The 54,162-nt window shown below is 58.4% G+C and carries 60 protein-coding genes, 1 tRNA gene and 1 riboswitch (1 of these 62 only partly in view); of the genes, 36 read left to right on the top strand and 25 right to left on the bottom strand.

What is annotated here, in order from left to right:
• The 4 genes from ACR0M9_RS04935 to ACR0M9_RS04920 all read left to right on the top strand — a co-directional run.
• Positions 1-569, top strand: partial view of an MFS transporter gene (locus tag ACR0M9_RS04935; RefSeq protein ID WP_209598483.1) — the end only. Its footprint begins 799 nt before the window's first position; only the last 569 of its 1,368 coding nucleotides appear in the window; its start codon lies beyond the left edge, outside the window; it ends in the stop codon at positions 567-569.
• Positions 566-1,429 (top strand): penicillin-insensitive murein endopeptidase, encoded by an 864-nt coding sequence (mepA, locus tag ACR0M9_RS04930; RefSeq protein WP_480772990.1) that lies wholly within the window; start codon positions 566-568, stop codon positions 1,427-1,429. The genes ACR0M9_RS04935 and mepA overlap by 4 nt, the downstream gene beginning before the upstream one ends.
• Positions 1,402-2,286: an esterase-like activity of phytase family protein gene (locus ACR0M9_RS04925; protein WP_480772989.1), complete on the top strand. Its 885-nt coding sequence runs from the start codon at positions 1,402-1,404 to the stop codon at positions 2,284-2,286. Before mepA ends, ACR0M9_RS04925 begins: the two co-directional genes overlap by 28 nt.
• Positions 2,287-2,377: 91 nt before the next feature.
• Positions 2,378-3,022, top strand: coding sequence for a queuosine precursor transporter (locus ACR0M9_RS04920; RefSeq protein WP_480772988.1), 645 nt, complete (start codon positions 2,378-2,380; stop codon positions 3,020-3,022).
• A gap of 337 nt (positions 3,023-3,359) precedes the next feature.
• On the opposite strand, the gene ACR0M9_RS04915 is transcribed toward ACR0M9_RS04920, so the two are convergent.
• Positions 3,360-4,226 (bottom strand): LysR family transcriptional regulator, encoded by an 867-nt coding sequence (locus ACR0M9_RS04915; protein ID WP_480772987.1) that lies wholly within the window; start codon positions 4,224-4,226, stop codon positions 3,360-3,362.
• A gap of 256 nt (positions 4,227-4,482) precedes the next feature.
• Between ACR0M9_RS04915 and ACR0M9_RS04910 the strand changes: the two genes are divergently transcribed.
• Both ACR0M9_RS04910 and ACR0M9_RS04905 read left to right on the top strand, forming a co-directional pair.
• The gene (locus ACR0M9_RS04910; protein WP_480772986.1) at positions 4,483-4,731 is read left to right on the top strand and encodes an EF-hand domain-containing protein; all 249 of its coding nucleotides are present in this window, start codon (positions 4,483-4,485) and stop codon (positions 4,729-4,731) included.
• A gap of 18 nt (positions 4,732-4,749) precedes the next feature.
• The gene (locus ACR0M9_RS04905; protein WP_480772985.1) at positions 4,750-5,115 is read left to right on the top strand and encodes an SPW repeat protein; all 366 of its coding nucleotides are present in this window, start codon (positions 4,750-4,752) and stop codon (positions 5,113-5,115) included.
• A gap of 48 nt (positions 5,116-5,163) precedes the next feature.
• Here ACR0M9_RS04905 and ACR0M9_RS04900 read toward each other — a convergent pair whose 3' ends face one another.
• The 4 genes from ACR0M9_RS04900 to ACR0M9_RS04885 are packed head-to-tail and all read right to left on the bottom strand — an operon-like array spanning position 5,164 to position 7,890.
• On the bottom strand, positions 5,164-6,198 hold the full coding sequence (locus ACR0M9_RS04900) for a succinylglutamate desuccinylase/aspartoacylase family protein (protein ID WP_480772984.1): 1,035 nt from the start codon (positions 6,196-6,198) through the stop codon (positions 5,164-5,166).
• 5 nt (positions 6,199-6,203) lie between these two features.
• The gene (rimK, locus tag ACR0M9_RS04895; protein WP_480487873.1) at positions 6,204-7,109 is read right to left on the bottom strand and encodes a 30S ribosomal protein S6--L-glutamate ligase; all 906 of its coding nucleotides are present in this window, start codon (positions 7,107-7,109) and stop codon (positions 6,204-6,206) included.
• Positions 7,106-7,606: an ATP-dependent zinc protease family protein gene (locus tag ACR0M9_RS04890; protein WP_480487871.1), complete on the bottom strand. Its 501-nt coding sequence runs from the start codon at positions 7,604-7,606 to the stop codon at positions 7,106-7,108. The genes rimK and ACR0M9_RS04890 overlap by 4 nt, the downstream gene beginning before the upstream one ends.
• A gap of 5 nt (positions 7,607-7,611) precedes the next feature.
• Positions 7,612-7,890 carry a hypothetical protein gene (locus tag ACR0M9_RS04885; protein WP_480482704.1) on the bottom strand — a complete coding sequence of 93 codons (279 nt, stop codon included), beginning with the start codon at positions 7,888-7,890 and terminating at the stop codon, positions 7,612-7,614.
• A 96-nt stretch (positions 7,891-7,986) separates the two neighbouring features.
• On the opposite strand from ACR0M9_RS04885, the gene mgtE reads away from it, so the two are divergent.
• Positions 7,987-9,351 (top strand): magnesium transporter, encoded by a 1,365-nt coding sequence (mgtE, locus tag ACR0M9_RS04880; protein ID WP_480772983.1) that lies wholly within the window; start codon positions 7,987-7,989, stop codon positions 9,349-9,351.
• A 56-nt stretch (positions 9,352-9,407) separates the two neighbouring features.
• Positions 9,408-9,857 (top strand): CBS domain-containing protein, encoded by a 450-nt coding sequence (locus ACR0M9_RS04875; protein ID WP_480772982.1) that lies wholly within the window; start codon positions 9,408-9,410, stop codon positions 9,855-9,857.
• Between the two features lie 40 nt (positions 9,858-9,897).
• Here ACR0M9_RS04875 and ACR0M9_RS04870 read toward each other — a convergent pair whose 3' ends face one another.
• A complete protein-coding gene (locus tag ACR0M9_RS04870; protein WP_480772981.1) occupies positions 9,898-10,362 on the bottom strand; it encodes a YybH family protein in 465 nt (154 codons plus the stop codon).
• Between the two features lie 57 nt (positions 10,363-10,419).
• Between ACR0M9_RS04870 and arfB the strand changes: the two genes are divergently transcribed.
• The 6 genes from arfB to smpB all read left to right on the top strand — a co-directional run bounded on the left by arfB (position 10,420) and on the right by smpB (position 14,550).
• Positions 10,420-10,839: an alternative ribosome rescue aminoacyl-tRNA hydrolase ArfB gene (arfB, locus tag ACR0M9_RS04865; protein WP_209505170.1), complete on the top strand. Its 420-nt coding sequence runs from the start codon at positions 10,420-10,422 to the stop codon at positions 10,837-10,839.
• A 60-nt stretch (positions 10,840-10,899) separates the two neighbouring features.
• Complete coding sequence (locus ACR0M9_RS04860) at positions 10,900-11,646, top strand: SDR family oxidoreductase (protein WP_480772980.1); 747 nt, start codon at positions 10,900-10,902, stop codon at positions 11,644-11,646.
• A gap of 82 nt (positions 11,647-11,728) precedes the next feature.
• Complete coding sequence (locus ACR0M9_RS04855; protein WP_480482714.1) at positions 11,729-12,745, top strand: P1 family peptidase; 1,017 nt, start codon at positions 11,729-11,731, stop codon at positions 12,743-12,745.
• Between the two features lie 113 nt (positions 12,746-12,858).
• Positions 12,859-13,272: a c-type cytochrome gene (locus ACR0M9_RS04850; RefSeq protein ID WP_480772979.1), complete on the top strand. Its 414-nt coding sequence runs from the start codon at positions 12,859-12,861 to the stop codon at positions 13,270-13,272.
• Positions 13,273-13,472: 200 nt separating this feature from the next.
• Positions 13,473-14,015, top strand: a complete 543-nt coding sequence (idi, locus tag ACR0M9_RS04845) for an isopentenyl-diphosphate Delta-isomerase (RefSeq protein WP_480772978.1) — start codon at positions 13,473-13,475, stop codon at positions 14,013-14,015.
• Between the two features lie 58 nt (positions 14,016-14,073).
• Positions 14,074-14,550, top strand: coding sequence for an SsrA-binding protein SmpB (smpB, locus tag ACR0M9_RS04840; protein WP_209505165.1), 477 nt, complete (start codon positions 14,074-14,076; stop codon positions 14,548-14,550).
• Here smpB and glpK read toward each other — a convergent pair.
• From glpK to panB, 3 genes are all read right to left on the bottom strand, one after another.
• The gene (gene glpK / locus ACR0M9_RS04835) at positions 14,547-16,025 is read right to left on the bottom strand and encodes a glycerol kinase GlpK (RefSeq protein WP_480772977.1); all 1,479 of its coding nucleotides are present in this window, start codon (positions 16,023-16,025) and stop codon (positions 14,547-14,549) included. The genes smpB and glpK overlap by 4 nt on opposite strands.
• Before the next feature lie 68 nt (positions 16,026-16,093).
• Positions 16,094-16,945, bottom strand: a complete 852-nt coding sequence (gene panC, locus ACR0M9_RS04830) for a pantoate--beta-alanine ligase (protein ID WP_480772976.1) — start codon at positions 16,943-16,945, stop codon at positions 16,094-16,096.
• Positions 16,942-17,781, bottom strand: a complete 840-nt coding sequence (gene panB, locus ACR0M9_RS04825) for a 3-methyl-2-oxobutanoate hydroxymethyltransferase (protein WP_267365865.1) — start codon at positions 17,779-17,781, stop codon at positions 16,942-16,944. Before panB ends, panC begins: the two co-directional genes overlap by 4 nt.
• Positions 17,782-17,948: 167 nt before the next feature.
• Here panB and ACR0M9_RS04820 point away from each other — a divergent pair, with 167 nt between their 5' ends.
• From ACR0M9_RS04820 to ACR0M9_RS04795, 6 genes are all read left to right on the top strand, one after another.
• On the top strand, positions 17,949-19,436 hold the full coding sequence (locus ACR0M9_RS04820; RefSeq protein WP_480772975.1) for an ABC transporter substrate-binding protein: 1,488 nt from the start codon (positions 17,949-17,951) through the stop codon (positions 19,434-19,436).
• A 65-nt stretch (positions 19,437-19,501) separates the two neighbouring features.
• On the top strand, positions 19,502-20,563 hold the full coding sequence (locus tag ACR0M9_RS04815) for a ligand-gated ion channel (protein ID WP_480492766.1): 1,062 nt from the start codon (positions 19,502-19,504) through the stop codon (positions 20,561-20,563).
• 245 nt (positions 20,564-20,808) lie between these two features.
• A complete protein-coding gene (locus ACR0M9_RS04810) occupies positions 20,809-22,059 on the top strand; it encodes a sarcosine oxidase subunit beta family protein (protein ID WP_480474535.1) in 1,251 nt (416 codons plus the stop codon).
• Positions 22,060-22,072: 13 nt separating this feature from the next.
• Positions 22,073-22,360, top strand: coding sequence for a sarcosine oxidase subunit delta (locus ACR0M9_RS04805; RefSeq protein ID WP_267366303.1), 288 nt, complete (start codon positions 22,073-22,075; stop codon positions 22,358-22,360).
• Positions 22,357-25,302 carry a sarcosine oxidase subunit alpha family protein gene (locus ACR0M9_RS04800; RefSeq protein ID WP_480772974.1) on the top strand — a complete coding sequence of 982 codons (2,946 nt, stop codon included), beginning with the start codon at positions 22,357-22,359 and terminating at the stop codon, positions 25,300-25,302. Before ACR0M9_RS04805 ends, ACR0M9_RS04800 begins: the two co-directional genes overlap by 4 nt.
• Entirely contained in the window at positions 25,295-25,855 is a 561-nt protein-coding gene (locus tag ACR0M9_RS04795; RefSeq protein ID WP_480772973.1) for a sarcosine oxidase subunit gamma, read from the top strand. The genes ACR0M9_RS04800 and ACR0M9_RS04795 overlap by 8 nt, the downstream gene beginning before the upstream one ends.
• Before the next feature lie 8 nt (positions 25,856-25,863).
• On the opposite strand, the gene ACR0M9_RS04790 is transcribed toward ACR0M9_RS04795, so the two are convergent.
• The gene (locus tag ACR0M9_RS04790; protein WP_480482737.1) at positions 25,864-26,868 is read right to left on the bottom strand and encodes a GlxA family transcriptional regulator; all 1,005 of its coding nucleotides are present in this window, start codon (positions 26,866-26,868) and stop codon (positions 25,864-25,866) included.
• A 263-nt stretch (positions 26,869-27,131) separates the two neighbouring features.
• Here ACR0M9_RS04790 and ACR0M9_RS04785 point away from each other — a divergent pair, with 263 nt between their 5' ends.
• The 4 genes from ACR0M9_RS04785 to ACR0M9_RS04770 are packed head-to-tail and all read left to right on the top strand — an operon-like array spanning position 27,132 to position 31,970.
• Positions 27,132-28,079 carry an ABC transporter permease gene (locus ACR0M9_RS04785; protein ID WP_480487848.1) on the top strand — a complete coding sequence of 316 codons (948 nt, stop codon included), beginning with the start codon at positions 27,132-27,134 and terminating at the stop codon, positions 28,077-28,079.
• Entirely contained in the window at positions 28,076-28,891 is an 816-nt protein-coding gene (locus ACR0M9_RS04780) for an ABC transporter permease (protein WP_480487846.1), read from the top strand. The genes ACR0M9_RS04785 and ACR0M9_RS04780 overlap by 4 nt, the downstream gene beginning before the upstream one ends.
• Entirely contained in the window at positions 28,888-30,486 is a 1,599-nt protein-coding gene (locus ACR0M9_RS04775) for an ABC transporter ATP-binding protein (protein ID WP_480772972.1), read from the top strand. Before ACR0M9_RS04780 ends, ACR0M9_RS04775 begins: the two co-directional genes overlap by 4 nt.
• Before the next feature lie 32 nt (positions 30,487-30,518).
• The gene (locus ACR0M9_RS04770) at positions 30,519-31,970 is read left to right on the top strand and encodes an aldehyde dehydrogenase family protein (protein WP_480772971.1); all 1,452 of its coding nucleotides are present in this window, start codon (positions 30,519-30,521) and stop codon (positions 31,968-31,970) included.
• Between the two features lie 281 nt (positions 31,971-32,251).
• Here the strand turns inward: ACR0M9_RS04770 and dxs are convergent, their stop codons facing one another.
• The 6 genes from dxs to ACR0M9_RS04740 all read right to left on the bottom strand — a co-directional run bounded on the left by dxs (position 32,252) and on the right by ACR0M9_RS04740 (position 37,509).
• Positions 32,252-34,180, bottom strand: a complete 1,929-nt coding sequence (gene dxs, locus ACR0M9_RS04765; protein ID WP_480772970.1) for a 1-deoxy-D-xylulose-5-phosphate synthase — start codon at positions 34,178-34,180, stop codon at positions 32,252-32,254.
• A gap of 16 nt (positions 34,181-34,196) precedes the next feature.
• Positions 34,197-35,063: a polyprenyl synthetase family protein gene (locus tag ACR0M9_RS04760; protein ID WP_480546923.1), complete on the bottom strand. Its 867-nt coding sequence runs from the start codon at positions 35,061-35,063 to the stop codon at positions 34,197-34,199.
• Positions 35,064-35,306, bottom strand: a complete 243-nt coding sequence (locus ACR0M9_RS04755; RefSeq protein ID WP_267363166.1) for an exodeoxyribonuclease VII small subunit — start codon at positions 35,304-35,306, stop codon at positions 35,064-35,066. It abuts the gene before it with no gap.
• Positions 35,303-36,229 (bottom strand): histone deacetylase family protein, encoded by a 927-nt coding sequence (locus ACR0M9_RS04750; protein ID WP_480772969.1) that lies wholly within the window; start codon positions 36,227-36,229, stop codon positions 35,303-35,305. The genes ACR0M9_RS04755 and ACR0M9_RS04750 overlap by 4 nt, the downstream gene beginning before the upstream one ends.
• A gap of 69 nt (positions 36,230-36,298) precedes the next feature.
• Positions 36,299-37,000, bottom strand: a complete 702-nt coding sequence (locus ACR0M9_RS04745) for a response regulator (RefSeq protein ID WP_480772968.1) — start codon at positions 36,998-37,000, stop codon at positions 36,299-36,301.
• Entirely contained in the window at positions 36,997-37,509 is a 513-nt protein-coding gene (locus ACR0M9_RS04740) for a MarR family winged helix-turn-helix transcriptional regulator (RefSeq protein ID WP_209598920.1), read from the bottom strand. The genes ACR0M9_RS04745 and ACR0M9_RS04740 overlap by 4 nt, the downstream gene beginning before the upstream one ends.
• A gap of 159 nt (positions 37,510-37,668) precedes the next feature.
• On the opposite strand from ACR0M9_RS04740, the gene ACR0M9_RS04735 reads away from it, so the two are divergent.
• From ACR0M9_RS04735 to ACR0M9_RS04720, 4 genes are all read left to right on the top strand, one after another.
• Positions 37,669-38,535: a branched-chain amino acid aminotransferase gene (locus tag ACR0M9_RS04735; RefSeq protein WP_480506925.1), complete on the top strand. Its 867-nt coding sequence runs from the start codon at positions 37,669-37,671 to the stop codon at positions 38,533-38,535.
• Positions 38,536-38,644: 109 nt separating this feature from the next.
• Positions 38,645-39,595: an AraC family transcriptional regulator gene (locus ACR0M9_RS04730; RefSeq protein WP_480772967.1), complete on the top strand. Its 951-nt coding sequence runs from the start codon at positions 38,645-38,647 to the stop codon at positions 39,593-39,595.
• Between the two features lie 111 nt (positions 39,596-39,706).
• The gene (locus tag ACR0M9_RS04725; protein WP_480772966.1) at positions 39,707-40,072 is read left to right on the top strand and encodes an SPW repeat domain-containing protein; all 366 of its coding nucleotides are present in this window, start codon (positions 39,707-39,709) and stop codon (positions 40,070-40,072) included.
• A 172-nt stretch (positions 40,073-40,244) separates the two neighbouring features.
• Positions 40,245-40,451: a hypothetical protein gene (locus tag ACR0M9_RS04720; RefSeq protein WP_480772965.1), complete on the top strand. Its 207-nt coding sequence runs from the start codon at positions 40,245-40,247 to the stop codon at positions 40,449-40,451.
• Positions 40,452-40,485: 34 nt separating this feature from the next.
• On the opposite strand, the gene cobO is transcribed toward ACR0M9_RS04720, so the two are convergent.
• The 5 genes from cobO to ACR0M9_RS04695 all read right to left on the bottom strand — a co-directional run bounded on the left by cobO (position 40,486) and on the right by ACR0M9_RS04695 (position 44,437).
• A complete protein-coding gene (cobO, locus tag ACR0M9_RS04715) occupies positions 40,486-41,085 on the bottom strand; it encodes a cob(I)yrinic acid a,c-diamide adenosyltransferase (RefSeq protein WP_480538493.1) in 600 nt (199 codons plus the stop codon).
• A 56-nt stretch (positions 41,086-41,141) separates the two neighbouring features.
• Positions 41,142-42,077 carry a DMT family transporter gene (locus ACR0M9_RS04710; RefSeq protein ID WP_480482758.1) on the bottom strand — a complete coding sequence of 312 codons (936 nt, stop codon included), beginning with the start codon at positions 42,075-42,077 and terminating at the stop codon, positions 41,142-41,144.
• Positions 42,078-42,122: 45 nt separating this feature from the next.
• Entirely contained in the window at positions 42,123-42,785 is a 663-nt protein-coding gene (locus tag ACR0M9_RS04705) for an HD domain-containing protein (RefSeq protein ID WP_480487829.1), read from the bottom strand.
• The gene (gene aroC, locus ACR0M9_RS04700; protein WP_480482762.1) at positions 42,769-43,869 is read right to left on the bottom strand and encodes a chorismate synthase; all 1,101 of its coding nucleotides are present in this window, start codon (positions 43,867-43,869) and stop codon (positions 42,769-42,771) included. Before aroC ends, ACR0M9_RS04705 begins: the two co-directional genes overlap by 17 nt.
• Before the next feature lie 127 nt (positions 43,870-43,996).
• On the bottom strand, positions 43,997-44,437 hold the full coding sequence (locus ACR0M9_RS04695) for a 6,7-dimethyl-8-ribityllumazine synthase (protein WP_480772964.1): 441 nt from the start codon (positions 44,435-44,437) through the stop codon (positions 43,997-43,999).
• A gap of 130 nt (positions 44,438-44,567) precedes the next feature.
• Positions 44,568-44,715: riboswitch (FMN riboswitch) on the bottom strand.
• A gap of 54 nt (positions 44,716-44,769) precedes the next feature.
• Here ACR0M9_RS04695 and ACR0M9_RS04690 point away from each other — a divergent pair.
• The gene (locus ACR0M9_RS04690; RefSeq protein ID WP_480772963.1) at positions 44,770-45,381 is read left to right on the top strand and encodes an FMN-binding negative transcriptional regulator; all 612 of its coding nucleotides are present in this window, start codon (positions 44,770-44,772) and stop codon (positions 45,379-45,381) included.
• A gap of 19 nt (positions 45,382-45,400) precedes the next feature.
• Here ACR0M9_RS04690 and ACR0M9_RS04685 read toward each other — a convergent pair whose 3' ends face one another.
• Complete coding sequence (locus ACR0M9_RS04685; RefSeq protein WP_480772962.1) at positions 45,401-45,847, bottom strand: c-type cytochrome; 447 nt, start codon at positions 45,845-45,847, stop codon at positions 45,401-45,403.
• Between the two features lie 461 nt (positions 45,848-46,308).
• Between ACR0M9_RS04685 and petA the strand changes: the two genes are divergently transcribed.
• The 6 genes from petA (at position 46,309) to ACR0M9_RS04655 (ending at position 50,623) form a co-directional block, all read left to right on the top strand.
• Positions 46,309-46,893 (top strand): ubiquinol-cytochrome c reductase iron-sulfur subunit, encoded by a 585-nt coding sequence (petA, locus tag ACR0M9_RS04680; RefSeq protein WP_267363183.1) that lies wholly within the window; start codon positions 46,309-46,311, stop codon positions 46,891-46,893.
• 15 nt (positions 46,894-46,908) lie between these two features.
• Positions 46,909-48,240 (top strand): cytochrome b, encoded by a 1,332-nt coding sequence (gene petB / locus ACR0M9_RS04675; protein ID WP_480772961.1) that lies wholly within the window; start codon positions 46,909-46,911, stop codon positions 48,238-48,240.
• 17 nt (positions 48,241-48,257) lie between these two features.
• Positions 48,258-49,049: a cytochrome c1 gene (locus ACR0M9_RS04670; RefSeq protein WP_480482771.1), complete on the top strand. Its 792-nt coding sequence runs from the start codon at positions 48,258-48,260 to the stop codon at positions 49,047-49,049.
• A gap of 199 nt (positions 49,050-49,248) precedes the next feature.
• On the top strand, positions 49,249-49,500 hold the full coding sequence (locus tag ACR0M9_RS04665) for a PepSY domain-containing protein (RefSeq protein WP_480772960.1): 252 nt from the start codon (positions 49,249-49,251) through the stop codon (positions 49,498-49,500).
• Between the two features lie 5 nt (positions 49,501-49,505).
• On the top strand, positions 49,506-50,081 hold the full coding sequence (locus tag ACR0M9_RS04660) for a cytochrome b/b6 domain-containing protein (RefSeq protein ID WP_480772959.1): 576 nt from the start codon (positions 49,506-49,508) through the stop codon (positions 50,079-50,081).
• Complete coding sequence (locus tag ACR0M9_RS04655; protein WP_480772958.1) at positions 50,078-50,623, top strand: helix-turn-helix transcriptional regulator; 546 nt, start codon at positions 50,078-50,080, stop codon at positions 50,621-50,623. Before ACR0M9_RS04660 ends, ACR0M9_RS04655 begins: the two co-directional genes overlap by 4 nt.
• Here ACR0M9_RS04655 and mtaB read toward each other — a convergent pair.
• Both mtaB and dapF read right to left on the bottom strand, forming a co-directional pair.
• Positions 50,605-51,861 (bottom strand): tRNA (N(6)-L-threonylcarbamoyladenosine(37)-C(2))-methylthiotransferase MtaB, encoded by a 1,257-nt coding sequence (gene mtaB / locus ACR0M9_RS04650; protein ID WP_480772957.1) that lies wholly within the window; start codon positions 51,859-51,861, stop codon positions 50,605-50,607. The two genes, ACR0M9_RS04655 and mtaB, sit on opposite strands and share 19 nt — an antisense overlap.
• Positions 51,858-52,691 carry a diaminopimelate epimerase gene (dapF, locus tag ACR0M9_RS04645; protein WP_480772956.1) on the bottom strand — a complete coding sequence of 278 codons (834 nt, stop codon included), beginning with the start codon at positions 52,689-52,691 and terminating at the stop codon, positions 51,858-51,860. The genes mtaB and dapF overlap by 4 nt, the downstream gene beginning before the upstream one ends.
• 220 nt (positions 52,692-52,911) lie before the next feature.
• Between dapF and ACR0M9_RS04640 the strand changes: the two genes are divergently transcribed.
• Positions 52,912-52,987, top strand: a tRNA-Lys gene (locus ACR0M9_RS04640).
• A 4-nt stretch (positions 52,988-52,991) separates the two neighbouring features.
• Here the strand turns inward: ACR0M9_RS04640 and ACR0M9_RS04635 are convergent.
• Positions 52,992-54,110, bottom strand: coding sequence for a tyrosine-type recombinase/integrase (locus ACR0M9_RS04635; RefSeq protein WP_480772955.1), 1,119 nt, complete (start codon positions 54,108-54,110; stop codon positions 52,992-52,994).
• Positions 54,111-54,162: the final 52 nt, after the last annotated feature.

Here is a 54,162-nt window from a genome sequence, read left to right as displayed (position 1 = left end):
TCTATCGGGATGCGCTGAACGGGCTTTACAGTTTTGGCGGCGTCTATGCCCGGCTAGTGTTGGAATGGGACCTGATCAAGATCGGTGTTTTCGGCATCGTCAGCGTTCTGGCTGCAGCGGCATTTTCCTGGGTGGGCGGCAAGCTGGACAAGAAATATGGTCCCAAGCCCGTGATCATCGTTGCGATCTGGGTGTTGATCCTTGTCTGCATCACCATCGTTTCAATGGACCGGTCCCAGATATTCGGTATCGCCATGTCCGAAGGGTCGGGCTTGCCGGATATGGTTTTCTTTGGTTGCGGTATCCTGATCGGAGGCATGGGCGGCATTCTGCAATCCTGTAGCCGGTCGATGATGGTCCGGCATACGGACCCGGCAACCCCCGTCGAAAGCTTTGGCCTTTATGGTCTGTCGGGTCGTGCCACCGCCTTTGCTGCGCCACTTCTGATCGGGATCGCCACCACGGTGACAGGAAGTGCTCGTCTGGGGGTGTCACCCATCGTTCTGTTGTTTATTCTGGGTCTATTCCTGATGCGCTGGGTGAGACCGGAAGGGGATCAGAGCAGATGATTTTAAAACGTTTTTTGGTAATTTTGGCGGCGCTTGCTTTTGCAGGCACTGCGACGGCAGAACCGCTGGCAAAGCAGTTGTTCGGGGCGCAGAAACAAGGTTCACAGCAAAAACCGGCCGCTTTCGGCAGTTATTCGCGCGGATGTGCTGCGGGGGCAGTTCAACTGCCTGAAACGGGGCCTACTTGGCAGGCGATGCGCCTGTCGCGTAATCGCAACTGGGGGCATCCGCAGACGATTGACTACGTGCAGGACCTCAGCAGGTTTGCAGCCAGTCAACCGGGATGGAACGGTCTCTATATAGGGGATATCAGCCAGCCACGCGGCGGGCCGATGACCTCGGGCCATCGCAGCCATCAGCTGGGGCTGGACATCGATATCTGGATGCTGCCGGGCGAAAACATGCGCCTGAGCCGCAAATCGCGCGAAAACATCTCGTCCATCTCTCTTCGTCGTTCCAATGGCGCTTACGTCAACGGCAACTGGACCAAGCAGCATCATGCACTGTTGCGTGAAGCGGCAAAAGACAAGCGTGTGGCCCGGATTTTCGTGTTTCCCGGGGCCAAGGTTCAGATGTGCGACGATGAAAAGGGGAACCGCGACTATCTGCGCAAGATAAGGCCCTGGTGGGGGCATCACTATCATTTCCACGTGCGCCTGAATTGTCCCAGAGGGGCAAAGGGTTGCGTGAATCAGGACCCACCCCCCAAGGGCGATGGCTGCGCCGAGGCCCGTCAATGGGTGCACAACATCCTGAACCCGCCGCCACCCGATCCGAATGCGCCGCCGCCGAAGAAACGCCGGGAATACGTTCTGGCCGACTTGCCGCAACAATGCTCCGCCGTTTTGCAATCCAACTGAGTGTAGCGCTGTTTCTTGCCCCGGTGGCCGCCGCGCTGGATGTGAAATCTGCGGCCCACCTGGACAGTTTCGTTTGGCGGCATCCAGCAAGTTGGTTTGGCGGATTTTCAGCGCTTCATATCTCGGACGACGGAGGCCAAATGATTGCGCTTAGCGACCGGGCGCGGATCGTGACCGCGCGGATTGAGCGGCGCGAAGGCCAGATCGCGGATATTCACGTTCTTGGTCAATGGCCGGTGCTGTCCAGCAATGGGCATATCATGAAAGGCGGTGTCGGCGATTCCGAAGGCATCGCGGTGACGCCGGATGGCGGGATATTCATCTCGTTCGAAGGGGTGCATCGTGTCGCCTATTACCCTGCACCGGGCTCAAGCGCGCGTGTGTTACCTCGCCCGAATGCGTTTCGGGACCTTGCCGACAATGGTTCTTTCGAAGCTCTGGCCATTGATGGGCGCGGCTGGCTTTACACTTTGCCGGAAAAGAACCGCACCGCTAAAGGGGACATTCCGGTTTACCGTTGGAATGGCGGCACATGGTCGACCCCGTTTGTTCTGCCACAGCGCGGCGGCTTTAAACCCGTTGCCGCGGATTTCGGTCCCGATGGACGGTTCTACGTTTTGGAACGCAAGGTATCCTTGGTCGGTTTTCGATCGCGACTGCGGCGATGGGACGTGGAGAACGAGAAACCAGGCGCAGAGGAAACCCTGTTCGAAACCGGAACGGGCGCACATGACAACCTCGAAGGATTGTCGGTCTGGCGCGACGGGCAGGGCCGGTTGCGCGCCTCGATGATTTCAGATGACAACTTTCTGGCGTTGCAGCGGACCGAACTTGTGGAATACCTGCTGCCCGATTGACAGGGCGCAGGCAAAGGTCTAAAGGCACGGCTTGCCTTGGGACGGTCCCTTGGCCAAGTCGCCGCTACCTTGTCAAAACGGGCATCAAAACATGCAACGTAACTTCATTCCCGGCATTATTGCCATGGCCACCATTGTTGTGGCCTCGAACATTCTGGTCCAGTTCCTGATCCTTGACGGGCTGCTGACATGGGGTGCTTTCACCTATCCGCTGGCCTTTCTGGTTACAGACATCATGAACCGCGTCTATGGCGTGGGTCCGGCCCGTAAGGTCGTGTTTGCCGGCTTTGTCACCGGTGTTATCTGTTCGCTGATCGGCAGCCAGATCATGTTGCAGGGTGACGGGTTCACCTATGCTGCCGTACCGCTGCGCATCGCCGTTGCATCGGGAACCGCCTTCCTGATCGCGCAACTGACGGATGTCACCGTGTTCAATTCCCTGCGCGGTGGTCGCTGGTGGCGTGCACCGCTGGTGTCGACGCTGGTGGGGTCGGCACTGGATACCGCGATCTTCTTCACCCTCGCCTTTTCGGCTTCGGTCACCTTCTTCGGCGCCAATGCTGACGCCGCAATCAACTGGGCGTGGGAACCTGTTCCGTTCATGCTGTCCGGCCCGATGGCACCACTTTGGGTGACGCTGGCTTTTGCGGACTGGTTGGTGAAGCTTTCACTGGCGCTGATCGCCCTGATCCCGTTCAAGGTGATCGTTGCGCGGCTGACTGTGCAGCCTGTGTAAAAAAACGCTTTGAGAATGGCACAACTTGTGGCACGCTTCTTTTCAACCGCAACAGATAGAAAAGGAGGTGATCCAGTGTCAAGAAAGAGATTGGAGAGAGGTGTCGGAACAACCGGGGGGATCGCCCGTTAGGGCAGCCCTTGGCGGAGCGCTCGCTCCGGCTGGTCGATTGATCTAACCGACCCGACCTCCTGAACTTTCGAAGGGCCGTCCCGCTGGGGCGGCCCTTTTTGATCCCTTCACTTTCTGGGGGTGTTCAAAACTTACCGTGCGCGGAGGCTGGCTGCGTTCGACGCAGCATAAAGCTTGGTCGCGGCAACGGCGTGAATACGTGTCGTCAAAGCTTCGGTGTCTGGCCGCGTGCACTTGATGTCTGGCAAAGCTGCCGCGCGGCCTGACCCGGATATCCTTCTTCCTCGCTTTCATCGAACACGACATAGGCGGCATAAGCGAATCTGGGTGCCATTTCGATCAACTTGAGCCAGCCTTTGCGAAGTTCCGGTTCGACAACACGCTGTGGGAAATATCCGGCCGAGGGAACCGACCGAAGATATTGCAGGCCGAGGGTGCCAATGCCCAGCTGAAGGCGCGGCGCATCAAGTTCCGGAAAGTTCAGCATATGATCGGCGCGAAACTCCGGGCCCCAGTCTATCAGGACATAAGCGTTGCCCAGATCAGCGGGCAGGGCTTCCGGGCCGCTGCTGACAAGGACAAACTCGTCCTCGAAAAGCTGGAGCGCGGACAAGCCCGGCGCGTTTCGCGGCCGGTACATGATGGCAAGATCCAGGCTGCCTTCCTCGATTTCGCGCGCGAGTGTTTCCGACGAGGCCGCTGTCGCCCGGATGGCGACGTCAGGGAGTGCCGCCATCAACTCGGGCAGGGCGTTGATTAGATAGCCGTCCCAAAGACTTGGTGTTGCGCCGATTTCCAAGGCGGCTGCCATCGAAGCAGGCAGACCGGCATCCAGCTTGGCCTGGGTCCACGTTCGCACCAGAACCTGCGCATGTTTGAGGAAATGCCGCCCGGCAATGGTCAGGGTCGCACCGGACTTGCTGCGTTCAAACACGGGCTGTCCAAGCTGTTGTTCGAGCGTTCGGATCCGCATGCTGACGGTCGATTGCGTAACATGGACCTTGTCCGCTGCGTCAAGAAAAGTACCGGTTTCAACGACCGCAAGGAAGGTTCGGGCGAGCTCAATGTCCATCGTTCACCTATTTGAATATTCGATATTATGGGTGATATAAATTCGTTATTCAACGCTATGCGGATGTGCGATATATGCTGCGTAGCGCGAAAGTGCCCCCACCGGATCGGACCGCCAATCAACAGTTTTCATCGTATAGTGGACAACCCGATCTGCGGAACAGGTGTAATCTGTCTGCCGTAGATAAGCCTCCGACACCCAAGCGCTGCACCAACCCCTCAATGGGTAAACCGCCCATTCCCTGATGGAGAACAAAATGAGTCGAGTTTCTGTTGTTGCTCTGCTCGCGTCATTCCTTGCCCTTCCGGCCGCTGCCTTGCCGGTAGGACTGGACACGGACGGTGATGGTCTGGCTTCGCTGACCGAGCTACAGACAAATTATCCCGATATTACCAGTGAGAGCTTTGCCGAAATTGACACGGATGCCGATGGTTTCGTCAATGACGAAGAAATGGTCGCTGCGGTCGAGGCAAAGTTGCTTCCTGAACCCAAAGGTGACGAATAAGCCAGGGTTGCCAAGAACATGAGAAACCCCTCTCCACCCTACAGGTGGATGCTTGCCGGGATGGGTATCTGGTTAGTGCTGTCCCCATTTGTACTGTTCAGCCAGAAAACCCTAGCTCACGGTTCGTCTGACCGTGAGTCGCTCGCCTTCATGACGATCGGTATTGGTGTGTTGGTCATGTCAGGCGCTAGCGGCCGGGGCCACCTTCTCGCACGGGTGGCTCCGGTATTGGCGGTCGGGGCATTGCTGATCGCCGCGCCCGAGGTACTGCATTTTACAGGTCATGGTGTGGCAGCGGCAAATGCTTGGCTCACGGGATCTGCGCTGATCGCGCTCGCCGCTTGGGAGGCGCTGGCGAGTAACAGATTGCGTGCGATCCTGTAGGCTGGCGCGGGGCAGGCAACTGCCCCGCGTTTCTTTCGGCTCCGGCGTCTAAATGATCTCGTCTTCATCGAACATCGGATCGCCTTCAAGCTGGCTGGCGATTGTATCGACCCGCATTTCGACATCCGAGCCGGTCGTTTCCGCAATATGAAACAACGCGTCACCTTCATGAACGACAGGCAGATTAGTGCGCCCCACGATGATACCCGTGGTTTCGCAGATGATATCGGTCCTGAGTTCTCCGAACGGGTCGGAAATGCGTCCAAGCAGGTCACCAGAAGCCACGTATTCTCCGGTCGCTTTGAAAGTTCGCAACAGGCCACCGGCGGGCGCGCGCATCCATGAGCTTGACCGGACATGGACAGGCTTTTCGCGCACAGCGGCGATGCCACGCTTGGCAACCATGCCCTTTGCGTTCATCACCCGAAGGATGCCAGCAACCCCCGCCCGTGCAGACAGTTCGTCGAAACGCAGACCCTCACCGCCCTCGAACAGCAGGATATCCACACCACGCTCTTGCGCGGCCTTGCGCAGCGATCCGTCGCGCAGCTTTGAGATCATCACCACGGGCGCACCGAAGGCATCCGCGTATCTAAGGGTGACATCCGAAGCCGGAGAGACGCGGATCTGCGGCAGATTGGTGCGATGAATCGCGGCAGAATGAAGATCGATCCCCAGGTCCGACCGCTCGACGATCTCGGTCATGAAAAGATGCGCCAGCCGACCGGCCAGCGATCCCCCCTCACTACCGGGGAAGGAACGGTTCAGGTCGCGCCTGTCGGGAAGGTATCGGGAATGTGTCATGAAACCAAAGGCATTCACGATCGGTATGACCAGCAAGGTACCCGCAAGCTTGTCAAGCTGTGGCGCCCGAAGCAGTCGCCGCGCGATTTCCACGCCGATCACCTCATCACCGTGAACGGCGGCACTGACGAACAGGACCGGTCCGGGGCGGCGGCCGTGAACCACGTGTACTGACATGCTCACCGGTGTATGATCCGACAGCACGCTAACCGGCAAATCCAGAGTGGTTCGTGTGCCGGGCGGTACGCGAAAACCTCCGATTTCAAAGGGACCGCGCATTGCCTCTACCCACGGCCTCGTGTCTTTGTGTTGCCTTTGGCGGCATTCTTTTCGAGAAACTCGATGATTTTGCCGGCGACATCAATGCCGGTGGCCTTTTCAACCCCTTCAAGCCCGGGTGAGGAGTTCACTTCCATCACCACCGCACCGTGATTGGCGCGCAGCATATCGACACCGCACACATTAAGACCCATGGCCTTGGCCGCACGCACGGCTGTCGAGCGTTCCTCGGGTGAGATTTTGATAGGCTTGGCGCTGCCACCCCGATGCAGGTTTGATCTGAACTCGCCCTCTGCCCCTTTTCGTTGCATCGCCGCGATCACCTTTCCACCGACCACAAGCGCACGAATATCCGTGCCGCCTGCTTCCTTGATGAACTCCTGTACCATGATGTTGACCTTGGCGCCGCGAAACGCCTCGACCACGGATTTTGCCGACCGGTTTGAATCCGCAAGCACCACTCCGATGCCCTGCGTGCCCTCCAGCAGCTTGACCACCAGCGGAGCGTCCCCCGCCAGTTTGAGAACTTCGTCGGTCTGTTTCGGGTCATGCGCGAAGGTGGTGACCGGCAATCCGATCCCGTCACGTGCCATCAGCTGCATGGACCGCAACTTGTCACGGGATCTGCCAATTGCAACCGACTCGTTGAGCGGAAATACACCCATGATTTCGAACTGCCGCAACACGGCCAGCCCATAGAATGTGACCGAAGCGCCGATCCGTGGGATCACCGCGTCATAGCGCCCAAGCTTTTTGCCGTCGTAATAAACCTCGGGTCGGCGCGACGCGATATTCATGTAACAGCGTAGCGTGTTCACGATATCCAACTGGTGCCCGCGTTGTTCAGCAGCCTCTTTCAGACGCTGGTGGGAATACAGGTTTGGATTTCGGGCAAGCATGACAAGCTTCATTGATGTCGTCCTTCTGCGTCCTTGGATCTTGTCTTGCTCTTCATCTTTTTCGGGTCTTTTCGTGCATCCAGAAGATATGAGTGGCCGGGATCGACAAGGATCCCGCGCCGTCGAATGGCGGTACGGCCAAGGATCAGATCAAACTCCATCCTCGCGCGATTGGCCAGCGAAACGTCGATCAGCCAGCGATGCCGTCCAAGCAGAAGTTGCGTTCTGACAATCAACCGGCGTTCCGGAATGCCACCAGTGTTCTTGATTTCCCGCTCGTCTACAACCCGCGTGCGCACCCGACCCGATGAACGGCGGTTATGGACCGGGATCATGAACTCGACCCATCGTTCGCCATCAACCTCGAACACGGTCTGGTCCACGGCATGCAGGGCCGCGGTTCTGGCGCCTGTGTCTATCTTTGCTGGAATATGCTCGATCCCGAACTCGGGCAGGCTGATCCGCTCGCGCCATCCTATGACTTCGGGGTATCCTGTTTGTTTAGCCATGGCGACTAAGCCACGCAGTCATCATTGGCGCGCCGGTAATTCACAAACGAATTCGCGCTCATCACAACGTAAAAACTATCCATATCGATTAACACATACCCAAGTTCAAAAAGTGCGATCGACAGGGCGCGGATATCTGCTTCATACAAACGCCTGCGCCCGGCGATCCGACGCACCAACTTGTCCGGAATGCGATACCGTCCGCTGGCCTTGCCGCCAAACTCCTGATCGTACAAGACGGCCAGACGTTCGGCTGCGGCGGATATCCAGTCATTTTCCTGCATGCACTTTCTTACAAATCAAAAATTTTTTTGTCTATAGGCAAATAATTTCTGCTATATCGGCGTAAGTTAAGAATCTATACCCCCACAGGTCGGCGGATGAGCGATACGGACTCCTTACCAAAGGAAACAGGGACGCAGCTTCAGCTGGCGTTGGAAAATCGCGACGGGGCGGCGCTGGCAGACCTGCTTGATCCGCTTTCGCTCAGCGATGCCTTGCGGGAATTGCTCAACCTGCCCGTTGACCAGCGAAGCGCCGCGCTCTCGTTGCTGCCACCGGAACGTGCGGCCGAACTGGTCGAAGAAGCGCCAAACGCGCTGGCGGTCGATCTTGTTGAACGCTTGGTATCCGAACAGGCCGCCGAGATCATCCTTGAGCTGGATTCCGACATTCAGGCGGATTTGATCGGTGAACTAGAAGACGCCGATGCAGAAGCGATCCTTGCCCGGATGGACCCGGAAGATGCGGCGGATGTCCGGCGGCTGGTTGAATATGACGACGATGTCGCCGGTGGTCTGATGGTGGCCGAAGCCTTTACCTTTTCCGATGGCGATACAGTCGGAAAGGTTCTGCGGCGTTTCGCTCATGAAGAATACGATCTGGAACGTTACCGTGGCCAGCACCCCTACGTTTTGAATTCCGATGGCGTGCCTGTCGGGGTGCTGTCCTTACGCAGCCTGCTGTCCACACGGCGAAGCATCAAACTCACCGATATCATGGTGCCCCCCATCACGGTTCCGGCCACAATGCCGCTGGAAGAACTGGAGGACCTTTTCGATGAGCACCCTTTTCTTGGGTTGCCGGTTGTCGAAACGGACGGGAATCTTGTGGGTGTCGTTTCCCGCTCTGCCGTGGATGAGGCGCTGCTGAAGCGCGCGGAATCGGCAAGCCTGAAACGTCAGGGTGTCTTTGGCGACGAACTGCGATCGATGCCTTTGCCGCTCAGGGCGCGGCGACGGCTTCAATGGTTGTCGGCTAACATCGTGCTCAACGTGATCGCGGCCAGTGTGATTTCCGCCTATGAACAGACCCTTTCTGCCGTGATCGCTCTGGCTGTGTTCCTGCCGATGGTCTCTGATATGAGCGGTTGTTCCGGAAATCAGGCCGTTGCGGTCAGCATGCGCGAGCTGTCGCTTGGTCTGGTCCGGCCCATTGATGCTGTGCGGGTCTGGATAAAAGAGGTTTCGGTCGGCATCATCAACGGCTGTGTCCTTGGCCTGCTGATCGGACTCGTTGCCTGGATGTGGAAAGGAAACCCGTTTCTGGGTTTGGTGATTGGCGGCGCACTGGGCCTGAACACGATCATCGCGGTGTCGATCGGTGGCGTTCTGCCGTTGTTGTTAAAGCGCATCGGTCAGGACCCGGCGGTCGCCAGTGGCCCTTTGCTGACGACGATCACTGACATGGCAGGGTTTTTCCTGGTCCTGAGCCTTGCAACGGCGATGATGCCGCTCCTGAATTAGTGTTTTTCATGCGCCCTGATCAACACAGGGGTCGGGCGCTCAACCACGAGGAAGACATGACGATCTCAAGCATTGTCAAAACGCAGAACCTGAAAAAGCCGCCATTTTGCGACACTGACACAACGGTGTTCGATGCGGCCGTCACCATTGCTTTGCTGGATGTGAATGCGTTGGCGGTTCTCAGCGATGGGAAGCTGGTCGGGATTATCACGGATCATGACGTGTTGCTGTGCCTGGCGGATTCCGGCTCGGCTTTCTACAAGCAGACAGTGGGTGACTGGATGACGGAAAAACCTGTCACCTGCGCGCTGGGTTCGAAGCTGTCCAATGGTCTTAATCTGATGGCCAAGCACAAAATCCGAAATCTTGTCGTAACTCAGAATGGAAAAGCAATTGCCGTCGTGAGCAGCAAAGAAATCCTGGCACGGGTGCATGAGGAAGACGAGCTGGAGCTGAAGGTGTTGCGTGATATCGCCCGCGGTGCTCAAGGCCAGTCAATCGCCTGACACCTCGGTTCCATGTCTGCTCGCTCTCAACTCAGGGCCGCTACGGAAGGTCACTGTTGAAGATGGAAATGCTGACTTTCCAGGTGCCATCCTTCTGGCGTTTCAGGACGTTCACAAACTTCCCTTTTTCCGGCGGATCAGAGTCAGCAAATGCAAAGGATCCGACCTGATAGGCGGTATCACTATCGACACCGAAATCGATCAACTCATTTGTATGTGTTCCGCCGATGTTTTCCTTCATTCTTTCCTTATAGGCTTCGATGAACGCTTCGCGCCCGCGCAGCAGGGGCTCGCCGGGCGCCAACAACATGACGTCTTCGGTAAAGAACGCAGCTGACGCGAACAAACGTCCCGGCCACCGCCAGGATTCTGAATTGCGCGACCTGCCAAAGCAGGCTTGATCGCACATATGCACTGCGTTAGGCACCGAGGATGAGGAGACTTGCTGAAATGCTGTGCCGCAATGGCTTACGCCCGCCCGCATGTTGCGGGTATCCGACGGCACGGGTCGGGATCGCGACTCTTCTTTTTCATTCGCCCAAGTCACCAAGCTGACACTGCCATGCTGCACATCACCGATGATATCGCGCTGCAAGACTGGGAAATGACCGAAAGCTTTGTACGGTCGTCCGGTCCCGGAGGGCAGAATGTCAACAAGGTGTCGACCGCAGTCGAGCTGCGCTTCGAAGCTGCACGCTCGCCGTCCTTGCCCGATCCGGTCAAGGCCCGGTTAAAGCGACTGGCCGGGCGACGCTGGACCAAAGACGGCGCAATCATCATTCAATGTGAGGAAACACGCTCGCAGGCCCGCAACCGTGAAATCGCGCGCGCAAGGCTGGCAGAACTGATCTCCCGCGCGCTGGTCAAACCTAAACGGCGGATCGCAACGAAACCGACCTATGGCTCGGTCAAGCGTCGGCTTGCCGCGAAAAAGGCGCGTGGCGACGTCAAGGCGCTGCGGGGCAAGGTGTCTGAAGATTGATCTGGCATCTTGCCGGGGCGTTGATAGTCTGGCCCGCAAAGGCTGCAAAAGGGTAACGTCATGAGGCTGGAGGGAAAAACCGCAATCGTCACCGGCGGCGCATCCGGGTTCGGTGCGGGGATCGTGCAGAAATTCCAAGCCGAAGGCGCACGCGTCATGATTGCGGATATCAACGGTGACGCAGCCGCTGAGATGGCGGCGCAACTTGGGGCCGGGGCATTGGCGCATCAGGTCGACGTCGGCGACGGGGCTTCGGTTCAAGTGATGGCGGACACGGCACTTGCCGCCTTTGGGGCGCTCGATATTCTGGTAAACAATGCAGGTGTCACCCACTTGCCAACCCCTCTGGAAAACGTCACCGAGGATGATTTCGACCGGGTCTTCAACGTGAACATGAAGTCCGTCTATCTGACCGCCCGGGCATTTGTTCCCCATATGAAGGTGCGCGGCGCGGGCGCAATTCTGAACGTGGCCTCGACAGCGGGCCTGTCACCGCGCCCGAATCTGAACTGGTACAACGCGTCCAAAGGGTGGATGATCACGGCAACCAAAACTATGGCGGTCGAACTGGCCCCAACCGGCATTCGCGTGAACGCGATCTGTCCAGTCGCGGGTGAAACACCGCTGTTGAAATCTTTCATGGGCGAAGACACGCCCGAGATTCGCGCCAAGTTCCTGGCGACCATCCCATTGGGACGGTTTTCAACACCCGAAGACATGGCCAACGCCGCCTGTTTCCTGTGTTCGGACGAGGCCAGCATGATCACCGGCACCGCGCTCGAAGTTGATGGCGGCCGATGTATCTGATCCGCTCTTCATCTGGCCAAAAATATCCCCGCCGGAGGCAGCGCGCGCCCGCGCGCTTCCCCGCACCAATCCCGAGTTCAAGATGATCCCTGGACCAAGAAACCTGATTACCGATGTCCCCGGCCTGAAGGTTGGAAACGCACAGGACGACGCTCTGAAGTCCGGGACCACGGTTCTCACGGCAGATAAACCGTTTGTAGCGTCGGTCCATGTGATGGGCGGGGCACCGGGTACGCGCGAAACCGATCTGCTTGCGCCTGATAAAACCGTCACAGGGGTGGACGCGCTGGTTCTGTCCGGCGGATCGGCATTTGGACTGGACGCCTGCTCGGGTGTTTCAGATGCGATGCGGGCCGAAGGGCGCGGATTTCCCGTCGGGTCCGCGAAGGTTCCGATCATTCCCGGCGCGATCCTGTTTGATCTGCTCAATGGCGGTGCAAAGGATTGGGCGGAAAACCCCTATCGTGCGCTGGGGCGAGCCGCTTATCTGGCCGCTTCAAAAGATTTTGATTTGGGGTCCGTCGGGGCGGGCACCGGGGCGTTGGCCGCAATGCAGAAGGGCGGGCTTGGCTCTGCTTCGTCCATTCTGCCTGATGGGGTCACGGTCGGGGCCCTCGTTGCGACGAACCCGCTGGGCAGTGTCACAACACCGGGTGACCGGCACTTTTGGGCGGCACCCTTTGAACAAGGTGCAGAATTTGGCGGGCTGGGCCCCGATATGTCGCCGGATCAAAGCCGGATCCGCCCCAGCCGCAAAGCGATGGCCATGAGTCCAGCGCAACCCGAACAGACAAACACGACCATCGCCATCGTTGCCACGGATGCCGCATTGACCAAACCACAATGCCAAAGATTGGCCGTTGCCGCCCACGACGGAATTGCCCGGGCGATCCTTCCCGCACACACACCCGGCGACGGTGATCTGGTTTTTGGCATCAGTACCGGCGCCCGCCCCATCGCATCCGAAGCCGATCTTGCTCTGATCGGGCACGCGGCTTCGCTGTGCCTGTCCCGCGCCATCGCGCGGGCGGTTTATCTGGCGACCCCGGCGGAAGGAGACCTGTTGCCCTGCTGGACCGCTGTACATGACTTAAGTTAAGGACACACCATGTGTCGCAGTGGCACTGTAGATGCGCGCGGCAATCCGCGCGTTGACACTTTTATGCGCCGGGGGTCCATTCGGTGCAGCCAATTTGTATCGGAGCACAAGCTATGAATCGTATCCTCACTATCGCAATCGCTGGCCTGCTGGCGCTGCCCGCCCATGCCGAAGGCGATGCCGAAGCCGGTGAGAAAGCTTTCAACAAATGCAAGTCCTGCCACATGATCGCTGACCCGGCCGGAGAAGTCATTGTCAAAGGGGGCAAAACCGGTCCCAACCTCTATGGTGTCGCTGGCCGCACTGCCGGAACCTACGAAGACTTCAAATATGGCGACAGCATCGTCGCAGCCGGTGAGAAGGGTTTGGTCTGGGATGAGGCCTCCTTTGCGGAATACACGCAGGACCCTAAGGGCTTCCTGAAATCGTATCTGGACGACACCGCTGCCAAGTCGAAAATGACCTTCAAACTGAAAAGCGGCGGTGAAGACGTCTACGCCTATATCGTCAGTGTATCAGGCGAATAAACGCTAGCATTGTGCACCCATGCACAAGGACCAAAGGCCGCAGCCCCTGCGGCCTTTGGTGCGATTGATACCAGTGTAGAACAGCGCCACTTTGGTATCTGACGGCAAACCGCAGAGTGTGCCGCAACGCCAAGCCGACCCGGCAACAGCTAAACCCAACATCAGCGCCCGTCAGGCGGATTGGCAACAGGAGAGGACAGATGGGCATTATGATCCCGGCTTGGGTCAATGGTGAATTGACCCCGGTAGACAAACTTGAAGCTCACGAAAAGGGCCTCAAGCACAAGGCCGTGTCGGTGTTTGTCGTAAGGGGCACCGAGATTTTGTTGCAGCGCCGGGCGCTGGGCAAATACCACACGCCCGGCCTGTGGGCGAACACTTGCTGCACGCATCCCGACTGGGACGAAAGCTCCTCAACCTGCGCCGTGCGCCGCTTGAACGAAGAGCTGGGGATCAAAGGTCTTTACCCTGAATACCGTCACCGTTTGGAATACCACGCCGATGTTGGGAACTGCATGGTGGAAAACGAAGTGGTCGACGTTTTTCTGGCCCATGTGCGCGGACCGCTGAAAATCGCGCCTGATCCGGACGAAGTCATGGATATCCGCTGGATCGACTACCATGACCTGTTGGCCGAAGTGGCCCGCCACCCGGATCGGTTTACACCGTGGCTCAAGATCTACCTGCACAACCATGCGGACACGATTTTCGGCCCGGACCTGATCATTTCAGCTAAATCCTGAGGCACACCGAAAATCCCTGCCTTGCAAGGGCGGCCCAAGCCGCCTAAATCAACGCGTCATGGCCAAGCAGAAGACAGACCCGAATTACAAGGTAATCGCCGAAAACCGGCGCGCCCGCTTCGATTACGCAATCGAAGAGGACATTGAATGTGGCATCATCCTGCAGGGGTCCGAGGTCAAATCCCTGCGCGCGGGCGGCTCGAACATCGCCGAAAGCTATGCCACGGTCGATGACGGAGAACTGTGGCTGGTCAACAGCTATATCGCGCCGTATGAGCAGGCCAAGATGTTCAAGCATGAAGAACGTCGCCGCCGGAAACTGCTGGTGTCCCGCAAGCAGATGTCGAACCTGTGGAACGCGACGCAGCGCAAGGGCATGACGCTGGTGCCGCTGGTTCTGTATTTCAACCACAGAGGACTGGCCAAGATCAAAATCGGCATCGCCAAGGGTAAGAAAACCCACGACAAGCGCGAAACTCAGGCCAAGCGTGACTGGTCAAGGCAGAAGCAGCGCTTGTTGAAAGATCACAGCTAGAACGCCATCGCCGCCTGAACCGCCCGTTGCCAGCGATCATAGGCCGCGTCGCGTTCGGCTTGCTCTTGCGTTGGCTCGAACCGGCGGTCCAGCGCCCATGTTTCGGCAAAACCGACCTGATCCGGGTAAATCCCGGCTTTCATACCTGCCAGCCATGCGGCGCCAAGGGCGGTCGTTTCCTGCATAACCGGGCGATCCACCGGGGCACCCAGACAATCTGAAAGACCCTGCATTGTCCAGTCAGATGCACTCATCCCGCCGTCGACGCGCAGGATGACATCCGCATCGGCCCCCCAGTCGCCCTGCATGGCGTGCCACAGGTCGCGGGTCTGAAAGGCGATGCTTTCCAGCGTGGCGCGGGCAATCTCGGCCCTGCCGGAATTGCGTGTCAGCCCGAACATCGCACCGCGGCAATCCGGCTTCCAGTAAGGCGCCCCAAGGCCCGTGAACGCCGGCACCAGAATCACATGCTGGTTCGGGTCGGCCTGCGCAGCCAGATCACCGCTTTGCGGGGCCGAATCGATGATCTGCAACGCGTCGCGCAGCCATTGCACGGCGGCCCCGGCGATAAAGATCGACCCTTCCAGCGCATAGGTGCGCTGACCATCCAATTGGTAAGCGATTGTCGTCAGCAGGCGGTTTTTCGATTCAACTGGCTGCGCACCCGTGTTCAGCAGCGCGAAACAGCCCGTGCCATAGGTGGATTTCATCATACCGGGCTGGAAACAGGCCTGTCCGATGGTGGCTGCCTGCTGATCGCCTGCCACACCCAGAATGGGGATGTTCCCGCCAAGCAAGGTGGTTGCGCCGAAATCCGAGGCGCAATCCTGCACATTCGGCAACATTTGAACGGGTACATCCAGCAACTCGCAAATCTCAGCGCTCCAGGCGCCTTTGTGAATGTCGAACAGCAGGGTGCGGGCGGCGTTGGTGGCGTCAGTGGCATGGACACGACCTTCGGTCAGACGCCAGATCAGGAAACTGTCGATGGTGCCGAACAGCAACTCTCCGGCCTCAGCCCGCGCGCGTGCGCCTGAAACGGTGTCCAGCAGCCATTTGACCTTGGTGCCCGAGAAATAAGGGTCCAGCAGCAGGCCGGTCTGGGCGGTGACGTCATCTTCACATCCGGCTTGCTTGTATCGGGCGCAGATTTCGGCGGTGCGGCGGTCCTGCCAGACAATCGCGTTATGGATGGCCTTGCCGGTCTGCTTGTCCCAGACCACGGTGGTTTCACGCTGGTTGGTGATGCCGATGCCGGTGATCTGGTCAGCCGAAACACCGGCGCTTTCCATCACCTCGCGACACACATGCATGACGCTGGACCAGATATCCTCGGGGTCGTGTTCAACCCAACCTTCTTGCGGGAAATGCTGGGGGAACTCCTGCTGAGCGGTGCCAACACGGTTCATCTGCCCGTCGAACAGGATCGCGCGCGAGGACGTGGTGCCCTGATCAATTGCCAGAATAAAGGTCATGTCCGCTCTCCCCAGTGTCATTTTGCGCGACTTTAGCGCAAACAACAGCGCCGGGGCCAGAGCAGAAATCAGACCGGATCGACGGGAATATTGTCGATCAGGCGGACGCCATCGGCCCAGGCCGTAACGAACAAGCGCGCGGGTTTGTTGGCATTGGGCAGGCTTTCCAGCGTCTCGGCGCAGCGCAGATCGATATATTCCACTTCGGTAAAACCAGCGTCCAGCAATGCGGCTTTTGCGTCTTGCGCCAGCGCCGCGAAATCCTTGCCAGCGGCAAGCTTATCTGCCACCCGCCGCATGATCTCGTTCATGCGGGACGCGACCTTTACGCCCTCAGGCGACAAAAGCAGATTGCGCGACGACATTGCCAGCCCAGAAGGCTCGCGCACGGTTGGGCAGCCGACAACCTCGATGGGAATGTCCAGATCGCGGGCCATGCGGCGCACCACCAGCAGTTGCTGATAGTCTTTTTCCCCGAAGTAGGCTCGGTCCGCCTGCGTTTGCAGGAACAGTTTGGCCACTACAGTGGCCACGCCTTCGAAATGGCCGGGGCGAAACGGGCCTTCCATCATGTCGGTCAAACCGGTCACGGATACCGTGGTGGAAAAGCCGTCGGGATAGATTTCCTGAGGGTCCGGCACATAGATCGCATCCACGCCATAAGGGGCCAGCTTTTGGGCGTCTTCATGTTCCGTGCGGGGATAGTTCGCCAGGTCTTCGGGGTTGTTGAACTGCTTGGGGTTCACAAAGATCGTCACGATCACCCGGTCACAGTTCTCCTTGGCGGCCTGCGCCAGCGACAAATGCCCTTCGTGCAATGCGCCCATGGTCGGAACAACGCCGATAACGTCACCTGCGCGGTGCCATTCTGTCGTCTTGGTCCGCAGTTCCGCCAGCGAGCGCAGGATCGGCGCGGTCACGTCTTTGGTCCTTTCGCCGGAGCCTGATCAGCAAAGACATGTTCGTCCGCCGGAAATGTTCGCGCACGCACTTCGGCCGCGTAATCTGCGATGGCGGCTTCGGCCAACGGGCCAAGCTCGGCATAGCGTTTGACGAATTTGGGTTTGAAGGCGGTGAAAAAGCCAACCATGTCATCGACGACCAGAATCTGCCCGTCACAACCGGCGGACGCTCCGATTCCGATGGTGGGGATGGCAACCTGTTCGGTGATCCTGTCGGCCAGACCTTGCGGCACTTTCTCAAGCACCACGGAAAACGCGCCGGCCTCGGCCACGGCGCGGGCATCTGCCATGACGGTTTCGGCCTGTTCGTCGCGCCCCTGCACCTTGTAGCCGCCCAGCGTGTTGATCGATTGCGGGGTCAGACCGATATGCGCCATCACCGGGATGCCGCGCTTGACCAGAAAGCGGATGGTTTCAGCCATCTCGACACCGCCTTCCAGCTTGACTGCCCCTGCACCGGTTTCCGCCATCAGCCGCGCCGCGTTGCGAAACGCTTGTGCCGGGCTTTCCTCATAGCTGCCAAACGGCATGTCGATGACCATCATCGCCGTGCTCAACCCGCGTGCGACGGCCTGACCGTGCAGGATCATCATCTCCATCGTGACACCAAGGGTGGATTCCAGCCCGTGCAAAACCATCCCGACGCTGTCCCCCACAAGAACAAAGTCACAATGCGTGTCCATCAGGCGCGCCATAGGCGTTGTGTATGCGGTCAGTGAGACCAGAGGCACGCCGCCTTTTCGGGCGCGAATATCTTCGGCGTTCGGGGCCTTTTTGCGGGCGGTGGCGCTCATGGTTGGCTCCTGCAGGGCTTATGTTGCAGTGCGGCATAGCAGATCGGCCGGGGCCAAAGAAACCCCGGTTGCGCGAACATTCCCTTGATTGACCTCAGGTTTAAAGGAACACTGCCGATAAAACGGCCCGGAAAACATGGGCGCAGATTTTAGTTGGGAGAGTTCACATGACAAAACACGTGCTTCGGACATTCGCGTCGACCGTGGCGATCGGCGCCAGCCTGTTGGCGACGCAGGTTTTGGCCAAATCCGACATCACCATCGCCATGCAGCTGGAACCCCCTCATCTGGATCCGACCAGCGCAGCAGCTCAGGCCATCGATTCGGTTGTCTATACCAACATCTTCGAAGGTCTGACCCGTTTCATGGGCGACGGCTCGGTCGTGCCCGGCCTTGCGGAAAGCTGGGAGATTTCCGAAGACGGCAAAACTTATACCTTCAAACTGCGCGACGGCGTGACCTTCCATGACGGCACGACCATGGATGCCGAGGATGTTAAATTCAGCCTTGACCGGGCCACGGCCGAGGACAGCGCCAACGCGCAGAAAGCTCTGTTTGCAGGGATCGAAAGCGTCGAGGCCGTGGATCCGTTGACGGTCAGGATCACCCTGGCCGATCCGAACGGCAACTTCCTGTTCAACCTTGCCTGGGGTGACGCGGTGATCGTCGCGCCCGAAAGCATTGAGAACATCAAGACAAACCCGGTTGGCACCGGCGCTTTTACCGTTGGCGACTGGGTTCAGGGCGACAGCATAACACTGAACCGCAACCCCAATTATTGGGGCGACCAACCGGCGTTAGAGACTGCGACGTTCAAATTCATCTCGGACCCGACCGCCGCATTTGCGGCCATGATGGCCGAAGATGTGGACGTGTTCGACAACTTCCCGGCACCGGAGAACCTGCCTCAGTTCGAGGCTGACCCGCGGTTTCAGGTTCTGGTTGGATCGACCGAGGGTGAAACGATCCTGTCCACCAACAACAAACAACCGCCATTCGATGACATTCGTGTCCGGCAGGCGTTGGCCCATGCGATTGACCGACAGGCCATCATCGACGGCGCCATGTTCGGATACGGCACCCCAATCGGCACGCATTTTGCGCCACACAACCCCGCTTATGTCGATCTGACGGGCCAGTCCGCGTATGATCCCGAAAAGGCCAGGGCCTTGCTGGCAGAGGCCGGGTTTGAAAACGGGTTCGAGACAACTCTGCACTTGCCACCGCCATCTTATGCGCGCCGGGGCGGTGAAATCATCGCCGCACAGCTGGCCGAGGTCGGCATCACGGCCGAGATCATCAACGTCGAATGGGCCCAGTGGCTGGAATCGGTTTTCAAGGGCAAGGAATTTGGTCTGACCATCGTCAGCCACACCGAACCGATGGATATCGGCATCTACGCGCGGCCCGACTATTACTTCCAGTATGACAGCATCGACTTTCAGACGCTGATGGAGACGCTGAACACCACCACCGACCCCGAGGCACGGACCCGTCTTCTGGGTGAGGCGCAGCGCCTCATCTCGAACGATTATGTCAACGGGTACCTGTTCCAGCTGGCCAAGCTGGGCGTCGCCAAGGCCGGTGTTCAGGGCCTGTGGGAGAACGCACCAACTGCGGCAATCGACCTGACCGCCATTTCCTGGTCTGAATGACATCAGTTGACTGGGCCTGCTTTTCAGGCCCAGTCTCACCATCGCGAAATGCGTTTCTAACGATCATGAAAAGCTTGTTTGCAGGTTTCGTTCTTTTGCTTTTCGCGTCTGTCCTTCCAGGCGCTGTTTTTGCGCAGGGCTTGTTCCAAGGGCAGCAGGATACGCTGGTGGGAACCCCGGACAACCCGCTGAAAGTCGGGGTTGGTATCAAGATCGACCAGATTACCGGTGTCGATCAGCAATCCGAAAACTATGGTGCCGTGGTTGTACTGCGGTTCGAATGGACAGACCCGGAGCTGGCGTTTGATGCGGAAAGCCTTGGTCGTGATTTTCGGGTTTTTGAACCGCCCGCTTTCGTGAAATACGCCGCTGAGCTGGATGTGGTAACCCCGGCTTTTGTTATCCATAACCAACAGTCCAATCGATGGATTCATGAATCCGCAGTTGCCGTGCGTCATGATGGTCATGTGACTTTTGTCGAAAAATCCTCGCTGACCTTGCAGGCTCCGCATTTCAACTTTCGCAAATACCCGTTCGATACGCAGGAATTTCACTTCGAGGTCGTATCGGTGTTTCCTTCGCAATTCGTTCACTATCACTCGCTTGATGAATACTCCGGCCTGGGTGATATGCTGGGCGAAGAGGAATGGATACTTGGCAATGCCAGGGCTCTGACGTCAACGACGACCGGTTTGTCAGGAAACGAAAGCGACCGGGTCGAACTTGTCTTCGAAGGCACCCGGCACCTGACATATTACACCATCCGCATATTCCTGCCGATGCTGGTGCTGATCACGGTAGGATGGGCGCTTTTCTTTCTGGATGAATACCGAAAACGGATCGAGATCGCAGGCGGCAACCTGTTAGTCTTTGTGGCCTTCAACTGGGCCATTTCCGCTGACTTGCCCAAGCTTGGCTATCTGACGTTTCTGGACTTCATACTGCAATGCATGTTCCTGATGACAGGAACGATTATCGTCTTCAGCGTGATGTTGCGTAAATTGAAAGTTTCCGGTCGGGAAGAGACGGCCAGAAAGCTCGACAATTACGCGATCAAATGGATTTACCCGTTGGGATATGCCGCCATCATCGGCTATGCCGTCGTTGTCTTTCTGATGACGTCTTAGGCGCTGAACCCCACAACTATGTGGTTCTGAAATCGCGTGTATAGCTTTGGCTACCGGCTGTTCTGACCCTTGTCGGCGCAGCAGGACGGCGTGGCGGACACCGCGCGCTGCCAGCAACAGTAAAAATCGCAAGATTAAGCATGCACCGCTGATTGTCGTGGTGTCTGATTCAACACAACAGATGTCGGATTCTAGAGTATCCAAATTCGGTTTTTTCGCGGATTCTGAAAAAAAAGGTCCGATTCATGCGATACTCTGGTTTCAAGGTCATCAAAGAGGCTCTTACCGGGCACAAAGGGTGGACACCGGCCTGGCGCGAGCCGGAGCCCAAGCCACATTACGACATTGTCATCATCGGCGGTGGCGGTCATGGCCTTTCAACGGCGCATTATCTGTCCAAGGTATTTGGCCTCCGCAATGTGGCGGTGATTGAAAAAGGCTGGATCGGTGGCGGCAATGTCGGGCGCAATACAACCATTATCCGCTCGAATTATTTGCTGGACGGCAACGAACCTTTCTACGAGTTCTCGCTGAAACTGTGGGAAGGTCTTGAGCAGGACGTTAACTATAACGCGATGGTCAGCCAGCGCGGGATCATCAACCTGATCCACACAGACGCACAGCGAGACGCCTTTACGCGACGTGGCAACGCCATGATCCTGAACGGCGCGGATGCCGAGCTGCTGGATGCCGAACAGGTGCGCAAGGAATACCCGTTCCTGAACTTCAACGATGCCCGGTTCCCGATCAAGGGCGGGCTGGCCCAGCGGCGTGGTGGCACGGTTCGGCACGACGCGGTGGCCTGGGGATATGCCCGTTCAGCAGACAGCCACGGTGTCGATATCATCCAAAACTGCGAAGTGACCGGTTTCCGGATAGAAAACGGAAAATGTCTGGGGGTTGAGACGTCGAAAGGGTTCATTGGCGCAGGCAAGGTTGGCTGTGCCGTGGCCGGAAATTCGGGGCGTGTCATGGGCATGGCGGGTATGCGGTTGCCAATCGAAAGCCATGTCCTGCAAGCCTTCGTGTCAGAAGGTCTGAAGCCGGTTCTGCCCGGGGTGATCACTTTTGGCGCGGGGCATTTCTATGTCAGCCAGTCCGACAAGGGCGGACTGGTCTTTGGTGGCGATATCGACGGGTACAATTCGTACGCACAACGCGGCAACCTGCCCGTGGTCGAAGATGTCTGCGAGGGCGGCATGGCCCTGATGCCGATGATCGGTCGCGCGCGCCTGCTGCGGATGTGGGGCGGGATCATGGATATGTCCATGGATGGATCGCCCATCATCGACCGGACCGGCATCGATGGCCTCTATTTCAACGGCGGCTGGTGTTACGGCGGGTTCAAGGCAACTCCGGCGTCGGGGTATTGTTTTGCGCATCTGCTGGCAAAGGATGAACCGCACCCGACGGCCACCGCCTACCGGTTCGACCGGTTCCGCACTGGCCGCATGATCGACGAAAAAGGTATGGGCAACCAGCCCAACCTGCACTGAGGGGAGCAGCACCATGATCATCCATCACCCCTTGCTGGGCCCGCGTGACAGTTCCGAATTCGTCTATCTGGGAGACGCTTCGCTGATCAACAGGCCCGATTGGCAGGCCGAAGACGCGGCCGAAGCGTTTTTTGACTACGCCTATCTGCGCGACAATCCAGCTGGCGAACACCGCGAGTTGTGGTTCCACGAGGGGGGCGACCGATCCTGGCTGGTCGTGACCCGCAATACCGCGACACATGAGATTTCCAAAGTGGAACTGGCCCGTGACGTGGCCCGGGCACAGGGGCGCTCCAAATGACTCAAGACAACAGGCTGAGCGGCGGTCAGATCGACCGCACCAAAACCCTGAATTTCAAATTCGACAATCGCAGTTACCATGCACATCCGGGCGATACGCTGGCCTCGGCCCTTCTGGCCAATGGCGTGCGCCTGATGGGCAGGTCGTTCAAATACCATCGCCCGCGTGGCGTGCTGACTGCCGGTTCGGAAGAACCCAACGCCCTTGTCGAGCTGCGCACCGGCAACCGTCAGGAACCCAACACCCGTGCCACGACCGTTGAGATGTTCGAGGGGCTTGAAGCCCATTCCCAAAACCGCTGGCCCAGCCTGAAATTCGATGCTCTGGCGATCAACGACAGATTCTCGACCTTTCTGACGGCGGGGTTCTACTACAAAACCTTCATGTGGCCTGCCGCGTTCTGGGAAAAGCTGTACGAGCCGATGATCCGCTACGCGGCCGGTCTTGGGTCATTGTCGATGCAGGAAGACCCCGATGAGTATGACAAGGGGTTTCGACATTGCGATCTGCTGATTATCGGCGCGGGTCCAGCCGGACTGATGGCGGCATTGACGGCAGGCCGGGCCGGTTCCGAGATCATTCTTGCGGATGAGGATTTCGCACTTGGTGGGCGGCTCAACAGTGAAACCTTTTCGCTGAACGACGGCGATGCGACCGATTGGATTAAGCAGAGTGTCGCTGAACTGTCAGCAATGCCCAACGTCCGCCTGATGCCGCGCACGACCGTGATCGGTGCCTTTGATCACGGCATTTATGGCGCAGTTGAGCGGACGGGCGATCATCTTGCTTCTCTGCCTTCCGGTAAACCGCGCCAGATACTCTGGCGCATCTACGCCAAACGCGCCCTATTGTGCGCTGGCGCGACCGAGCGGCCCATCGCGTTTGAAAACAACGACAGACCCGGCATCATGCTGGCAAGTGCGTTGCGCACCTATGCCAATCGGTTTGCAACCACGGCGGCGCAACGTGTCGCCATCTTTACGAACAACGATGACGGCCACCGCACCGCTGCGGACCTGCACGCAAAAGGTGTCAGGATTGCTGCTGTCGTCGACGTCCGTGACGACGCCCCGACCAGCCATGAATATGAAGTTCTGCGCGGCGCGCAGGTCAGGGACACCAAAGGCCGACTGGGGCTGACCTTTGTCGAGGTTGAGCTGGCAGACGGATCGTCGCGCACGCTGGACTGCGGGGCGCTTGGCGTTTCGGGTGGCTGGAACCCCAACGTGCATTTGACCTGCCACCAACGGGGGCGTCCCGCCTGGAACGACGATCTGGCGGCTTTCGTGCCCGGCGCGGACTTGCCGCCTAAGCTGTCCGTCGCAGGGGCGGCGAATGGTGTGATGTCCACCCATGGTGCCCTGCAATCCGGGGCAGAAGGTGCGGCGCAGGCGCTGGGCCTGCAAGGCCCGCTGTCCGATCTGCCTAAGGCCGAGGATACCCCGATCTCGCAGACACCGTTCTGGTATGTTCAGGGTTGCAGCCGCGCGTGGTTGGATCAGCAGAACGACGTGACCGTCAAGGATGTGAAGCTCAGCCATCAGGAAGGGTTCCGTTCGGTCGAGCACTTGAAACGCTATACCACCTTGGGCATGGCCACCGATCAGGGCAAGACCTCGAACATGGGCGGGCTTGCGATCATGGCCGAACTTGCAGGTAAGTCCATTCCGGAAACCGGCACAACGATCTTCCGCCCGCCCTATACGCCCGTTCCGATTGCAACCTTTGCTGGCCGGATGAAAGGCAAAGAGTTTCATCCAACTCGCCTGACCCCGTCACATTACTGGGCCAAGGAACGCGGCGCGGTGTTTGTCGAGGTCGGCAATTGGCTGCGCGCACAGTGGTTCCCGCTGCCCGGTGAAACCCATTGGCGGGAATCCGTGGACCGTGAGGTGCGCCAGACCCGTGCCTCGGTCGGGGTGTGCGACTGCACCACGCTTGGAAAGATTGATGTTCAGGGTGCGGATGCGGCGGATTTCCTGAACAGGGTCTATTGCAACGGATTTGCCAAGCTGGCCGTCGGCAAAACCCGCTATGGGCTGATGTTGCGCGAAGACGGAATTGCGATGGATGACGGCACCGCCGCGCGTCTGGCCGAGGATCATTTCGTGGTCACCACCACAACAGCCAATGCGGTCAAGGTCTACCAGCATATGGAATTTGTCCGGCAATGCCTGTTCCCGGACATGGATGTGCAGCTGATCTCGACCACCGAAGCCTGGGCACAATACGCGGTAGCCGGACCCAATTCGCGCAAACTGCTGCAAAAGATCGTGGATCCCGAGTTCGACATCTCGAACGAAGGCTTCCCGTTCATGGCTTGCGGCAACATCACCGTATGCGGCGGGTTGCGGGCGCGGTTGTTCCGGATTTCCTTCTCGGGCGAATTGGCCTTTGAAATCGCGGTTCCATCGCGATACGGCGACGCGCTGATGCGGCGTTTGATGCAGGAAGGCGAAGAGTTCGATGTCGTACCATACGGCACCGAAGCGCTGGGCGTCATGCGGATCGAAAAGGGTCACGCCGCAGGCAACGAGTTGAACGGAACCACCACCGCCCTGAACCTTGGAATGGGTCGGATGGTATCCAAGAATAAAGACAGCATCGGCTCAATCCTGTCCGAGCGTGAAGGGCTGAACGAACCAGACGCTTTGATGATGGTTGGCATCAAGCCTGTGAACGCTGGCGACAAGGTAACCGCCGGAGGGCATCTGATGGATGCCACGGGTCCCGTGGATGCTGCCCATGATCAGGGCTATGTCACATCGGCGGCATTTTCGCCGTCGCTGGACAGCCATATCGGCCTTGGCTTCTTGAAAAACGGCGGCACACGTCAGGGTGAAAAGATGCGCCTTGTGTCGCCAGTGACCGATCTGACGGTCGAGGTTGAAATCGTCTCGGCCCATTTCGTCGACCCTGAGGGAGAACGGCTCCGTGCATGATCTTGTAGCAATAACCGCGCTGGGTGAAACCGAACCCAAGATCGACAGGGTCGGAAGCGTGACCTGTACCGAAACCCCGGGTGTGGCGCTGGCCTCGGTCGCCGCTCGGCAGGGTCGGGAAGACAAGACCCGGAGCGCCATATCCCAATTGATCGGGGTGGAAACGCCTGGCGTTGGTAAGTTTACCGGCGGGCCGATCGTTGCCTTCTGGACCGGGCCTGATCAATGGATGATCGAAGCGCCCTTTGAGACACATGAAGATCTGGCGCGTCTGGTAAAAGAAAGCACTGGGGACAACGCATCGGTTTCCGAACAGACAGACGCATGGGTCAGGTTTGATCTGGACGGAGATGGCGTGTTAGAAGTGCTGGAATTGCTAAGCAATCTGGATTGCCGAAAAATGGCGGTCGGTGCCGCATCCCGCACGTCTATCCATCACCTGGGGTGTTTCGTCCTGTGCCGTGCTTCTGGTTCGTTCAGTATTTACGGGCCAAGATCGTCTGCCGGGTCACTGCATCATGCGATTGTGGCCGCAATGAAATCGGCGCTTTGAAGGCAAGATCAGCTTGAGGGCAGCGGGGCGTTATCCTCGACCCGAAACCGGTTGATCCGTCGCCGGTCCTCGCTGGGGCTCAAACCAAAGGCAGATCGGTAGTGCGTCACCAACGGCGTGACCGAGCTGTATCCGATGGCCGCGGCAATGTCGGCAATAGGGTCCTTGGTATAGACAACCATCTGACGGGCCGCCTTCATCCGCATGGAGCGGAAATAATGGCTGGGGCTTTGCCCTGTGGCCTGTTTGAAGGCGCGCTCGATCTGGCGGGGGGTGACGCCCGTTTGATCCGCTATGTCCGCGATCGAGATTGGATTGCCGATACGGCTTGCGAACAGGTCGACACATCGGGCCACAAGCGGCGGCAGCTTTTCACCAGTGGCAGGTTTGCTTGCACTGGGCACCTGTTGTTGAACACCTTCCCCTCGCATCATCGGATGCTGGAACCAGCAGGCCACCTCATGCGCGACTTCGCCGCCCAACCGGTCCTGAATCAGATGCAGGGCCAGATCAAACGCGGCCGCCGCCCCGGCCGCTGTATACCGCGTGGCATCCGACACGATCACTTCGCGCCTTGCATCGATCTGTGGAAACTCGGCCAGAAACGCGGCTTCGTAGCACCAGTGCACCGATACCGGATGGCCAGTCATGACTCCCGACCGCACGAGCGGGAAAACGCCGCCGCTGATACCGCCCAGAATTGTCCCGTGGCGTGACAAAGCCCTCAACGCACCATTCCCCTGGGCAGGGTTTCTGAAGCCCGAGGTCGGACTGCTGAGCAGGAACAGAATATCAATCGGCTTACAGTCTGCGAGGTTGCGTTCAGCCTCAAAACGCACATGAGCGCTGGAGCTGACCTTTCCCCCGTTTTCCGCCACAAGAGACCAGCGAAATGCCTCTTGCCCGGCGATCTCATTTGCAGCGCGCAGCGGTTCGATGACCGAGGTCAGGCAAGCCATCGGAAAGCCATCGAACAGCAGAAACCCGATCTCAATTCTATTTTCTGTCAGCATGAGCGCTACACTATCAGTAAATCCTGGTTTGGCCCGGATTGCTCCTTGGCCGCTCTGGCCTGCGGAAACGGTTCGAACAAGTGTAGCAAATCACGGAACGTGCGAAATCGAAAAAACGCGCAACAAACATGGTGAAAATCGGGGTCAGGTCCTGCATTCGGATTGACAGGCGGAAAGGAACAAAGGTTGCGCAGCGCCATTTGCCGGTCTGCCGATGCCGTAGATGCTGGACCCGTGACGGCTGAGACCCTAACGTGGCCTCAATGCTTCGCTATACCCTTAAACGACTGATCTCATTGCTTGCCAGCCTTGCCGTCGCCTCGGTGGTCATCTTCGCCGTGATCGAGGTCGCACCGGGGGACCCGGCATCGTTCATGCTGGGTGTCAACGCGCAGGAGGATACGTTGGCCGCGCTGCGGGCTGAACTGGGTCTGGATGGATCCAGGGTGCAGCGGTATTTCAACTGGGTCGGAGGGATGGTAGCCGGAGATTTCGGCACCTCGTACACCTATCGCACACCGGTGTCGCAGATGATTGCGGACCGGCTGTGGGTATCGTTGCCCTTGGCTTTGTATGCGCTCACGCTGTCCACGCTGATCGCCTTTCCTGCCGGGATCTATGCCGCCGCGCGCCGGGGCAAGCCCGGGGATCTGGCGGTGATGGGGGCGACACAGCTTGGTATCGCTGTGCCCAATTTCTGGTTCGCGATGATGCTGGTGCTGATCTTCGCCATAAACCTGCGCTGGTTCAATGCCGGTGGGTTTGTTGGCTGGGGCGAGGGCCTTTGGGCGGGGCTGCGTTCGCTGACTTTGCCCGCCATTGCGTTGGCCCTTCCTCAGGCCGCGATCCTGGCCCGCGTTATGCGATCCGCGCTGCTGGATATTCTGGGTGAGGATTTCATGCGCACCGCGCGGGCCAAGGGATTGTCGCGTCGTCAGGCTCTGTGGCGGCATGGGGTGCGGAACGCGCTGATCCCCGTGCTGACGATCATCGGCTTGCAGTTTTCCTTCCTGCTGGCCGGGTCGATCATCATCGAACAGGTGTTCTACCTGCCGGGCCTCGGGCGGTTGGTGTTTCAGGCCATTTCGGCCCGCGATCTGATCGTGGTTGAATCGGTGGTGATGCTGCTGGTCTTTGCGGTGATCACCGTGAATTTTCTGGTGGATCTGGCCTACGCAGCCGTTGACCCACGGTTGAGGAGCCGGTCATGAGCCGCAACCTGATTCTGGGCGCGGCGCTGTCGTCGCTGGTGGTGCTGGCGGCGCTGATCTCGTTTGTCTGGACACCCTACGACTATGCCGCGCTGGATATCCCCAACAAACTTCAGACGCCCGATGCACAACACTGGTTTGGAACAGATCACTTCGGCCGCGACATGTTCTCGATGATCATGGTCGGTGCACGCACTTCGATTGCGGTGGCTCTGGTGGCCGTGGGGATTGGCATGGCGCTGGGCGTACCCCTTGGCCTGACAGCCGCCGCACGCAAAGGGTCGTGGTTGGATGAGGTGATCATGCGTGGCAACGATCTGGTCTTTGCCTTTCCCTCGCTGGTCATCGCCATCCTGATCACGGCTGTGTTCGGTGCCGGTGCCATCAACGCGATCATTGCGATCGGTATTTTCAACATCCCCGTCTTTGCCCGCATCACCCGAGGGGCCGCATTGTCGCTGTGGGAGCGCGAGTTCATCCTTGCCGCCCGTGTGTCGGGCAAAGGTGCCGCACGGATATCAGCCGAACACATCCTGCCTAATGTCGCCAACTTGCTGATCGTTCAGGGCACCATCCAATTTTCGCTGGGCATACTGGCCGAGGCGGGCCTGTCCTATGTCGGTCTGGGTGCGCAGCCGCCGACGCCCAGTTGGGGCCGGATGCTGGCGGACGCGCAGACAATGGTCAGTTTTGCCCCGCATTTGGCTCTGATTCCGGGCTTGGCGATTATTGTCACGGTATTGGGTTTGAACCTGCTGGGTGATGGTCTGCGCGACTGGCTGGACCCAAGGATCAGGGTGGCGCGGGCATGACGTTGCTGCAAGTCGAAAACCTGTCCCTGTCGATCCACGGGGTGCCGATCCTGAAGCGGGTCAACTTGTCCATCGACCCGGGCCAGATCGTGGCGGTGACAGGTGAAAGCGGCTCGGGCAAATCCATGACAGCACTGGCTGTGATGCAGCTTCTGCCAAACGGGGCAACGGCAGACGGCGTAATCCGACTGGATGGCACTGACCTGCTTTCCGAATCCGAGGCCGAGATGTGCGCCTTGCGTGGCGCGTCCATCGGGATGGTATTTCAGGAACCGATGACGGCGCTCAACCCGGTGAAAACCATCGGCGATCAGGTGATGGAGACCATCCTGATCCACAAGGCGATGCCTCCTGCTCAGGCCCGGACCCGCGCTGCCGAGGTGCTGACGCGGGTTGGACTGCCGCCCGACAGGTTTCCTCTGTCGCGCTATCCGCATGAGCTGTCGGGCGGGCAGCGTCAGCGTGTCGTCATCGCAATGGCCATCGCATTGCGTCCCAGGCTTTTGATCGCGGATGAGCCGACCACGGCGCTGGATGTCACAACGCAGGCGCAGATCCTTGATCTGCTGAAAGGGCTGGTTCGCGAATATGATATGGGCCTGCTGATGATCACCCATGATCTGGCTGTGGTCTCGGACATGGCCGATCAGATTGTCGTCATGCGTCACGGCGAGGTCGTCGAAAGTGGCGCGACGCGAAACCTGTTTCGAGATATGCAGCACCCTTATACCCGCATGTTGTTCGAAGCTTCGGGACATCAGGTCACTCTGCCTGAACCTACACAGCAACGCCCGCTTCTGGAGGTTTCGCAGGTCGTCCGGGATTACCGCCTTCCCCGCAAAGGTCTGCTGGACGCGCCGGGCCACCACCGCGCGGTGGATGGTGTCAGCTTTACCCTCAACCGAGGGGAGCGTTTAGGGCTGGTGGGCGAGTCCGGTTGCGGAAAATCGACCCTAACACGGGCTATTTTAGGGTTGGAAGAGATCCAATCCGGTCAGATTATGCTGGATGGTCAGCCGGTTTTCACCGGCCACAGGCCCAACCTTGCGGTGCGTCGCAAGATGCAGGTCGTGTTTCAGGATCCCTATGGCAGCTTCAATCCCCGCCACCGTGTCGCGCGCCTGATCACTGAACCTTTTCACCTGTTGGAAACGCCACCAAAGGGTTCCGAACGCCAGGACCGGATCACAGAGATGCTGACGGCAGTGGGCCTCGGCCCTGATGATGCGGGCAAGTACATTCACGAGTTTTCGGGCGGGCAACGCCAGCGGATCGCCATTGCCCGCGCCCTGATCATTCGGCCGGAACTGATCCTGTTCGATGAGGCGGTTTCAGCCCTCGACGTATCGGTGCGCGCCCAAATCCTTGATCTGCTTGCCGAACTCTGCGAGGCTTATGATCTGACTTACCTGTTCATCAGCCACGATCTGAGCGTGGTGCGCACCATCACCGATCATGTTCTGGTGATGCAATCCGGACGAATTGTCGAACAAGGCAAGACCGAACAGGTATTCTCGGACCCGCAGCATTCCTACACGCAAACCCTGATCGCCGCCGCGCCCCAACTGCCTGAAATCGGGAAGCTATCGGCGTAAAACTACTTATTAGAGCCTAAATGGAGGCCAAAATGACCCAACCACTCTGGTTTGACCCCACCCTTTGCCTGATCGGTGGAAACTGGACGCCTGCGGCATCGGGCGAAACATTGCCGTTGACCAACCCGTCAGACGGGACCGAGATATGCAGGATTGCACGCGGCTCGGGTGTGGATATTGACGCGGCGGTCGCCGCCGCCAGAACTGCGTTAAAGGGCGACTGGGGGCGCAAGACGGCCTTGGAGCGTGGGCGCATCCTGACCCGGCTGGGCCAGCTGGTGCTGGAACGGGTGGACGATCTGGCGCGGCTTGAGGCGATGGATGTGGGCAAGCCCCTGACGCAGGCCCGCGCCGATGCCATCGCGCTGGCGCGCTATTGTGAGTTCTACGGGGGTGCAGCGGACAAGGTGATGGGTGAGACCATTCCCTATCTCGATGGCTACACCGTCTATACACTGCGCGAACCCCATGGGGTGACGGCCCACATCGTGCCCTGGAACTATCCGATGCAGATTATCGGGCGCTCGGTCGGGGCCGCGCTGGCCATGGGCAACGCCTGTGTTCTGAAACCGGCGGAAGAGGCCTGTCTGACCGCGCTGGCCTTTGCCCATCTTGCACAGCAAGCGGGTCTGCCAGCAGGTGCACTGAATGTTGTGCCCGGTCTGGGGGCCGAGGCCGGAGCCGCACTGTCCGGGCATCCGGGGGTCAACCATATCTCGTTTACTGGTTCGGTGGCCACGGGTGCATTGGTGCAGCAGGCCGCAGGGCGAAACGTTGTGCCTGTGACACTGGAACTGGGCGGAAAATCCCCGCAGCTGGTGTTTGACGATGCCGATCTGGATGCCGCCCTGCCGTTTCTGGTGAATGCGGGCATTCAGAACGCAGGACAGACCTGCTCGGCCTCCTCCCGCATTCTGGTACAGCGCGGTGTCTATGATCAGGTCAAATCTCGCATGGCCGAGGCCTATGAACAGCTCAGCGTTGGACCCGCGATGCAGGATCTTCGCGTTGGACCGCTGATTTCCGAGCGGCAAAAACAGATCGTAAACAGTTTTCTGGACAAAGGCGCCGATCTGACCATTGCGGCAGAAGGGACGATCATAATGGATGCGCCGGAAACCGGGGCTTATGTCCGGCCCACCTTGTTTGCGAACGTGCCACCGGATCACCCGCTCGCCCGTGATGAAATCTTCGGCCCGGTCCAGGTTCTGATCCCGTTTGACACCGAAGAACAGGCTCTAAATATAGCCAATAGCACTGATTACGGTCTTGTCGCCAGCGTCTGGACACGTGACGGTGCGCGGCAGATGCGGTTGGCAAAAGGGCTGCACGCGGGTCAGGTGTTCCTCAACAACTATGGGGCAGGTGGCGGCGTTGAACTGCCATTTGGCGGCGTGGGCAAATCCGGCCATGGCCGCGAGAAAGGCTTTGAGGCGCTTTATGGCTTTTCGCAACTCAAGACAGTGGCTGCCTATCACGGGTAACAGCGCCCCGGTCTGTCAGATCAACGTTTCTTTCGCGCATATGCGCCCCAGAACAATCTCCTTGATCTCTTTAAGGGAATGGGCAACGGACAATCCAAAGGGCGGTTGGTATCAGTGATTTGTCGTCTCAAGTCACTTTTGAAGCAAAGACCGTTCGGGTCAGGACCAGAAAATCGCAATGAAGGACCCGGGTGGCGCTTGGCATTCCCGCTCTGTTCTGGATTGTCGGCCTCCTGCTTGTAAAAGCGTCGAAACCAAAAGCGGGCGTCTCAACGCCGCTATTACGCGCGCTTTTCACCAATCGAGGTTACGCCCAGAACATCCAGCACCCTGGCTTCGATCTGCTCGGCATTCATACCCGCAACGGCATACATGTCCGCGGGGCTGGCCTGATCGATGAAGATGTCAGGCAAGACCATCGAGCGGTATTTCAAGCCCCGATCAAAAACACCCTCATCCGCCAGAAGCTGTGCCACATGGCTGCCAAACCCGCCAACAGCGCCTTCTTCGATGGCGATCAACGCCTCATGATCTGCAGCCAGGTCCAGGATCAGATCGCGATCCAGCGGCTTGGCAAAGCGGGCGTCGGCGATGGTTGGGCTAATGCCTTTGGCGGTCAGAGACTCGGCTGCTTTCTGAACTTCAGCCAGCCGCGTGCCAAAAGACAAAAGTGCGACGCGCGCGCCTTTCCGGATCATGCGGCCTTTGCCGATCTCCAGTACCTCACCGCGTTCGGGCAAGTCCACTCCGACACCTTCGCCGCGCGGATAGCGGAAGGCAATCGGCCCTTCATCATGCGCGACAGCGGTTGCCACCATGTGCATCAATTCCGCCTCATCCGCGGCGGCCATGACGACCATGCCCGGCAGATTGGCCAAATAGGCAATATCGAACGACCCGGCATGGGTGGCACCGTCAGCCCCCACCAAACCCGCGCGGTCAATGGCAAACCGAACGGGCAAGCGCTGGATTGCGACGTCATGCACAACCTGGTCGTACCCCCGCTGCAGAAAGGTCGAATACATGGCGCAGAATGGCTTCATCCCCCCTGCCGCCAGCGCAGCCGAGAAGGTCACGCCGTGCTGCTCGGCAATCGCCACATCGAAACAGTGCGACGGGTACCGTTCGGCAAACAGGCCCAACCCGGTGCCATCTGGCATCGCGGCAGTCACCGCAACGATCTTGTCATCGCGCGCGGCGGCATCCACCAGAGCCCTGCCAAAGACAGACGTGTAAGAAGGGGCGTTTGAAGGGGCCTTTTTCTGCTCGCCCGTAACCACATCGAATTTGGCTGTCGCGTGGCCTTTGTCGCGGGCCTGTTCGGCTGGTGCGTACCCTTTGCCCTTCTTGGTCAAGACGTGGATCAGGATCGGCCCGGTTGCCCGAGCCTTGACGGTGCGCAGAACCGGCAGCAGCTGATCCAGGTCATGCCCATCAATAGGCCCGAGATAGGAAAACCCGAGCTCTTCGAACAGGGTCCCGCCCACGGCCATACCTTTCAGCATTTCCTTGGCGCGTTTGGCCCCTTCGCGGAACGGTTCGGGCAAAAGTGAAACAGCGCCCTTTGCGGCGGCTTTCAGATCGTGGAATGGCGCCTCGGCGTAGATTCGGGACAGATAGCTGGACAAGGCACCAACAGGGGGGGCGATGCTCATTTCATTGTCATTCAGAATGACAATCAGGCGTTTCTTCAGGTGACCGGCATTGTTCATCGCCTCAAAGGCCATGCCTGCGGACATCGATCCATCACCGATCACGGCAATCGCGTCACCCAACCCTTCAGGGGTTACACCGCCCAGATCACGCGCCACGGCAAAACCCAGTGCAGCACTGATCGAAGTGCTGGAATGCGCGGCGCCAAACGGGTCATAGGGGCTTTCGCTGCGCTTGGTGAAACCGCTCAGGCCATCTTTCATGCGCAGCGTGCGAATGCGGTCGCGCCGTTCGGTCAGGATTTTGTGCGGATAGCACTGATGGCCCACATCCCAGATGATCTTGTCGCGCGGCGTGTCGAAAACAGCGTGCAGCGCGGTTGTCAGTTCCACAACACCCAGACCCGCGCCCAGATGCCCACCAGTGACAGAAACCGCCGAAATCGTCTCGGCCCGCAATTCCTGCGCAACCTGATGCAACTGCGCGTCCGAGAACCGCTTGAGATCGGCGGGGCGGTTCACAAGGTCCAGCAGGGGCGTTTTGGGGCGGTCAGACATTTGGCGCGTTCCTGGCTTAGCTGTCCCGGGCAATAACGAAGCGAGCGGCTTCCTTCAAGGTTTCTGCCGTTGGGCCATACCCGTCCAGTGCGGCGCAGGCCTGATCAACAAGTTCACTGGCGCGGGTTCTGGCAGCATCCAAACCCAGAAGCGATACGAAAGTGGCCTTTCCCGCATCCGCATCTTTCTGAAGACGTTTGCCTGCCTTTGCAGCATCACCTTCAACATCAAGGATGTCGTCTGCAATCTGAAAAGCAAGACCAAGGGCTCGGGCATATTGGCGCAAGGGCTCTGGATCCGCTTTCGCCAGACGCGCACCCGCACAGGAGGACCATTCGATCAAAGCGCCCGTTTTGCCGCCCTGAAGCTGTGTTATCGCATTCAGCGTCAGAGGCTCAGAAGCGGTTTCCGCCGCGATATCAAGCGCCTGCCCCAAAACCATACCTTGCGCACCGCTTGCCCTGGCCAGTGTCAGTGCCAGATCAACGCGAATTTCTGCATCTCCAACCTCCGGCCGGGTACACAGCTCAAAGGCCAGTGTTTGCAGCGCGTCCCCGGCAAGTACAGCCGTGCCTTCATCCCATTTCACATGCACCGTGGGGCGTCCGCGCCGCAGATCGTCGTCATCCATGCAGGGCAGATCGTCGTGAACCAGCGAATAGGCGTGCAGGGCCTCTATCGCGGTCGCGGGCCAGATCGCGCGGGACTCGTCGATTTGGTGCAGGCGCGCACTTTCCAGAACCAGAAACCCGCGCAGCCGCTTACCGCCCCGGGTGGCGTAGGCCATTGCCCGTGTCACATCCAGATCGTCCAGCGCGCCCATTATCAGGTCAAAATGATCCTGAAGGCGCGCCGCGTCCTGCGCCAGTCTTTCCTGAAACATTTACTGACCTTCGACAGGTGTGGTCCCGGTCGGTTGGCCATTCGCGTCCAGAGTGATCGCGGCCACTTTTTCCTCGGCCCGCTTCAACTCGTCCTCGCAACGTTTTTTCAAAGCGGCCCCGCGTTCATAAAGCGCAATCGACTGATCCAGCGCCACGTCGCCGCGCTCAAGCTGACCAACCACGGTCTCAAGCTCTTTCATGGCCTGCTCGAATGTCATCTGCTCAACTGGGGTATCGGTCATCGTGCTGCCTTCATCAGTTCTTCCACATGGGCGCGTGTCGCCTCGGCCAGTGCGTTCAGATCATACCCGCCCTCCAGAGTCGAGACGATACGGCCCTGACACACCTCATCGGCTATCCCGCACAGCTCTGCCGTGATCCAGGCGAAATCGCCAGTCGACCAGTTCAGATTGGCCAGAGGGTCGTCCTGATGCGCATCGAACCCGGCCGAGATGATGATCAGCTCCGGCCGGAACGCCCGCAGGCGCGGAAAGGCCTGCGTTTCATAGGCGGAACGCATCTCAACCCCGCCGGTGCCCGGGGCCAGCGGGATATTCAGAACGTTATCGTAAGCGCCTGCCTCGTCCGGGCGGCCCGATCCGGGCCATAACGGCATTTGCTGGCTGGTGATCACAAGGGCCCGATCTTCATCCCACAGCAGATCCTGCGTGCCGTTGCCATGATGAACGTCGAAATCGACCACAGCGACCCGCTTCAGCCCGTGGTAATCCAGCGCGTGTTTCGCAGCCAGCGCCGCGTTGCCAAACAGGCAGAACCCCATGGCTTTCTCGGCTTCGGCATGGTGCCCAGGTGGGCGAATGACACAAAATGCGTTCGGTGCCTCACCGCCCAAAACCAGATCAACGGCCCGCACCGCCGCACCCGCCGCGCGATAGGCCGCATCCACGGAACCCGGCGACATGAAGGTGTCCCCGTCGATCTGCGCAAACCCGTCAGTGGGGCGCGACGATCTGATGTCGCGGATATGGCTTTCGGGATGAACACGCAGCAAATCATCGTCTGCCGCCAGCGGTGCGGTCACGCGCTTCAGATCCAGCCCCTCCAGCGCGTGCAGGATATGCTCCAGCCGCGCCACCTGTTCCGGATGACCCTGGGGTGTGACATGTCCAAGGCAATCGGCATGTGTCAAAAGGGCGGTTTTCATCGGGATCCCATCTTCATCTGGCTAAAAAATATCCTCGCCGAAGGCATTAATCGCCGCGCAGCGGCCCATTCAATCGGGCGCCAGCATATAGCCCGCGCCCCGGACTGTCTGCAGATACCGGGGCTGTTTCGGGTCCTGTTCGATCTTCCGGCGCAGGCGGGTGATCTGCACGTCCACGGCACGTTCTTGCGCCTGTCCTTTATCCCGGCCCAGATCTTCCACCAGTTTTACACGGCTGATCGGCTCGCCCGGTTGGGCCGAGAAAATTTTCATCAGCTGGCTTTCGGTTGCGGTCAGGCGGACCGGCATTTCACCCTGCCACATCTCACCGCGTTCAATGTCATACCGGATGGGACCAAGATGCAGGATCTTCGCCGCTGTTTCCTCGGCCGGGGTTTCCGGCATTCGGCGCAGGATCGCATTGATCCGCAGCAACAGCTCTTTCGGCTCGAAAGGTTTGGCGAGATAATCATCTGCCCCGGCTTCAAGCCCTGCAATCCTATGCTCGGTCTCGCCCTTGGCGGTCAACAACAGGATCGGTGTCGTATGGGTGTCACGCAGCGATCTGGTCAGGCTGACGCCATCTTCGCCCGGCATCATCACATCCATGACGATCATGTCGAAATCCAATCCCGACAGAACCCGCCGCGCATGGGCCGCATCCCGTGCCGCTGTCACCAGAAACCCGTTTCGCATCAGGAATTTCTTGAGCAGATCGCGAATGCGTTCGTCATCATCAACAATCAGCAGATGGGCATCCATTTCGCTCATGAACTCGTATCCCGCAATTTCGTATAGGCATGACGCATATCAGCATCCATCATTGCTTCAAGTACTTTGCGAAACCCGGCCACGGCCTCGGGACCGGCATCCTTGAAGGCTGCGCGCATTCTTGTTCGTTGCGCATCTGACAACGTGGCCTCCAACGTTTCGCCCTTTTCCGTCAGAAATAGGTGCCGTTCGCGTTTATCCACGGTTCCGACCCGGCTTTCCACCAGACCATCCTCGATCAATGTCCGAAGAACCCTGTTCAGAGACTGTTTTGTAACCCCGAGGATCGCCAGCAAATTGTTCACCGTGGTGCCCGGAGCACGGTTGATAAAATGGATCGCGCGGTGATGGGCGCGGCCATAGGCCATCTCGGACAGGATACGATCAGGATCCGCGGTAAAGCCGCGATAGGCAAAGAACATGGCCTCGATCCCCTGGCGCAACTGTTCATCCGTCAAAAACAACAGGCTCTCGCCCCCATATCGCGGGGCTGGGCGGATTTCGGACATATCATGCCTCATTCGTTACTCGGGTTTGACTTTATGTCAGCGTTATTGACATTCCAAGGGCGGAGCGGTATCGAATCGCAGTTTTTGCGCAACATTGTGTCCGCATCGGACCTAAGTAGCGCAACAATCGGAAATTTAACCCGGTTCAGGAGGTTTCGCATGGCGGGGTATGATGATCGTGACGGTGTCATCTGGATGGATGGTAAGCTGGTGCCCTGGCGCGATGCCAATGTGCATATTCTGACCCACGCGATGCACTATGCCTCATCCGTGTTCGAGGGCGAACGGGCTTATAACGGCAAGATTTTCAAAAGCCGCGAACATTCCGAACGTCTTATCGCCAGCGCCGAGGCGCTGGACATGCCGATGCCTTACACCGTCGATCAGATTGAAGCGGCCAAGGAAGAGACCCTGAAAGCCAGTGGCCTTCAGGATGCCTATGTCCGCGCATTGGTCTGGCGTGGGTCTGGCGAAGACATGGGTGTGGCATCGGCCCGCAACCCAGTACGTATGGCCATCGCGGTCTGGCCCTGGGGCGCTTATTATGGCGACGCCAAGATGCAGGGCGCAAAACTGGACATCGCCGAATGGAAACGCCCCAGCCCGGAAACCATCCCGGTTCACGCTAAGGCGGCGGGCCTCTACATGATTTGCACCATTTCCAAGCACAAGGCCGAAGCCAAGGGATGCTCGGACGCGCTGTTCATGGACTGGCGTGGTTACGTGGCCGAAGCAACAGGTGCCAACGTGTTCTTCGTCAAGGATGGAGAGGTTCACACCCCGCTGGCGGATTGCTTCCTGAACGGTATCACCCGCCAGACCGTCATACAGATGCTGAAGGATAAAGGCATCACTGTGCATGAGCGGCGCATCAAGCCCGAAGAAATGGCTGATTTCGAACAGTGCTGGCTGACCGGAACCGCGGCCGAGGTCACTCCGGTCGGGCAAATCGGAGATTACACTTTCGAAGTTGGCGACCTGACCCGCGAAATCGCAGAAGATTACGAAAAGCTGGTCCGCTCGTAATAACTTGCAAAACCCCGCTTCGGCGGGTTTTTTGTTGCAGATCGTGCAAATAATAGTGCAAAGCGTTCCGTGATCTGGACGAACGGGCCAGTTCCCGTATCTTCAACACATGTTGGATCTACTCAGCGATATTCTCACCCGCCTGTCCCTGCGTGGCACGTTCTACTTCCGCACCTCGTTCACACCGCCTTTTGGTATTCAGGTGCCGGAATTCGAAAACGTCGCGCGGTTTCATTTTGTTCAACGGGGTGAGCTCAAGGTCCATGTCTCTTCCACCGGGGAAACGTTGCGGCTGCGGCAGGGGGACCTGATCCTGATCCCTCACGGGGTGCCACATGCGTTGTTGTGTGCCGAAGTCAGGCCACTGGATGCGCTTCCTCTGGAACAGGTTCTTGAGATTGCCGGCTACAAAGGCGATGGCGTTCTTGTCTATGGCGGTGCGAACGAGGACCGGGACACGCAACTGATCTGCGGCCATTTTTCTTTCACCGGCCCAGCAGGGCGAAAAGGCACCGGGCATATGCTGATCGACCGCCTACCGCCCTACATCCTGATCGAGAATTATGGCGAAGAGGCCGGATCGTGGATGGAATCGACCCTGCGCATGATCGGATCCGAAGTGTCCGGGGCCCGTATTGGCGGTGATCTGATTGCGCTTAAGCTGTCCGAAGTTCTGTTTGCGCAGGCGATCCGAACCTATCTGGAACGGCAAAGCCCCCAGGACACCGCCCTTGCGGGCTTTGCGGATACGCGCATCTCACGCGCTTTGGCGGCGTTCCACCAAGCGCCAGCGCAAGACTGGAGCGTTGCAACACTGGCACGCGAATCCGGCATGTCGCGCACAGCCTTTTCTCAGTTATTTGCCCAGAAGATGGGCACGACGCCGATGCAATACCTCACCGACTGGCGCATGCAGATTGCGTGCCATGGCCTAACAGAGGCACGATGGAACGTCGCAGATGCAGCAGCCGAAGTTGGATATGCCTCTGAGGCCGCGTTCTCCCGTGTTTTCAAGAAGCAGGTCGGCTTGTCGCCAGCCGCATACAGGTCCATGCACTAATACGCCAAGAGTTCTGTACGATCTGCAAGATTTTTGAAACGATCGAGAATTCAGCGTTCGGGTCAGGCTTTCTATCTTTCTTTCATCACTGATTGAAAAGAGGAAAATCCTATGTCCCTGCGTTTCGTTACCCGCTCTGTCCACGCGTATCTGGACTACCCGGTTGCCATTGCCCTGATGACACTGCCATTCCTGCTGGGATTGGGTCAGTCCAACCCGATGGCGCTGTGGCTTTCGGTTGTCACCGGTGTCGCCGCCTTTGTCCTGACAGTTCTGACCGACCACCATTTGGGAATTTGGCGCGTTCTACCCTACAAATTTCACCTGGCCGTGGACCTGATTGTCGGCATCACCTTTCTGTTTGCACCCAGTGTACTGGGGTTTTCAGGATTGGATGCGGCGTTCTACTGGCTGAACGGTGCGGCTGTGGTTCTCGTCATCTCGCTCAGCGCGCCCGAGCAGGAAGTCGCTGCCTGAGCGCAGTTCCTCAGCACTGGCAACTTTGTCCAAATACTACCGAAATAGCTGAGCCGCCCGTTTTGCAAATCGGCGGCTCAGAGCCGAGAAGCGTGTTGGCCGGTCGGGCGAATTTACTTGAAAAAGCCGACTGAATTCATCAGATTTATCCCTGCGCGGGGTGAGGTCACAGATGACAGACACGCTTGACGAAATCATGGCCCGGCATGATGCGCTGGTTGCGTGCGGGTGCAATTGTTGCGAAGGCGACTATTGCGCCTATGCCGACCGTCAGAGCCGGGACACGGCAACCACTGAAGACGCCCGCACACAAGGCACCGTCCATCAACGCAAGTCGTTGCGATATATCTTTGAAACTGTGCGAAGCGGCAGGGGATAGCAGCGCAGCAGTTTGGGCTGCGCTGTTGCAAGGTTCAGAAATCCACCCCGCGCTGGGCTTTGATTCCCGCCTGGAACGGGTGCTTTTCTTCGGTCATCTCGGTGACCAGATCTGCATAATCACGCAGCGCCTGCGGTGCGTCACGGCCTGTCAGGAACACACTCGTCTTGTCCGAACGCGCGTTCAGCCCGTCTATCACCTGCTCGACCGAGAGATATTCATAGCGAAGCGCGATGTTGATCTCGTCCAGAACCACCAGATCGAATTCGCCACTTGCCATAAGGGCGCAAGCCTTGTCGAAGGCGGCATTGGCGGCTGCAATGTCGCGTTCGCGGTCTTGTGTATCCCAGGTAAACCCCTCACCCATCGTATGCCAGGTGACCAGATCGCGTTCTTCGAAGAAACGGCGCTCGCCGGTTTTCCACTTGCCCTTGATGAACTGCACCACGGCGACCTTCTGACCCCAACCAAGCGCGCGGATGACCACACCAAAGGCCGCCGATGACTTACCTTTGCCTTTGCCGGTATTGATCAGAACAAGGCCGCGTTCGGGATCAACAGCCTCGGACACCTTCTTGCGGTGCTGGGCCTGCACCTTTTGCATCTTTTCCTTGTGATCCTGCGCGTCGCTCATTGGGGAACCTCTTTGATTGTCCGGCCCAACCTAGGGAAAGAATGCAAAAGGTAAAGTCACGCTTTGGGGTCCGTGACAGAACGCGCCTTGCCACGCTCCAGCCCCAGCTGGTGTTCGCGCCAGATCACAACAACATTGCCTGCGATCACCAATGCGGCCCCGATCAGGATCGCAACGGTGGGCAATTCATCAAACGCGAAATAACCGATCACAATCGCAAAAAGCATTGTTGCATAGTCATAAGGTGCCAGCATCGATGCCTGTCCAAACCGATACGAGGACGTGACCAAGATCTGAGCAACTCCGCCAATTAACCCCATGGTGATCAGTATTAGAGCCTGATTCAGCGTAGGCATTGTCCATCCCCAGATCGCCGTCAGCGCCGAAAGCAGCGTCGCTGTCAGCGAGAAATAGAACACGATTGCGGCAGGGTGATCGACCTTGACCAGTTGGCGGATGTGGATCTGCACAAAGGCCCGGGCAAAGGTCGCGCCCAGTACGCATAGCGCTCCGATGGTTGCAGCCGTTTCCATCTGAGTGCTGCCAAGCCGGGGCCAGATCATGATCATCACGCCAAGCAACCCAAGTGCCACGGCACCGATGCGAATCATGCGGATGCGCTCACCCAGCATCACGGCGGCCAAAATCAGGGTGAAGATCGGCGTGGCGTAACCGATTGCGGTGACTTCGGGCAGCGGCAGCAGGCTAAGGCCGGTGAATGTCAGCCCCATGGCGCTGGTCCCCAGAACCCCGCGCCAGAAATGCCCCATGGGTTTCTTGACGACAAAGCCTTGCGCCAGCTCTCGGCGCGCGGTCAGCCACAGAATGATGACCGGAATAGCAAACAGGGACCGGAAGAACACCAATTGGCCCGGCGGGAATTCGTCAGATAAGGCTTTGACCAGGGCCGACATCGACGTGAAAAGGAACAGCGCGCCAAGCTTCAGCGCCACAGCCAGCAAAGGTCGATGCGATGTTAAGGGTTTTGTCATCGGCGCGACCCTGCGCCTTTGCAGAAAAAAGATCAACGGGGTGGATCAGGTGATGGTCCACGACTTCGGTATCGATGCGCCAATTTCCGCTGCAAAATCCTCAAGGAACTGAAACATTCGGCCCGCCCTTGCCTGCGCAATCTGCTTGCCTGCATCCGTCAGCATGTCGTCCGGCAGGGTCAGCAGCTTAACCTTCCAGTGATCAATCGAATACCGCAGATCGTCCAGCGGGCGCGCTTCTGCGAATGGATCGGCCGGATCATAGAGAACACGCCCCAAAGCACCTGATACAGAAAATGTGCGCGCAATCCCGATGGCCCCCAAGGCGTCAAGGCGATCCGCATCCCTCAGAATCCGCGCCTCGAGCGTTTCGGGTGGGATGTTGGCCGAGAAGCTATGGGCCGCTATCGCATGTTGCGCGGCCTGAACCTGATCGTCGGAAAAGCCCAGTTTTGCCAGAATAGGCCCTGATTCAGCAGCAGACTGGCGTGAGGCAAACAGTCGGTTCGGGTCATTCTTGGGTAGGTTGACCAGATCATGAAGATAACAGGCTGCCAACAGGACGGGGATGTCCACCTGAGCGTCTGCAATGGCCTGAGCATTGGTCCAAACACGATCCAGATGGGCCAGGTCATGGGCCGGATCAGTTTCCATGCGTTGCGCGACAATGGCACGCAAACGCGCGCGCAGATCAGCCGATCCGTCCACGGTTTTCTCCGATCTGACCACGGTGCAGCAGTAGGTGGTCCAGGATGACACAAGCCATCATCGCCTCACCGACAGGGACAGCGCGGATGCCAACACAGGGGTCATGACGGCCCTTGGTGATGATCTCGGTCTCTTCACCGGATTTTGTAATGGTTTTGCGGGTGGTCAGGATCGAAGAGGTCGGTTTTACCGCAAAGCGCACGACAATGTCCTGCCCGGTCGAGATGCCGCCCAGAATCCCACCTGCGTGGTTTGAGCTGTATTGCGGACCATTCTGACCCATGAAGATTTCGTCGGCGTTGGCTTCGCCAGTCAGTTCGGCGGCAGCCATGCCTTCGCCGATCTCGACACCTTTGACAGCGTTGATCGACATCATCGCAGCCGCAAGATCAGTGTCTAACTTGGCGTATATCGGCGCCCCAAGCCCTGCGGGGACACCGCGTGCCACAACCTCGACCACGGCCCCGACCGAGTTGCCGGATTTGCGCAGGTCATCCAGATAGGTCGCCCAATCCCCGGCCGCCTGTTCATCAGGCGCCCAGAACGGGTTCTGTTCAATCTGCGCCCAGTCGAATTTGGCGCGGTCGATCTTGTGCGGACCGATCTGGGTCATGTAGCCGGTGATCTGCACATTCGGCGCAATCTGCCGGATGGCCTCGCGCGCCAGTCCACCCGCGGCCACGCGCGACGCGGTTTCCCGGGCTGAACTGCGCCCACCCCCGCGATAATCGCGGATGCCGTATTTCTGCCAGTAGGTGATATCGGCATGGCCCGGACGGAACTTGTCCATGATGTCGCCGTAGTCTTTCGAGCGCTGATCGGTGTTTTCGATCATCAGTTGCACGGGCGTGCCTGTAGTTTGGCCTTCGAACACGCCAGAAAGGATCTTGACCTGATCCGGTTCGCGCCGCTGCGTTGTGAACTTGTTTTGCCCCGGTTTGCGCTTGTCCAGCCAGTGCTGGATCATCGCCTCGTCAATCGCAACGCCCGGCGGGCAACCGTCGACAGTGGCGCCCAAGGCGGGCCCATGGCTTTCACCCCAGGTGGTGACGCGGAAAAGATGGCCAAAGCTGTTCATCGACATGGGGCGTGCTCCTTTGCGGATCGTGATTAGCGGGCAAGGCCCCCGGCCTCAAGCGGATTTGGCCGTTGACGGTTTGAACGCCGCCCGTCGGGCGGCGCGTTTTTGAGTATTTTCGAAAAGATGAAGATCAGGCTGCCTGCGCGACTTTCGCACGGGTTTCCGAGATCATCAGCGCGGCCTGAGCCGCTTCGCGCCCTTTTTGTACGAAATGGTCGCGGTAGATCGCATTGTGATGATCGGTTTCCTGATATTGGTGCGGGGTCAGCGAGACCGAAAGGACAGGAACCCCTGTATCAAGCCCGGCGCGCATCAGGCCATCGACCACGGCCTGCGCAACGAAATCGTGCCTGTAGATGCCGCCATCAACGACCAAGGCAGCGCAGGCGACGGCGGCATAGCGCCCGGTTCGGGCCAGATCACGGGCCAGCAGGGGCATCTCGAACGCGCCGGGAACGTCGTAGACATCGACTTGTTCCGAGGGGACGAGTTCGAGGAAGCCGTCGAGCGCGCGGTCAACAATATCGGAATGCCAGTTGGCTTTTACAAAAGCATAGCGGGTGTGTGTCATCATGATCTCCTTTCAGTTTGGTGGCCTGCTGGCAGTCGCGAGAACCGGTTCCCACTTTTCGCTGCCAGCCCGGCATGACACGTCACCCAAGGCGATCACGAGCAGGCGCGCCGTGTTACCGGCGCGGCTTGCACGTTCTCTTTCATCCGGACTTTGACCGTCGGCTCTGGCGTCTCACCAGATCTGCTGACACCCCGAAAGCCGGGGCCGCTCGCGGGCTTACGGGCCGTGGCCCGCACACCGCCGGTGGGGAATTCCACCCCGCCCTGAGAACGAGGCGGACCTTGCCAAGAACTGTCCGACGCTGCAAGAGATTTGACAGGAGGACACTCATGCACCCTAACCCCGTTTTTCGCGCCGAGGATCGTGCGCGTCATGTTGAACTCGCCCGCGACCGGGCGTTTGGCGTTCTGGCACTCTCTGCGGAAGAGGGCCCGTTATTAAGTCATGTCCCGTTTTTGTTGTCCGAAGACGGATCAATGGCTGACCTGCATCTTGTGCGCTCGAACCCTGTCGTGCGTGCGCTGCACGAACCGCAGCGCGCAAAGATCGCGGTGCAGGGGCCGGATGCATATATTTCGCCCGATTGGTACGGTGTCGAAGATCAGGTTCCGACATGGAATTATGTCGCCGTACACCTGATCGGAAAGCTTGAGCTACGCCCGCAGGACGAGTTGCGTGACGTACTTGACCGCCAATCTGCATTCTACGAAAAGCGGCTGCTGCCCAAGGCCCCATGGGTCACGGCAAAAATGTCCTCGGACGCGCTGAACAAGATGATGCGCATGATCGTTCCGTGCCGCATGCAGGTTGAAGATATTCAGGGCACGTGGAAGCTTGGTCAAAACAAACCCGAAGGTGCGCGAAATGCTGCCGCTGATCAGGTGTCCTCTGGCTTTGGCAGTGAAATCGCCCAGCTGGCCGCCTTGATGCACAAGGCTTAACCAGCATCAGGCGCCGGGTTTACTGGGGGCTGAAGGTAGCCAGATAAGCGGCAATGTCGTCTGCACCGGTCTTGAGTTTGACGCTCATGTTCGGACGGGCAGTTTCGTCATCCAGAAATTCCTTGATGAAGCCGATCGGATCCTGCGCATAAGCAACGATGTTTTCCTCGGTCCAGACCAGACCCGCTTCGCCGGCACGGATCATGTCATCCGTGAACATGCCGATCGGCAGGCGCTCGCTGCCATAGCGATAATCGTTTTCGGACCCGGCCACGCGACCGACGACGCCATACAGATTCGGGCCGGTGATTCCACCTTTGACCAGAACTTCTCCATCCTTGATGATCGCATGACACGAAGAACAACGGTTATATATTGCCTCACCGTTCGCGGGGTCGCCCGCGGCAAGGGTCTGAGAGGGCAGGGCCAATGTGCACAAGGCAGTGGCCAGAATGATCTTTGACATTGGGGTCTCCTTGCAGGAGTTCGCACGCCTTTTGCGCTGTCCTTTATTCGCGCGGAAAGTGCAACAGGTGAGGCGCGTGCAATTTGTAATTTAAATCATCTATTTAGCGAGTATGTTTTTGCTGAAAACAATCCCCGTTTCGAAGTCTTGATTATGTACCTTTTGGGCGCAAATCAGCGGTACCCAGGACAGGCTTCAAATACCCAACCCGGGTGGCGGAAGGCGGGGTGCGAAAGCGAATCAATGACGCATGAATCGAAGTTGCCGACAAAGTCGCACGTGAGATTCACCAAAAAACACTCTCCGCAGCTGCTGGAAACGACACATGCGGCGTATTGCGCGTTTATGAACGCTGGACGAACACTATTCTCCCCGATAGTAAGCGCGGTTAAGACACCGCATTCGTGCGGTGCGCGAGCTATTTGCCCGTCCGCGGGCGCCAGACAATCGGAGATAACCTCGTGTCCCACGCAGAAGACCACGAAGGCACCCGCAGAGATTTCCTGTACTACGTCGCTGGCGGCGCAGGTGTCGTTGCAACGGGTGCAGCCGTATGGCCCCTGATCAACCAAATGAACCCATCGGCAGACGTTCAGGCGCTGTCCTCGATCCGTGTGGATGTGAGCGGTGTTGAGCCGGGTACGCAGCTGACCGTCAAATGGTTGGGAAAACCCGTCTTTGTCCGTCACCGCACCGGTGCCGAGATTCAGGAAGCTCAGAAACAGGACGCCGAAGGTGTTGATGCGCTGCCCGATCCGCTGGCCCGCAACTTTAACCTGAGCGCCGATGCCCCTGCGACCGACGCAAACCGTGTGATGCCGTCGCCGGAAGGCGAAGCGCCGGGTGCATGGGTCGTCCAGATGGGTGTTTGCACCCACCTCGGCTGTGTGCCTTTGGGTGATGCAGGCGACTTCGGTGGCTGGTTCTGCCCTTGCCACGGTTCACACTACGACCTTGCCGGTCGTATCCGCAAAGGCCCCGCGCCTGAGAACCTGCCCATTCCGCCCGCAGAGTGGGTGGACAACGGCACAATCAAACTCGGCTAAGGGAGACCCAAACTTATGTCCGGAATTCCCCACGATCATTACGAGCCGAAGACAAACGGCGAGAAATGGCTGAACAGCCGCCTGCCGATTGTTGGCCTGCTGTATGACACCCTCATGATCCCGACCCCCAAGAACCTGAACTGGTGGTGGATCTGGGGCATCGTTCTGGCGTTCTGCCTGGCGCTGCAAATTGTCACCGGTATCATTCTGGTGATGCACTATACGCCGCATGTTGATCTGGCATTTGCCAGCATCGAACACATCATGCGCAACGTAAATGGCGGCTACTTCATCCGCTACCTGCACATGAATGGCGCATCGCTGTTCTTTGTTGCGGTCTACATCCACATCTTCCGCGGCTTGTTCTATGGCTCATACAAAGCCCCGCGCGAGATCACGTGGATCGTCGGCATGCTGATCTACCTGATGATGATGGGCACCGCCTTCATGGGCTATGTTCTTCCATGGGGTCAGATGTCCTTCTGGGGTGCGACTGTGATCACCGGTCTGTTTGGTGCCATTCCGTTTGTGGGTGACGCGATCCAGACCTGGCTGCTGGGCGGACCCGCGGTGGACAACGCCACGCTGAACCGCTTCTTCTCGCTGCATTACCTGCTGCCGTTCATCATCGCGGCTTTGGTCGTGGTACACATCTGGGCCTTCCACACCACGGGCAACAACAACCCCACAGGTGTTGAAGTGCGTCGCGGCTCGAAGGACGAGGCGAAGAAAGACACGCTGCCGTTCTGGCCGTATTTCGTGATCAAGGACCTGTTCGCGCTGGCCGTAATCCTGGTCGTGTTCTGGGCCGTTGTCGGTTTCATGCCGAACTATCTGGGCCACCCGGACAACTATATCGAAGCCAACCCGCTGGCGACACCCGCACATATCGTGCCTGAATGGTACTTCCTGCCGTTCTACGCGATCCTGCGTGCCTTTACCGGTGAAGTCTGGGTTGTTCAGTTCGCCAGCTTCATCACCGGTGGTATCGTTGACGCCAAGTTCTTCGGTGTTCTGGCGATGTTTGGTGCGATCCTGGCCATGGCGCTGGCGCCCTGGCTGGACACGTCGAGCGTGCGTTCGGGCAAGTACCGTCCGATGTTGAAATGGTGGTTCTACCTGCTGATCATCGACTTCTTCGCCCTGATGTGGCTGGGTGCGATGCCTGCGGAAGAACCCTATGCGACCTTCTCGCTGATCGCATCGGCCTACTGGTTCGCCTATTTCTTCGTGATCCTGCCGATCCTTGGTGTGATCGAGAAACCTCTGGCCCAGCCCGAGACCATCGAAGAAGACTTCAACGCGCATTATGGCAAGGCTGACGCCGACGCCACGCCGGCCGAGTAAGAAGAGGGACCGGAAACATGTTCAAGAAACTTGCAATCGGCGCCGCGTTTGCTCTGGCCCTGACCCCTGCTGCTTCCATTGCAGCAGGTGGTGGTGAGCAGCATATCGAAGATTTCGCCTTCTCGTTCGAAGGCCCGTTCGGCACCTGGGATCAGCATCAGCTGCAACGCGGCCTGCAGATCTATACCGAGGTCTGCGCGGCTTGCCACGGTCTGCAATACGTGCCGCTGCGCGATCTGGAAGCGCTGGGTTACTCGGAAGAAGAAGTCATCGCATACGCTGCTGGCAACTTCGAAGTCTTCGACCCCGAGCTGGACGATTTCCGCCCGGCGATCCCCACCGATCACTTCCCGGCCAATACCGGCGTCGGCGCTCCGGACCTGAGCTTGATGGCAAAGGCGCGGGCTGGCTTCCACGGGCCTTATGGCCTGGGCATCAACCAGCTGGTCAAAGGCATGGGTGGCCCGGAATACATCGCCTCGCTGCTACACGGCTACACTGGCCACGAAAAAGAAGAAGCGGGTGCAGTGCTCTACGAAAACACCGCCTTCCCCGGCGGCTGGATTTCGATGGCGCCTCCGCTGGCTGACGAGCAGGTCGAATTCGCGGACGGGCACTCGAACACGGTTGAGCATATGGCCGAGGACGTTGCCGCATTCCTGATGTGGGCGGCCGAGCCAAAGCTGACAGACCGCAAGAACGCAGGCTTTGTCGGTGTCATCTTCCTGACCGTTCTGTCGGTGCTGCTGTACCTGGTCAACAAGCGCCTCTGGGCACCGCACAAGGGCAAACTCCGCAAGGAAGATTGATCCGATCCGTCCTACCGGATTTTACTAAATCAGCCCCCGCGCCGTCAGGTTGCGGGGGTTTTCTTTTTCCAAGCCTCCATCAGCGCGCGCTTATTTGACCGAAATAAGCGCCGGGTCAATGGATTGGACAGCTTCACAGGCGCACATCAGCCACAACGGCTGATCAACTGCCGTTTGTCTGAAACACGGAGTCACGACAATGAAACTTCCTATTCTTTTTGCCTCAATTCTATTTGCAACGCCGGTATTGGCACTGGATCTCGCACCCGATGCCGAGCTTGGAAAATCCGAAGCCGAAATTCGGCAAACTCTGACAGGCATGGGATTCGATGTCCGCAAAATCGAGACGGAAGACGGCAAGATCGAAGCCTATGTCGTCAAGGATGGTCAACTGGCCGAGGTTTACGTCGACCCCGCAAGCGGCAAAGTCGTCAAGATTGAGGATCAGTAACCAGAATGTCCGAAACAGAATTGATGCATCGTGGGCGCACAGGCGCCCACGACGTTCAGGTCTGGGATCCTTTGGTCCGGCTGGTTCACTGGGTCGTAGCCTTGTGCGTTCTGATCAACGCGGCGATATCCAATCCCGAGGGCGCGTTCCACGAATATGTGGGCTATGTCGTGCTGGCTTTGGTTCTGTTGCGGTTGTTTTGGGGGTTAACGGGTCCGGCTTTCGCCAGGTTTGCAGCCTTCCCTTTCAGCCCCCATTCGGCACTCAACCACTTGCGCGACATGGGGCGGGGTGACCAAAGCGTGCACCTTTCACACAACCCTCTGGGAGCCCTTATGGTTTATAACCTCTGGGCGACACTGCTGGCTTTGTGTGTGACAGGGTTCATGATGGGGACGGTTCGGTTCTTTGGCATCGAATGGGTCGAAGACCTGCACGAACTGGCCTTCAACTGGCTGATGCTGTCTGTTCTGCTGCATGTTGCCGGGGTTGTCATTGATCAGAGGCGAACAGGTGTCGCTTTGGCAAAGGCTATGATAACAGGGCGTAAGAACATACCTGAGGACTGGTCAATAAAATGATCAAATGGATCAGCAGCCATCGGCGGCCCGGCGATGCAGACGCTCACCGGGCTGTACTTATGTCGATAATGATCATTGTTCAGGTACTTTGCGTGGTGTTTTACCTTGGCGACGTCGCCCTGGATTTGAAGGAAGGCGAGGGGCCTTCTCATGTAAGTCTTGAGGCTTTTGTCGCATTTGTTCTGCTTGCCGGAGTTGTTTTTTTCATGATTGAACTTCGACGCCTGCTGGCAAGGGTGGAACAGACCAAGCTTGGCCTACAGGCCGCGCAGGGTGAAATGAGCGTGGTTATCAACACGTTCTTCGACCGTTGGGGACTTACCACCGCCGAGCGTGATGTGGGTCTATTGGTTCTGAAAGGGCTGGATAACGAGAGTATCGCGCGCATCCGGGGGCGGGCCGTTGGGACCGTGCGCGCGCAGACCGCCTCGATCTATGCCAAAGCCGCGGTTGACGGGCGTGCGCAGCTGATAAGCGTATTCATGGAAGAATTGCTTGTCGCAGATGGCGAGGCTGCGGACCTTCAGACAACCAAACTGTGATCATTCGCCCCAATGGCTCGGGCGGTTACGATCTGGCCTTCGGGTTGGGGTGAATTGAACGAAACCTCGGTGAATTGTTCCGTCCGCCCCATATGCGGGTTCTCCATCAGGATCCGGTGGGTTTTACCGATCTGTTCTGACAGGTGTTTCCTGACCTGAACGTCCCCAGCCGCACGCAGACGGGCGGCGCGATCCTTGATTACATTTCCGTTCACCTGTTGCGGGATGCGAGCCGCTGGAGTGCCTTCGCGTTTCGAATATGGGAAAACATGCAGCCAGGTCAGATCGCAATCGGTAACCAGTTTCAGCGAGTTCTCGAAATGCGCTTCGGTCTCGGTCGGGAAACCTGCGATGATGTCGGCACCAAAGGTCATGTCGGGGCGCAGTTTCCGGGCCTCTTCGGTAAATCGAATGGCATCGTCGCGCAGGTGGCGGCGTTTCATGCGCTTCAGGATCAGATCGTCGCCATGCTGCAGCGACAGGTGCAGATGCGGCATCAGGCGTTGTTCGGTTGCGATGGCCTGCATCAGATTCTCGTCCACTTCGATCGAGTCGATCGAACTGATCCTCAGGCGAGCCAAATCCGGCACCAGCTTCAGGATGCGCATCACCAGATCGCCCAGTTTGGGTTGTGCAGGCAGATCGGCCCCCCATGAGGTCAGATCGACGCCAGTCAGCACCACCTCATGATAGCCCCGATCCACCAGCCGCTTGATCTGATCCACCACAACGCCGGCAGGCACGCTGCGGGAATTGCCCCGGCCATAGGGAATGATGCAAAAGGTACAGCGGTGATCGCAGCCGTTCTGAACCTGCACATAAGCGCGTGAGCGTGTGCCAAACCCGTCAATCAGGTGCCCGGCCGTTTCGGTGACAGACATGATGTCATCGACCTGAACGGCCTCGGTCTCGCCGATAAAGTCGGCGGCCATGTCTTTCCAGGTTTCTGGTCGCATCTTTTCCGTGTTGCCGATCACCGCATCGACCTCGGCCATCTGCGCGAAGGTGTCGGGTTCTGTCTGGGCGGCGCACCCGGTAACAATCAGCCGGGCGTTCGGATTTTCACGACGCAGTTTCCGAATCTCCTGTCGCGCTTTGCGCACAGCCTCAGCTGTGACGGCGCAGGTGTTTATCACCACGGCATCCGTCAGTCCGGCTTGTTGCGACAGCTCTTTCATCGCCTCGGTTTCATAGGCGTTCAGGCGGCAACCCAATGTGGTGAATTTAGGCGGGTTCATCCCAGCGTCCCTAAGAACTCGGGCGACAACGTGCCCGAGAAGACGTGACAGGTTGACCCGGTCATCCAGACACCATCCTCGCGCCAGTCAACCCACAGGGTTCCCCCATCCAGATCAATCTGCACCTTTCGCCCCGTCAGCCCACGCCGCGCCGCAGCCACCGCGGTTGCACAGGATGACGACCCTGATGCCAGGGTGATGCCCACGCCCCGTTCCCACACCCGCATGCGGATGTGATCCGGACCCACAACCTGAGCCACCTGCACATTGGTGCGCTCGGGATACAAAGGATGGTGTTCATAGCGCGCGCCGAACTCGGCCAACGGAATCGCCTCGGCGTTTTCAACAAAGAACGTGCAGTGCGGATTGCCCAAACCCGTCGCTGTCGGGGCGCCCTCGATGGGCAGTTCCAGCGTGTCCATCTCTTCAGCCAGCGGAATTTCGTGCCATTCCAACTGAGGAAGACCCATATTGACCGAGGTCAGCCCATCACCTGCGTCCTGCGCAAAAAGTGTTCCACGTTCGGTTGTCAACGTCAGCTGGGTTTTGCCCGTCTCATCCATCAACATTCGTGCGATGCATCTTGTGGCGTTGCCACACGCCGCCGAAGTTGATCCATCCGAATTGTAAAACACCAGATGCGCGTCCGCCGCACCGTTTTCGATTACGGCCAGCTGATCGAATCCCACACCAAAATGCCGATGCCCGATTCCTCGGGCCAGAGCCGGGGTAATCGAAACATCCTGCATGCGCGCGTCAACGACGACGAAGTCATTTCCCAGCCCATGCATCTTAACAAAGGGCAATCCGGTATCGAGTTTCTGTTGCATGGCGGCGATATAGCGTCGGTCGGAACATGAATCCACCCTGTCGCGTCGAATCGTGAAAAAAGGGGTTGACCCCCCTGCGCCACCTGCCTAAGTAGGCCGCCTATCGGGTCGCCGGAAACACAGGTTGTTTCAGCGAAACGAGGCGCAAATTAAGGGCTTGAACCCGGTTGGGAAATTGCCGTAAAGAGCGCCACGGATCGAGAAGATCCAATAAAAGAGTGGGCCGTTAGCTCAGTTGGTAGAGCAACTGACTTTTAATCAGTGGGTCGCAGGTTCGAATCCTGCACGGCTCACCACTTTTCATAAATTGTCCTTTCCTTGCCGGGGTTTGGTATCAGATTTGACGAACCTGTTCGGAGGGTTCGCCAAATTACGCTCGCCATTTGGGCGGGCGATCAGTTTCTCAATTGCGGAATCAGCCATCCCTTCGCGACCTGCGGCCTCGGTGTAGCGTTGCACGAGAGCTAGTGTTTTGTGGCCGGTGACTGCACCGATTTCATGCGCAGTGGCACCAGCCTCGGCTAAACGTCGCGCACAAGCCTTGCGCAGGCCATGAGCGGAGCATTGAGGCAGTTTTGCCACCTCCGTCCAACGCTGCATGAGGTTGCCCAAGCCCCCCGACGATCGGATCGTACCTTTCTTGGTAGCCAAGAAGGTGCGGTCCTTCGGAGCCTTGTCCAGCACTTCGGCCAAGTCCGGGTGGATTGGAACTGACACTAAAACACCGCCCGAGCGTTGTGTCTTTTGTCGCCTGTATTCAATCTTGCCGTTGCGAATGTTGTCTGGCCCTAGCTTCACCGCGTCAACTCGAGCGGCTCCAGTATAAAGCATCAGCGATACCGCTGTGTGTGCAAGCGTACCGGGTTTATGCGTTTTGAAGAACTGCGCCAGTTCGTCCTCATCCCAAGTATGGAAGCCATCACCACCCACGCGAAATGGTTTCGTCACACGCGCAGGATTGTCTCCGCGCCAATCCAATGAAATGGCAAAATCCATTAACTGGATCAGCCGCTTGCGTAAGTTGTTCGCCGCAGCGGGTGTCTCGGCTTTTTCAGCAAGGATCGCTTGCACGTGACGGCGTTGCATCAGTTGAACAGGTTTGTCTCCATGCTCCTCACGAAACTTTTCAACAATTCCGCGATAAACCCTCTGCGTACTAAGAGACAGCTCGAGAAACTCAGCTGAACGATACCAGAGGGCTACAAGCTGGTTGACGCTAAAGGGTTTGGCGCGGTCAACACCGATCAACCCGCGCGTTTTGTGTCCATTTAAGGCGTCTTCATATCGCCTGACGAATTCTTCGGACCCATAGTCTCTCCCCAACTCAGCAGAAAACCCGCGCTTCCGAAACCGCCAGCGGCGCTTGTTGTGCCGGTCATATGGACGTGTCGCGGTTTGCTGCCGCTCCTTTGATAGCATTTATTGCAGCAAAGGAGACGAACTATGGGACTGAAACGGACGGACGAATTTC

It is taken from the genome of Ruegeria sp. CH2, assembly GCF_056537065.1.
The sequence above is the reverse complement of the archived record's forward strand: the minus strand, read 5'-3'. Positions and strand labels throughout refer to the sequence as shown.

What these genes read in the sequence shown, in the direction of transcription:
- mepA (WP_480772990.1), top strand. Translation starts at nt 566, where the DNA reads ATGATTTTAAAACGTTTTTTGGTAATTTTGGCGGCGCTTGCTTTTGCA.
- ACR0M9_RS04925 (WP_480772989.1), top strand. Translation starts at nt 1,402, where the DNA reads ATGCTCCGCCGTTTTGCAATCCAACTGAGTGTAGCGCTGTTTCTTGCC.
- ACR0M9_RS04920 (WP_480772988.1), top strand. Translation starts at nt 2,378, where the DNA reads ATGCAACGTAACTTCATTCCCGGCATTATTGCCATGGCCACCATTGTT.
- ACR0M9_RS04915 (WP_480772987.1), bottom strand. Translation starts at nt 4,226, where the DNA reads ATGGACATTGAGCTCGCCCGAACCTTCCTTGCGGTCGTTGAAACCGGT.
- ACR0M9_RS04910 (WP_480772986.1), top strand. Translation starts at nt 4,483, where the DNA reads ATGAGTCGAGTTTCTGTTGTTGCTCTGCTCGCGTCATTCCTTGCCCTT.
- ACR0M9_RS04905 (WP_480772985.1), top strand. Translation starts at nt 4,750, where the DNA reads ATGAGAAACCCCTCTCCACCCTACAGGTGGATGCTTGCCGGGATGGGT.
- ACR0M9_RS04900 (WP_480772984.1), bottom strand. Translation starts at nt 6,198, where the DNA reads ATGCGCGGTCCCTTTGAAATCGGAGGTTTTCGCGTACCGCCCGGCACA.
- rimK (WP_480487873.1), bottom strand. Translation starts at nt 7,109, where the DNA reads ATGAAGCTTGTCATGCTTGCCCGAAATCCAAACCTGTATTCCCACCAG.
- ACR0M9_RS04890 (WP_480487871.1), bottom strand. Translation starts at nt 7,606, where the DNA reads ATGGCTAAACAAACAGGATACCCCGAAGTCATAGGATGGCGCGAGCGG.
- ACR0M9_RS04885 (WP_480482704.1), bottom strand. Translation starts at nt 7,890, where the DNA reads ATGCAGGAAAATGACTGGATATCCGCCGCAGCCGAACGTCTGGCCGTC.
- mgtE (WP_480772983.1), top strand. Translation starts at nt 7,987, where the DNA reads ATGAGCGATACGGACTCCTTACCAAAGGAAACAGGGACGCAGCTTCAG.
- ACR0M9_RS04875 (WP_480772982.1), top strand. Translation starts at nt 9,408, where the DNA reads ATGACGATCTCAAGCATTGTCAAAACGCAGAACCTGAAAAAGCCGCCA.
- arfB (WP_209505170.1), top strand. Translation starts at nt 10,420, where the DNA reads ATGCTGCACATCACCGATGATATCGCGCTGCAAGACTGGGAAATGACC.
- ACR0M9_RS04860 (WP_480772980.1), top strand. Translation starts at nt 10,900, where the DNA reads ATGAGGCTGGAGGGAAAAACCGCAATCGTCACCGGCGGCGCATCCGGG.
- ACR0M9_RS04855 (WP_480482714.1), top strand. Translation starts at nt 11,729, where the DNA reads ATGATCCCTGGACCAAGAAACCTGATTACCGATGTCCCCGGCCTGAAG.
- ACR0M9_RS04850 (WP_480772979.1), top strand. Translation starts at nt 12,859, where the DNA reads ATGAATCGTATCCTCACTATCGCAATCGCTGGCCTGCTGGCGCTGCCC.
- idi (WP_480772978.1), top strand. Translation starts at nt 13,473, where the DNA reads ATGGGCATTATGATCCCGGCTTGGGTCAATGGTGAATTGACCCCGGTA.
- smpB (WP_209505165.1), top strand. Translation starts at nt 14,074, where the DNA reads ATGGCCAAGCAGAAGACAGACCCGAATTACAAGGTAATCGCCGAAAAC.
- glpK (WP_480772977.1), bottom strand. Translation starts at nt 16,025, where the DNA reads ATGACCTTTATTCTGGCAATTGATCAGGGCACCACGTCCTCGCGCGCG.
- panB (WP_267365865.1), bottom strand. Translation starts at nt 17,781, where the DNA reads ATGAGCGCCACCGCCCGCAAAAAGGCCCCGAACGCCGAAGATATTCGC.
- ACR0M9_RS04820 (WP_480772975.1), top strand. Translation starts at nt 17,949, where the DNA reads ATGACAAAACACGTGCTTCGGACATTCGCGTCGACCGTGGCGATCGGC.
- ACR0M9_RS04815 (WP_480492766.1), top strand. Translation starts at nt 19,502, where the DNA reads ATGAAAAGCTTGTTTGCAGGTTTCGTTCTTTTGCTTTTCGCGTCTGTC.
- ACR0M9_RS04810 (WP_480474535.1), top strand. Translation starts at nt 20,809, where the DNA reads ATGCGATACTCTGGTTTCAAGGTCATCAAAGAGGCTCTTACCGGGCAC.
- ACR0M9_RS04805 (WP_267366303.1), top strand. Translation starts at nt 22,073, where the DNA reads ATGATCATCCATCACCCCTTGCTGGGCCCGCGTGACAGTTCCGAATTC.
- ACR0M9_RS04800 (WP_480772974.1), top strand. Translation starts at nt 22,357, where the DNA reads ATGACTCAAGACAACAGGCTGAGCGGCGGTCAGATCGACCGCACCAAA.
- ACR0M9_RS04790 (WP_480482737.1), bottom strand. Translation starts at nt 26,868, where the DNA reads ATGCTGACAGAAAATAGAATTGAGATCGGGTTTCTGCTGTTCGATGGC.
- ACR0M9_RS04785 (WP_480487848.1), top strand. Translation starts at nt 27,132, where the DNA reads ATGCTTCGCTATACCCTTAAACGACTGATCTCATTGCTTGCCAGCCTT.
- ACR0M9_RS04780 (WP_480487846.1), top strand. Translation starts at nt 28,076, where the DNA reads ATGAGCCGCAACCTGATTCTGGGCGCGGCGCTGTCGTCGCTGGTGGTG.
- ACR0M9_RS04775 (WP_480772972.1), top strand. Translation starts at nt 28,888, where the DNA reads ATGACGTTGCTGCAAGTCGAAAACCTGTCCCTGTCGATCCACGGGGTG.
- ACR0M9_RS04770 (WP_480772971.1), top strand. Translation starts at nt 30,519, where the DNA reads ATGACCCAACCACTCTGGTTTGACCCCACCCTTTGCCTGATCGGTGGA.
- dxs (WP_480772970.1), bottom strand. Translation starts at nt 34,180, where the DNA reads ATGTCTGACCGCCCCAAAACGCCCCTGCTGGACCTTGTGAACCGCCCC.
- ACR0M9_RS04760 (WP_480546923.1), bottom strand. Translation starts at nt 35,063, where the DNA reads ATGTTTCAGGAAAGACTGGCGCAGGACGCGGCGCGCCTTCAGGATCAT.
- ACR0M9_RS04755 (WP_267363166.1), bottom strand. Translation starts at nt 35,306, where the DNA reads ATGACCGATACCCCAGTTGAGCAGATGACATTCGAGCAGGCCATGAAA.
- ACR0M9_RS04750 (WP_480772969.1), bottom strand. Translation starts at nt 36,229, where the DNA reads ATGAAAACCGCCCTTTTGACACATGCCGATTGCCTTGGACATGTCACA.
- ACR0M9_RS04745 (WP_480772968.1), bottom strand. Translation starts at nt 37,000, where the DNA reads ATGAGCGAAATGGATGCCCATCTGCTGATTGTTGATGATGACGAACGC.
- ACR0M9_RS04740 (WP_209598920.1), bottom strand. Translation starts at nt 37,509, where the DNA reads ATGTCCGAAATCCGCCCAGCCCCGCGATATGGGGGCGAGAGCCTGTTG.
- ACR0M9_RS04735 (WP_480506925.1), top strand. Translation starts at nt 37,669, where the DNA reads ATGGCGGGGTATGATGATCGTGACGGTGTCATCTGGATGGATGGTAAG.
- ACR0M9_RS04730 (WP_480772967.1), top strand. Translation starts at nt 38,645, where the DNA reads ATGTTGGATCTACTCAGCGATATTCTCACCCGCCTGTCCCTGCGTGGC.
- ACR0M9_RS04725 (WP_480772966.1), top strand. Translation starts at nt 39,707, where the DNA reads ATGTCCCTGCGTTTCGTTACCCGCTCTGTCCACGCGTATCTGGACTAC.
- ACR0M9_RS04720 (WP_480772965.1), top strand. Translation starts at nt 40,245, where the DNA reads ATGACAGACACGCTTGACGAAATCATGGCCCGGCATGATGCGCTGGTT.
- cobO (WP_480538493.1), bottom strand. Translation starts at nt 41,085, where the DNA reads ATGAGCGACGCGCAGGATCACAAGGAAAAGATGCAAAAGGTGCAGGCC.
- ACR0M9_RS04710 (WP_480482758.1), bottom strand. Translation starts at nt 42,077, where the DNA reads ATGACAAAACCCTTAACATCGCATCGACCTTTGCTGGCTGTGGCGCTG.
- aroC (WP_480482762.1), bottom strand. Translation starts at nt 43,869, where the DNA reads ATGTCGATGAACAGCTTTGGCCATCTTTTCCGCGTCACCACCTGGGGT.
- ACR0M9_RS04695 (WP_480772964.1), bottom strand. Translation starts at nt 44,437, where the DNA reads ATGACACACACCCGCTATGCTTTTGTAAAAGCCAACTGGCATTCCGAT.
- ACR0M9_RS04690 (WP_480772963.1), top strand. Translation starts at nt 44,770, where the DNA reads ATGCACCCTAACCCCGTTTTTCGCGCCGAGGATCGTGCGCGTCATGTT.
- ACR0M9_RS04685 (WP_480772962.1), bottom strand. Translation starts at nt 45,847, where the DNA reads ATGTCAAAGATCATTCTGGCCACTGCCTTGTGCACATTGGCCCTGCCC.
- petB (WP_480772961.1), top strand. Translation starts at nt 46,909, where the DNA reads ATGTCCGGAATTCCCCACGATCATTACGAGCCGAAGACAAACGGCGAG.
- ACR0M9_RS04670 (WP_480482771.1), top strand. Translation starts at nt 48,258, where the DNA reads ATGTTCAAGAAACTTGCAATCGGCGCCGCGTTTGCTCTGGCCCTGACC.
- ACR0M9_RS04665 (WP_480772960.1), top strand. Translation starts at nt 49,249, where the DNA reads ATGAAACTTCCTATTCTTTTTGCCTCAATTCTATTTGCAACGCCGGTA.
- ACR0M9_RS04660 (WP_480772959.1), top strand. Translation starts at nt 49,506, where the DNA reads ATGTCCGAAACAGAATTGATGCATCGTGGGCGCACAGGCGCCCACGAC.
- ACR0M9_RS04655 (WP_480772958.1), top strand. Translation starts at nt 50,078, where the DNA reads ATGATCAAATGGATCAGCAGCCATCGGCGGCCCGGCGATGCAGACGCT.
- mtaB (WP_480772957.1), bottom strand. Translation starts at nt 51,861, where the DNA reads ATGAACCCGCCTAAATTCACCACATTGGGTTGCCGCCTGAACGCCTAT.
- dapF (WP_480772956.1), bottom strand. Translation starts at nt 52,691, where the DNA reads ATGCAACAGAAACTCGATACCGGATTGCCCTTTGTTAAGATGCATGGG.
- ACR0M9_RS04635 (WP_480772955.1), bottom strand. Translation starts at nt 54,110, where the DNA reads ATGCTATCAAAGGAGCGGCAGCAAACCGCGACACGTCCATATGACCGG.